The organism is Methylobacterium sp. AC690 (assembly GCF_979256535.1).
The window spans coordinates 184,818-231,762 of sequence record NZ_CEEDOX010000005.1; the positions used below are offsets into that span (position 1 = coordinate 184,818).

The 46,945-nt window shown below is 68.2% G+C and carries 44 protein-coding genes and 2 tRNA genes (1 of these 46 running past the window's edge); 19 read left to right on the top strand and 27 right to left on the bottom strand.

The features are described 5' to 3' along the window. The 5 genes from rpoB to AC0IY1_RS07985 all read right to left on the bottom strand — a co-directional run. On the bottom strand, positions 1-3,430 hold the 5' portion of the coding sequence (rpoB, locus tag AC0IY1_RS07965) for a DNA-directed RNA polymerase subunit beta (RefSeq protein ID WP_055954707.1). It extends 695 nt beyond the left edge of the window; only the first 3,430 of its 4,125 coding nucleotides appear in the window; it begins with the start codon at positions 3,428-3,430; its stop codon lies beyond the left edge, outside the window. A gap of 250 nt (positions 3,431-3,680) precedes the next feature. Continuing rightward, entirely contained in the window at positions 3,681-4,061 is a 381-nt protein-coding gene (gene rplL, locus AC0IY1_RS07970; RefSeq protein WP_055954704.1) for a 50S ribosomal protein L7/L12, read from the bottom strand. A gap of 57 nt (positions 4,062-4,118) precedes the next feature. Then, positions 4,119-4,649 (bottom strand): 50S ribosomal protein L10, encoded by a 531-nt coding sequence (rplJ, locus tag AC0IY1_RS07975; RefSeq protein WP_055954702.1) that lies wholly within the window; start codon positions 4,647-4,649, stop codon positions 4,119-4,121. Positions 4,650-5,215: 566 nt separating this feature from the next. Continuing rightward, entirely contained in the window at positions 5,216-6,841 is a 1,626-nt protein-coding gene (locus tag AC0IY1_RS07980; RefSeq protein ID WP_055954697.1) for a B12-binding domain-containing radical SAM protein, read from the bottom strand. A 191-nt stretch (positions 6,842-7,032) separates the two neighbouring features. Then, positions 7,033-8,364: an aminotransferase-like domain-containing protein gene (locus tag AC0IY1_RS07985; protein WP_471768797.1), complete on the bottom strand. Its 1,332-nt coding sequence runs from the start codon at positions 8,362-8,364 to the stop codon at positions 7,033-7,035. Positions 8,365-8,451: 87 nt separating this feature from the next. Between AC0IY1_RS07985 and AC0IY1_RS07990 the strand changes: the two genes are divergently transcribed. Next, positions 8,452-8,691, top strand: a complete 240-nt coding sequence (locus AC0IY1_RS07990) for a DUF1127 domain-containing protein (protein WP_471768798.1) — start codon at positions 8,452-8,454, stop codon at positions 8,689-8,691. 61 nt (positions 8,692-8,752) lie between these two features. Here AC0IY1_RS07990 and rplA read toward each other — a convergent pair whose 3' ends face one another. From rplA to AC0IY1_RS08030, 8 genes are all read right to left on the bottom strand, one after another. Continuing rightward, positions 8,753-9,451: a 50S ribosomal protein L1 gene (gene rplA / locus AC0IY1_RS07995; protein ID WP_055954688.1), complete on the bottom strand. Its 699-nt coding sequence runs from the start codon at positions 9,449-9,451 to the stop codon at positions 8,753-8,755. A gap of 12 nt (positions 9,452-9,463) precedes the next feature. Beyond that, on the bottom strand, positions 9,464-9,913 hold the full coding sequence (gene rplK / locus AC0IY1_RS08000) for a 50S ribosomal protein L11 (protein ID WP_018044245.1): 450 nt from the start codon (positions 9,911-9,913) through the stop codon (positions 9,464-9,466). 217 nt (positions 9,914-10,130) lie between these two features. After that, positions 10,131-10,664, bottom strand: a complete 534-nt coding sequence (nusG, locus tag AC0IY1_RS08005; RefSeq protein ID WP_056218143.1) for a transcription termination/antitermination protein NusG — start codon at positions 10,662-10,664, stop codon at positions 10,131-10,133. 66 nt (positions 10,665-10,730) lie between these two features. Further along, entirely contained in the window at positions 10,731-11,033 is a 303-nt protein-coding gene (secE, locus tag AC0IY1_RS08010; RefSeq protein WP_055954682.1) for a preprotein translocase subunit SecE, read from the bottom strand. 216 nt (positions 11,034-11,249) lie between these two features. Continuing rightward, a tRNA-Trp gene (locus tag AC0IY1_RS08015) sits at positions 11,250-11,326 on the bottom strand. A gap of 216 nt (positions 11,327-11,542) precedes the next feature. After that, positions 11,543-12,733, bottom strand: a complete 1,191-nt coding sequence (gene tuf, locus AC0IY1_RS08020; protein WP_471768796.1) for an elongation factor Tu — start codon at positions 12,731-12,733, stop codon at positions 11,543-11,545. A gap of 144 nt (positions 12,734-12,877) precedes the next feature. Next, positions 12,878-13,339, bottom strand: a complete 462-nt coding sequence (locus AC0IY1_RS08025) for a tellurite resistance TerB family protein (protein ID WP_471768799.1) — start codon at positions 13,337-13,339, stop codon at positions 12,878-12,880. 95 nt (positions 13,340-13,434) lie between these two features. Beyond that, a complete protein-coding gene (locus AC0IY1_RS08030) occupies positions 13,435-13,878 on the bottom strand; it encodes a DMT family transporter (protein WP_103710556.1) in 444 nt (147 codons plus the stop codon). 159 nt (positions 13,879-14,037) lie between these two features. Between AC0IY1_RS08030 and AC0IY1_RS08035 the strand changes: the two genes are divergently transcribed. Continuing rightward, entirely contained in the window at positions 14,038-14,637 is a 600-nt protein-coding gene (locus tag AC0IY1_RS08035; protein WP_471768800.1) for a biliverdin-producing heme oxygenase, read from the top strand. A 59-nt stretch (positions 14,638-14,696) separates the two neighbouring features. Here AC0IY1_RS08035 and AC0IY1_RS08040 read toward each other — a convergent pair whose 3' ends face one another. From AC0IY1_RS08040 to AC0IY1_RS08070, 7 genes are all read right to left on the bottom strand, one after another. Beyond that, positions 14,697-17,258 carry an HWE histidine kinase domain-containing protein gene (locus tag AC0IY1_RS08040; RefSeq protein WP_471768801.1) on the bottom strand — a complete coding sequence of 854 codons (2,562 nt, stop codon included), beginning with the start codon at positions 17,256-17,258 and terminating at the stop codon, positions 14,697-14,699. Positions 17,259-17,438: 180 nt separating this feature from the next. Continuing rightward, on the bottom strand, positions 17,439-17,735 hold the full coding sequence (locus AC0IY1_RS08045; RefSeq protein WP_471768802.1) for a hypothetical protein: 297 nt from the start codon (positions 17,733-17,735) through the stop codon (positions 17,439-17,441). Between the two features lie 7 nt (positions 17,736-17,742). Beyond that, a complete protein-coding gene (locus AC0IY1_RS08050) occupies positions 17,743-19,707 on the bottom strand; it encodes a BON domain-containing protein (protein WP_471768803.1) in 1,965 nt (654 codons plus the stop codon). A gap of 113 nt (positions 19,708-19,820) precedes the next feature. Then, positions 19,821-21,644, bottom strand: a complete 1,824-nt coding sequence (locus tag AC0IY1_RS08055; protein ID WP_471768804.1) for an ABC-F family ATP-binding cassette domain-containing protein — start codon at positions 21,642-21,644, stop codon at positions 19,821-19,823. 81 nt (positions 21,645-21,725) lie between these two features. Then, a complete protein-coding gene (locus AC0IY1_RS08060; RefSeq protein ID WP_056480471.1) occupies positions 21,726-21,953 on the bottom strand; it encodes a hypothetical protein in 228 nt (75 codons plus the stop codon). A gap of 89 nt (positions 21,954-22,042) precedes the next feature. After that, complete coding sequence (locus AC0IY1_RS08065; protein ID WP_055951202.1) at positions 22,043-22,357, bottom strand: polyhydroxyalkanoic acid system family protein; 315 nt, start codon at positions 22,355-22,357, stop codon at positions 22,043-22,045. A gap of 77 nt (positions 22,358-22,434) precedes the next feature. Next, on the bottom strand, positions 22,435-22,785 hold the full coding sequence (locus tag AC0IY1_RS08070; protein ID WP_471768805.1) for a septal ring lytic transglycosylase RlpA family protein: 351 nt from the start codon (positions 22,783-22,785) through the stop codon (positions 22,435-22,437). Between the two features lie 609 nt (positions 22,786-23,394). On the opposite strand from AC0IY1_RS08070, the gene AC0IY1_RS08075 reads away from it, so the two are divergent. Beyond that, on the top strand, positions 23,395-24,606 hold the full coding sequence (locus AC0IY1_RS08075; RefSeq protein WP_280137538.1) for a site-specific DNA-methyltransferase: 1,212 nt from the start codon (positions 23,395-23,397) through the stop codon (positions 24,604-24,606). A 10-nt stretch (positions 24,607-24,616) separates the two neighbouring features. Here the strand turns inward: AC0IY1_RS08075 and mutY are convergent, their stop codons facing one another. Beyond that, positions 24,617-25,939 (bottom strand): A/G-specific adenine glycosylase, encoded by a 1,323-nt coding sequence (gene mutY / locus AC0IY1_RS08080; RefSeq protein WP_471768806.1) that lies wholly within the window; start codon positions 25,937-25,939, stop codon positions 24,617-24,619. A gap of 190 nt (positions 25,940-26,129) precedes the next feature. On the opposite strand from mutY, the gene AC0IY1_RS08085 reads away from it, so the two are divergent. The 9 genes from AC0IY1_RS08085 to AC0IY1_RS08125 all read left to right on the top strand — a co-directional run bounded on the left by AC0IY1_RS08085 (position 26,130) and on the right by AC0IY1_RS08125 (position 32,234). Next, positions 26,130-26,615, top strand: a complete 486-nt coding sequence (locus AC0IY1_RS08085) for a DUF721 domain-containing protein (RefSeq protein ID WP_055951208.1) — start codon at positions 26,130-26,132, stop codon at positions 26,613-26,615. Between the two features lie 90 nt (positions 26,616-26,705). Beyond that, complete coding sequence (locus AC0IY1_RS08090; RefSeq protein WP_055951211.1) at positions 26,706-27,359, top strand: thioredoxin domain-containing protein; 654 nt, start codon at positions 26,706-26,708, stop codon at positions 27,357-27,359. Between the two features lie 227 nt (positions 27,360-27,586). Next, positions 27,587-27,961 carry an AtpZ/AtpI family protein gene (locus tag AC0IY1_RS08095; protein ID WP_055951215.1) on the top strand — a complete coding sequence of 125 codons (375 nt, stop codon included), beginning with the start codon at positions 27,587-27,589 and terminating at the stop codon, positions 27,959-27,961. Positions 27,962-28,077: 116 nt separating this feature from the next. Then, positions 28,078-28,833, top strand: coding sequence for a F0F1 ATP synthase subunit A (locus AC0IY1_RS08100; protein ID WP_055951218.1), 756 nt, complete (start codon positions 28,078-28,080; stop codon positions 28,831-28,833). Positions 28,834-28,941: 108 nt separating this feature from the next. Next, a complete protein-coding gene (locus tag AC0IY1_RS08105) occupies positions 28,942-29,169 on the top strand; it encodes a F0F1 ATP synthase subunit C (protein ID WP_018044493.1) in 228 nt (75 codons plus the stop codon). A 109-nt stretch (positions 29,170-29,278) separates the two neighbouring features. Next, positions 29,279-29,842, top strand: coding sequence for a F0F1 ATP synthase subunit B family protein (locus AC0IY1_RS08110; protein ID WP_103710562.1), 564 nt, complete (start codon positions 29,279-29,281; stop codon positions 29,840-29,842). A 93-nt stretch (positions 29,843-29,935) separates the two neighbouring features. Next, positions 29,936-30,421 (top strand): F0F1 ATP synthase subunit B family protein, encoded by a 486-nt coding sequence (locus AC0IY1_RS08115; RefSeq protein WP_181017374.1) that lies wholly within the window; start codon positions 29,936-29,938, stop codon positions 30,419-30,421. 128 nt (positions 30,422-30,549) lie between these two features. Next, entirely contained in the window at positions 30,550-31,476 is a 927-nt protein-coding gene (locus tag AC0IY1_RS08120) for an ABC transporter ATP-binding protein (protein ID WP_055951226.1), read from the top strand. Then, positions 31,473-32,234 carry an ABC transporter permease gene (locus tag AC0IY1_RS08125; RefSeq protein WP_471768807.1) on the top strand — a complete coding sequence of 254 codons (762 nt, stop codon included), beginning with the start codon at positions 31,473-31,475 and terminating at the stop codon, positions 32,232-32,234. The genes AC0IY1_RS08120 and AC0IY1_RS08125 overlap by 4 nt, the downstream gene beginning before the upstream one ends. Positions 32,235-32,251: 17 nt before the next feature. On the opposite strand, the gene AC0IY1_RS08130 is transcribed toward AC0IY1_RS08125, so the two are convergent. Both AC0IY1_RS08130 and AC0IY1_RS08135 read right to left on the bottom strand, forming a co-directional pair. Continuing rightward, positions 32,252-33,016: an alpha/beta fold hydrolase gene (locus tag AC0IY1_RS08130; RefSeq protein ID WP_471768866.1), complete on the bottom strand. Its 765-nt coding sequence runs from the start codon at positions 33,014-33,016 to the stop codon at positions 32,252-32,254. Between the two features lie 152 nt (positions 33,017-33,168). Further along, positions 33,169-34,431: an outer membrane beta-barrel protein gene (locus AC0IY1_RS08135; protein ID WP_471768868.1), complete on the bottom strand. Its 1,263-nt coding sequence runs from the start codon at positions 34,429-34,431 to the stop codon at positions 33,169-33,171. 344 nt (positions 34,432-34,775) lie between these two features. On the opposite strand from AC0IY1_RS08135, the gene AC0IY1_RS08140 reads away from it, so the two are divergent. Beyond that, positions 34,776-35,606 carry an FkbM family methyltransferase gene (locus AC0IY1_RS08140; RefSeq protein ID WP_103710565.1) on the top strand — a complete coding sequence of 277 codons (831 nt, stop codon included), beginning with the start codon at positions 34,776-34,778 and terminating at the stop codon, positions 35,604-35,606. A 32-nt stretch (positions 35,607-35,638) separates the two neighbouring features. Here AC0IY1_RS08140 and sfsA read toward each other — a convergent pair whose 3' ends face one another. Then, a complete protein-coding gene (gene sfsA / locus AC0IY1_RS08145; RefSeq protein ID WP_471768808.1) occupies positions 35,639-36,346 on the bottom strand; it encodes a DNA/RNA nuclease SfsA in 708 nt (235 codons plus the stop codon). A 163-nt stretch (positions 36,347-36,509) separates the two neighbouring features. Between sfsA and AC0IY1_RS08150 the strand changes: the two genes are divergently transcribed. Continuing rightward, a complete protein-coding gene (locus AC0IY1_RS08150) occupies positions 36,510-37,289 on the top strand; it encodes a DUF937 domain-containing protein (RefSeq protein WP_471768809.1) in 780 nt (259 codons plus the stop codon). 218 nt (positions 37,290-37,507) lie between these two features. Beyond that, entirely contained in the window at positions 37,508-38,260 is a 753-nt protein-coding gene (gene lexA / locus AC0IY1_RS08155) for a transcriptional repressor LexA (RefSeq protein ID WP_055951248.1), read from the top strand. Here the strand turns inward: lexA and AC0IY1_RS08160 are convergent. Beyond that, positions 38,254-40,539 carry a ComEC/Rec2 family competence protein gene (locus tag AC0IY1_RS08160; RefSeq protein ID WP_471768810.1) on the bottom strand — a complete coding sequence of 762 codons (2,286 nt, stop codon included), beginning with the start codon at positions 40,537-40,539 and terminating at the stop codon, positions 38,254-38,256. The genes lexA and AC0IY1_RS08160 overlap by 7 nt on opposite strands. Positions 40,540-40,706: 167 nt before the next feature. Between AC0IY1_RS08160 and gltX the strand changes: the two genes are divergently transcribed. Both gltX and gltA read left to right on the top strand, forming a co-directional pair. Then, positions 40,707-42,128: a glutamate--tRNA ligase gene (gltX, locus tag AC0IY1_RS08165; RefSeq protein ID WP_471768811.1), complete on the top strand. Its 1,422-nt coding sequence runs from the start codon at positions 40,707-40,709 to the stop codon at positions 42,126-42,128. 249 nt (positions 42,129-42,377) lie between these two features. Then, positions 42,378-43,667 (top strand): citrate synthase, encoded by a 1,290-nt coding sequence (gene gltA / locus AC0IY1_RS08170; protein ID WP_055951254.1) that lies wholly within the window; start codon positions 42,378-42,380, stop codon positions 43,665-43,667. 88 nt (positions 43,668-43,755) lie between these two features. Here the strand turns inward: gltA and cmk are convergent, their stop codons facing one another. Both cmk and aroA read right to left on the bottom strand, forming a co-directional pair. After that, complete coding sequence (cmk, locus tag AC0IY1_RS08175) at positions 43,756-44,388, bottom strand: (d)CMP kinase (RefSeq protein WP_103710571.1); 633 nt, start codon at positions 44,386-44,388, stop codon at positions 43,756-43,758. A 5-nt stretch (positions 44,389-44,393) separates the two neighbouring features. Continuing rightward, positions 44,394-45,743 (bottom strand): 3-phosphoshikimate 1-carboxyvinyltransferase, encoded by a 1,350-nt coding sequence (aroA, locus tag AC0IY1_RS08180; protein ID WP_471768812.1) that lies wholly within the window; start codon positions 45,741-45,743, stop codon positions 44,394-44,396. 256 nt (positions 45,744-45,999) lie between these two features. On the opposite strand from aroA, the gene AC0IY1_RS08185 reads away from it, so the two are divergent. After that, positions 46,000-46,392 carry a TIGR02300 family protein gene (locus tag AC0IY1_RS08185; RefSeq protein WP_082512985.1) on the top strand — a complete coding sequence of 131 codons (393 nt, stop codon included), beginning with the start codon at positions 46,000-46,002 and terminating at the stop codon, positions 46,390-46,392. Between the two features lie 165 nt (positions 46,393-46,557). Further along, a tRNA-Ala gene (locus tag AC0IY1_RS08190) sits at positions 46,558-46,633 on the top strand. Positions 46,634-46,945 lie beyond the last annotated feature (312 nt).

Here is a 46,945-nt window from a genome sequence, read left to right on the forward strand (position 1 = left end):
GGCCGGCTGCGGCCCAGCCCAGATGGGTCTCGAGGATCTGACCGACGTTCATGCGCGAGGGCACGCCGAGCGGGTTCAGCACGATGTCGGCATGCGTCCCGTCCTCCAGGAACGGCATGTCCTCGATCGGCACGATCCGGGAGACGACGCCCTTGTTGCCGTGGCGGCCGGCCATCTTGTCGCCGGGCTGGATCTTGCGCTTCACCGCCACGAAGACCTTGACCATCTTCATGACGCCGGGCGGGAGTTCATCGCCGCGCTGCAGCTTCTCGACCTTGTCGAGGAAGCGCTGCTCGAGGCGCTTCTTCGACTCGTCGTACTGCTTCTGCATCGCTTCCATCTCGGTCATGAGACGGTCGTCGATGACGGCGAACTGCCACCACTGCGAACGGGGGTACTCGCTGAGGAGCTCACGGCTCAGCGTGGTCTCCTTCTTGAAGCCCTTCGGACCCGCGATGGGTGCCTGGCCGATGAGGACCGTGGCGAGACGCGCGTAGGTGTTGCGATCCAGGATCGCCTGCTCGTCGTCACGATCCTTCGCGAGGCGCTCGATCTCCTCGCGCTCGATCGCCTGGGCGCGCTCGTCCTTGTCGACGCCATGGCGGTTGAACACCCGGACCTCGACGATCGTGCCGGTCACGCCCGGGGGAACCCGAAGCGAGGTATCGCGCACGTCGGACGCCTTCTCGCCGAAGATGGCGCGGAGGAGCTTTTCCTCCGGCGTCATCGGGCTCTCGCCCTTCGGCGTGATCTTGCCGCACAGGATGTCGCCAGCGTGAACCTCGGCACCGATATAGACGATGCCGGCTTCATCGAGGTTCTTGAGCGCCTCTTCCGAGACGTTCGGGATGTCGCGGGTGATCTCTTCCGGACCGAGCTTGGTGTCTCGGGCCATCACCTCGAACTCCTCGATGTGGATCGAGGTGAACACGTCATCCTTCACGATCCGCTCGGAGAGCAGGATCGAGTCCTCGAAGTTGTAGCCGTTCCACGGCATGAACGCGACGAGCACGTTCCGACCGAGAGCGAGCTCGCCGAACTCGGTGGAGGGACCATCGGCGATGATCTCACCTTTCTTCACGGCCTCGCCGACGCGCACCAGCGGCTTCTGCGTGATGCAGGTCGACTGGTTCGAGCGCTGGAACTTCTGCAGGCGATAGATGTCGACGCCAGGCTTGTTGGCGTCGGCCTCCTCGGTGGCCCGGATGACGATACGGGTGGCGTCCACCTGATCGACGATGCCGGTGCGGCGAGCCGCGATGGCGGCGCCGGAATCGCGAGCGACGACGGCCTCCATGCCGGTGCCGACGAAGGGCGCGTCGGCGCGAACCAGCGGCACCGCCTGGCGCTGCATGTTCGAGCCCATCAGCGCACGGTTCGCGTCATCGTTCTCAAGGAACGGAATGAGCGCGGCCGCGACCGAGACGAGCTGCTTCGGCGACACGTCCATGAGGTCGACGCGATCCGGCGGCACGACGATGACGTCACCGGCCCGACGGCAGACCACCAGGTCTTCCGTCAGCTTGAAGCTCTCGTCCATCTGCGCGTTGGCCTGGGCGACGTAGTACTTCGCCTCCTCCATCGCCGACAGGTAGGCGACGTCGGTGGTGACGACGCCGTCCTTCACCCGCCGGAACGGGGTCTCGATGAAGCCGTACTTGTTCACCCGCGCGAAGGTGGCGAGGGAGTTGATCAGGCCGATGTTCGGGCCTTCCGGCGTCTCGATCGGGCAGATGCGGCCGTAATGGGTCGGGTGCACGTCGCGCACCTCGAAGCCGGCGCGCTCGCGGGTGAGACCGCCCGGGCCAAGTGCCGAGAGGCGCCGCTTGTGCGTCACTTCCGAGAGCGGGTTGGTCTGGTCCATGAACTGCGAGAGCTGCGACGAGCCGAAGAACTCGCGCACGGCCGCGGCCGCGGGCTTCGCGTTGATGAGGTCCTGCGGCATCACCGTGTCGATGTCGACGGAGGACATCCGCTCCTTGATGGCACGCTCCATGCGGAGCAGGCCGAGGCGGTACTGGTTCTCCATCAGCTCGCCCACCGAGCGCACCCGGCGGTTGCCGAGGTGATCGATGTCGTCGATCTCGCCCTTGCCGTCGCGCAGGTCCACCAGGGCCTTCACGACCGCGAGCATGTCCTCGCGGCGGAGCGTCCGCACGGTGTCCTCGGCGTCGAGGTCGAGACGCATGTTCATCTTCACGCGGCCGACGGCCGAGAGGTCGTAGCGCTCGGGGTCGAAGAACAGCGAGTGGAACATCGCCTCGGCGGTGTCGAGGGTCGGCGGCTCACCGGGACGCATGACCCTGTAGATGTCGAACAGCGCGCCTTCGCGGCCCGAGTTCTTGTCCACCGCGAGGGTGTTGCGGATGTAGGGGCCGACGTTGATGTGGTCGATATCGAGCAGCGGCAGCTCGGAGATGCCGACCTCTTCCAGGCTCTTCAGGAGCTTGTCGGAGATTTCGTCGCCGGCTTCCGCCCAGATCTCGCCGGTCTTGGCGTTGACCAGGTCCTCGGCGATGTACTGGCCGATCAGATCCTCGTCGGTCGCCTTGAGGAACTGCACGCCGCGCTCGGCGATCTGCCGGGCGTTACGGGCGTTCAGCTTCTTGCCGGCCTCGAGCACGACCTCGCCGGATTCCGCGTCGATGAGATCGACGGAGGCCTTGAAGCCCTTCAGGCGCTCGGCGTCGTAGGGTACGCGCCAGTCGGTGCCATCGCGGTCGTAGACCACCCGGTTGTAGAAGGTCGACAGGATCTCTTCGCCGTCGAGGCCGAGGGCGAACAGCAGCGACGTCACGGGCAGCTTGCGCTTCCGGTCGATGCGGACGTGCACGATGTCCTTGGCGTCGAACTCGACGTCGAGCCAGGAGCCGCGATACGGGATGATGCGCGCGGCGAACAGGAGCTTGCCCGAGGAGTGGGTCTTGCCCTTGTCGTGGTCGAAGAACACGCCCGGGGAACGGTGCATCTGCGAGACGATGACGCGCTCGGTGCCGTTGACGATGAAGGTGCCGTTCTCCGTCATCAGGGGCATGTCGCCCATGTAGACGTCCTGCTCCTTGATGTCCTTCACCGACTTCGCGCCGGTATCCGGGTCCACATCGAACACGATGAGGCGCAGCGTGACCTTGAGCGGGGCCGCGAAGGTGATGCCGCGCTGGCGGCACTCGTCGACGTCGTATTTCGGCTGCTCGAACGTGTATTTCACGAACTCGAGCAGGGCCGTCGAGGAGAAGTCCGAGATCGGGAAAACCGACTTGAACACGGTCTGCAGGCCTTCGTCGCCCCGTCCGCCTTCCGGCTCATCCATGATCAGGAACTGGTCGTAGGACGCCTTCTGAACCTCGATGAGGTTCGGCATCTCGGCGACTTCCTTGATCTTGCCGAAGAATTTGCGAATCCGCTTGCGACCGACCAGCGTGTTGGCCATGGGTGACCTCGCTCCTACGTCCCGCGTACCGGGTGCCCGGGGAAGGCGTCTGCCTCCCGCGACCAGGCTTCAGGCCCGCCCCGCCGGACGACGCCCTCCCGAACTGAAAATCCCGTGGCCCTTGCGTGGGCCGGTCGGGCCGCCCTGAAGCGACCATGGCCCACGGGTGGGAACCCGCGGGCCGTTGGTGCCGTCAGGCCCAATCGGACCGGACGGAAGATGATGGGCCGGAACGGCCCATCCAAGCGTCTTACTTGAGCTCGATCTTGGCGCCAGCCTTCTCGAGCTGGGCCTTGAGCTTCTCGGCCTCTTCCTTGTTGACGGACTCCTTGACGGCCTTCGGAGCGCCCTCGACGAGGTCCTTGGCTTCCTTGAGGCCGAGGCCGGTGATCGCGCGGACCTCCTTGATGACCTCGATCTTCTTGTCGCCAGCGGCGGTCAGCATGACCGTGAACTCGGTCTGCTCCTCGGCGGCGGCGGCAGCGCCACCACCGGCAGCCGGACCGGCGGCCACGGCGACGGCAGCGGCGGCCGAGACGCCCCACTTCTCTTCGAGCATCTTGGCGAGGTCGGCAGCCTCGAGAACGGTCAGCGAGGACAGGTCGTCGACGAGCTTGGCAAGATCAGCCATGTTGGTATTCCCTTGGATATCGGTTTGAACGGATGGGTTGAGAAGGGCGATGCGGCCTCAGGCCGCTTCGCTCTGAGCCTCGTCCTTGGTGGCATAGGCCCCGAACACGCGGGCGAGCTTGGCCGCCGGTGCGTTGACGACCTGGGCGATCTTGGTCGCGGGAGCCTGGATGAGGCCCACGATCTTGCCGCGCAGTTCGTCGAGGGACGGCAGCGAGGCGAGCGCCTTCACACCGTCCGGGTTCAGGGCAGTCGTGCCCATGGCGCCGCCGAGGATCACGAGCTTGTCGTTGACCTTGGCGAAGTCCACCGCAACCTTGGCGGCCGCGACCGGATCGCTCGAATAGGCGAGCAGGGTCGGACCCTTCAGGAGGGGCTTGATGGAGGCGACGTCCGTGCCATCGAGAGCGATGTTGGCGAGGCGGTTCTTGGTGACCTTCACGGTGGCACCGGCCTGCTTCATCTGCGAGCGCAGCTTCTGCATGTCGGCGACCGTGAGGCCCTTGTAGTGGGCCACGACGACGACGGCGGTGTTCGCGAACACGCCGTTGAGCGTCGAGACGAGATCAGCTTTGGCTGTCCTGTCCACTGGGGCTCTCTCCGGTTGGCGGAACCCGAGAACGGGTCCGCCGGTTGCACATGCCGCCCGGGACGGAACTCGGCTTAACAAGAAGCCGGAACGTCCTTGGCGACGCTTCACGGCCCTGTCCCCTACCGCCCCCCGGAACGGGTGGACGACATGGGTGAGATGGTTCAAACCGATGCCTCACCTTGTCCGCGCGATGCGAACCCGGCGAGGGCAGTAGAATTTCGGTCTTCCCAGTCTGTGCAGGCTTGCGGATTAAGCCGGTGACCCGGCGCCTGCAGTCTCGGACAGGACATGGCCGGACGAAGCTCAGAAGGGGTTTTATGCCCCTCAAAGCCTTCCGGCCAACACCACCTGGTTGCCCAGGCGATCTTTCAATCGGAATACGACCGATCGGCCGATTCCTTTCGCATGTGTGAAAACGTTGAGCGGGGTCTATAGAGCCTTGCAAGCAGCCTGCCAAGTGCCCCGGGGTGATTATTCCGTCGCAGGAAGCGCTTTTTCCTTGACGGCGCAGGCGGTCCCGGAGCGCGATCCGGGGCCGCCGGCAGAAGGGCCGTAAGGCCCTGTCAGGTCGGCAGGAATTTGCGTGCGGCCCGCCACCATGGCTCGCGGGCATTGTGCTTCTGCTCAGCCTTGGCGGCGTAGAACGAGGCGTTGTGCTCGCCGCGCAGGGCCTCCCGGGTGAAGCGGATGAGGTGGTGGGCGACGAAGCCCATGTTGAACACCGCTTCGATCTGACCGCGCTTCAGGGCATGGCCGGCCGCTCGCCAGAACACCCGCCGGTAATCGGACAGCAACCCGACGCGCACCGCGATGTTGAAGCCCAGCACGAGGCCGCGGCGCAGATTGGTTCGGGTGAGCTTCCCCTTCACCGGAGTCTTGATCCGATTCGGGTAGGTCACCTCGACCTGGTGCCGGAAGCGCTCGAAGATTTGGGCCGGCTCATAGGCATGGGCGATGGCCCGGCGCCAGGAGGCCACGACGTCGTCGTGCGGGCGCTTGAACAGCACGTTCGATTCGAGGGCCGCATCGTGGACGAGGCGGTTCTCGCGGGTGAGACGATCCCAGAGCGGCGTCTTCGGCAACGCCTGCAGCAGGTTCATCGTCAGCACGGGCACGGCCGACTTGTCGATGAAGTCGATGAGTTTCTGCTCCGACTGATCGGTGTCCGTATCGAGGCCGAGGATGATGCCTGATGTCACTTCGAGGCCGTAGCGGTTCAGGGTCTCGATCGCCTCGTACATCGGCACGGCGGCGTTGTGCTTCTTGTCGATTCCCGCGAGGGCGTCCTCCTCCGGCGTCTCGATACCGACGAACACCGTCATGAAGTTGGCCTGCCGCATCAGCTCGAGGATGTCGGGCTGCTTGGCCATGTTCAGGGTCGCCTCGCAGGCGAACTGGAGAGGATAATCGTTCTTCTTCTGCCACGCCACGAGGTGGGGCAGCATGTCCTTCGTGGCCTTGCGGTTGCCGATGAAGTTGTCGTCGACGAAGTAGACCACCGCTGGATGGCCGGGTTGGGCGATGATGGCATCGAGTTCGCCGAGCATCTGCTCGGGGCTCTTCAGGCGTGGCTGGCGGCCGTAGAGCTGCGGGATGTCGCAGAACTCGCAGCGATAAGGGCAGCCCGAGGAGAATTGCAGGGACCCGATGAGGTAGCGCTTGAGGGGCGCCGCTTCGTAGGCCGGGGCCGGGAAGTCGGAGAGCGGCAGACGCTCCTTGGTCTCCAGGCGAACCTGCGTTGCCGGAATCGAAACGTCCCGGTCGAGGATCTTCACGAGCTCGTCGGTGGCGTCACCGATCTCGCCGAGATGCAGGTAGTCGAATTCGGGATACTGCTCGGGGGAGCCGGAGACCGAGGGGCCACCCAGCGCCGTCACCTTCCCGGCCGCGTGGGCCCGGGCGTAGATGTCCCGAATCTGCGGGGCCTGGATGTGCATGCCGGACACGAACACCGCGTCGGCCCAGGCGAAGTCCGCCGCACCGGCCCGGGCGATGTTCTCGTCGATGAACCGATACTCCCACGACTCGGGCATGTAGGCCGCGATCAGCAGGAGCCCCTGCGGGGGCATGAAGGCCTTCACGCCGCCCATGAGGGGGTAGGCGTGAGAGAAGGTCCCGAAGGACGGCGTGTAGGCGGGAAAGACGCACAGGATGCGTCGCTTCGAGGTCACGGAGAGGGAGCATCGCATGACTGCATACCTAGCACAGGCCTACGCGAAGGCGTCACCCTCCGATGTTGTTTTCTTAAGCGTTCCGAGGATCGTCCGCCCCGGCGCCCGAGCGGGCCGCGCGTCCCTCACGGCTCTTTGATCGTGCCGCCGCCTGAACCGTCGCTCCGTCGCTGCTGGGGAAGGCGGGGTCCGCGTGCACTGGCTGGTCGTTATTCGACCTGACTGTCATCCCCGTCGCCGACCAAGCGCCCCAGTGTTTCCAGGGCGACGGTCAGCCGGTCCGGGGATGGCGATCCGAGGGCGAGTCGGACCCCGTTCGGCGCCGGGTCCGGACCGACCGCGAAGGCGCTGGCCGGCGAGACGGCAACGCCGTTGCGTGCGGCCGCCATGGCGAAGCGCTCCGATGTCCACGGGTCGGGAAGTCCGAGCCAGAGGTGATAGGCCCGTGGATCGCCCTGGAGGTCGAGACCCCTCAGCACCGCCCGCGCCAGGGTCTGCCGGGCGGCTGCGTCGACGCGCTTGGCGGCCCCGAGGCGTCCGGCGAGCCCATCCCCGATCACGTGCAGGGCCATGGCGAGAGCCAGGCCGTTGGCTGTCCAGGCGCCGTTGCGAATGGTGCGGGCAAGGCGCTCGACTAGGGCGGGCGGAGCGGCGACAAACCCCAAGGTCAGCCCGGGCGCGACCCGCTTCGACAAGCTGTCGACAAGGATCACGCGATCCGGGGCCAGGGCCGCCAACGGCGCCTCGTCGCAAAGGAAGCCGTAGACGGCGTCCTCAATGGCGATGATGTCGTGCCGTTCGAGGAGGCGGGCGATCGCCCCTCGGCGCTCAAGGCCCATGGTATGCCCAAGCGGGCTCTGCAGCACGGTCTGAAGATAGACGGCGCGGAGGGGCGCTGCCTGATGGGCGGCCACGAGAGCGTCGGGCCGTACACCGTCCGCATCGACCGCGAGGGGCACGAGGGTGATGCCGAGGCGGGCGGCGATGCCTTTGATCACCGGATAGGTCAGTGCCTCGACGCCGATGCGATCGCCCGGCCGTGCCAGGGCTGCCATGGCGGCGGCGATGCCCTGGCGGCCGGCCCCGGTGAACAGCACCTGCTCCGCGCCCGCTTTCCAGCCTCCACGGGTGAAGAATTGTGCCGCGAGCGCCCGGCCCTCGACGGATCCGGCCGGCCGGACGGGGGGGAAGGCCGCGTCCAAGGCTGCCGGCGTGATCAGCGTTGCCAAGCTCGCAGCGAGGTCGGCCGACTGGTGCGGCAGGACCGAGAACACGTGCTCCAGATTGATCGGGCCCGGCGCATCCTCCGACAGCAGAGCCGCGACGGATGTCGCCGGCGCGCGGATGAACGTGCCCCGGCCGACTTCCCCGGAGACGAGGCCGCGTCGCGTCAGCTCGGCATAGACCCGGCTCGCCGTGGAGACGGCGATCCCACGCTCGAAGGCAAATTGGCGCTGCGGCGGCAGCCGTGTGCCGGCGGGCAGCGCACCGGAGGCGATCTCGGCAGCAATGCCATCGGAAATTGAGCGAAAATCCGTCACGGGCACATTGCTCCGAGTGCAATGTTTTCATTGATCTGAAATTGATTCGGATCAATGAGGAAGTGCAACACGACGGAGGACTCCGATATGGCGGTCAGCGACGATCTTGATTTAGCCTTGACGCTGGAGGCACGGCGCCAGGAGTCTCAGCACCGTAGCGCGGTGAGGCTCACGTTGGCGAGTCTCATTGCTCTGATGATGCTCTGGCGTCGGCGCTCGGAGGGCCGTCGTGCAATACGTTCCATGACCTCGGAGCAATTGCGCGATCTTGATCTCGAAGTCGCGGCCCTGCGTCGGGAAGCCGAGAAGCCGTTCTGGCGCGCCTGAGCACAAACGAAAACGCCCGGCCGCAAGGCCGGGCGCTTCCGCAGGGTTCTGATTCGGACGATCAGACGGTGAGCACGCTCGCGGGCTCGACCTTCACGCCCGGACCCATCGAGGAGGTCACGGCGACGCGCTGAACGTACTGGCCCTTGGCGCCGGCTGGCTTGGCCTTGGAGACCGCGTCGGCGAAGGCCTTGATGTTCTCGACGAGCTTGTCGGCGTCGAACGAGACCTTGCCGATGCCGGCGTGGATGATGCCGGCCTTCTCGACGCGGAACTCGACCGAGCCGCCCTTGGCGCCGGCGACGGCACCCTTCACGTCCATGGTCACGGTTCCGACCTTCGGGTTCGGCATCAGGCCGCGCGGGCCTAGCACCTTGCCGAGACGGCCGACGAGCGGCATCAGGTCGGGCGTCGCGATGCAGCGATCGAACTCGATCTTGCCGCTCTGGACGATCTCGAGGAGGTCCTCGGCGCCCACGATGTCGGCGCCGGCGGCCTTGGCCTCGTCGGCCTTGGCGCCGCGGGCGAACACCGCCACCCGCACCGTGCGGCCGGAGCCGTTGGGCAGGTTGCAGACGCCGCGGACCATCTGGTCAGCGTGGCGCGGATCGACGCCGAGGTTCATCGAGATTTCGACGGTCTCGTCGAACTTGGCGCTGGCCTTCTCCTTCACGAGCTTGATCGCTTCGTCGATGGGATAGAGCTTGAGCGCGTCGATGCCCTCGCGGGCGGCGCGGATGCGCTTGCCTTCGTGTGCCATTGTGCCCTCCCCTTAAGCGACGACGTCGAGGCCCATGGCCCGCGCGGAGCCACGGATCATGGCGACGGCGGCGTCAACCGAGTCGCAGTTCAGGTCGGGCATCTTCTTCTCGGCGATCTCGCGCAGCTGCGCCTCGGTCACCTTGCCCACCGTCGGGCCCTTGCCCGGGGTCTTAGAGCCGGAAGCCGGCTTCTTGCCGATCTTCAGGCCTGCGGCCTTCTTCAGGAAGAAGGTCACCGGCGGCTGCTTCATCTCGAAGGTGAAGGAGCGGTCCTGGTACGCCGTGATGACGACCGGGATCGGCGTGCCCTTCTCGATCTGGGAGGTCTTCGCGTTGAAGGCCTTGCAGAATTCCATGATGTTGAGGCCGCGCTGACCGAGCGCGGGGCCGATGGGCGGCGACGGGTTCGCGGCGCCGGCCGGAACCTGAAGCTTCACGTAGCCCGTGATCTTCTTTGCCATAGGGACTGCTCCCAAAGAATGCCCGGCATCCGGCTGGCCTCAGCGCGAATGGAACGGGCGGTTGCAGGTCGCGGTTCGGCCCGTGGACCCCGGCGGCGAACCGGGCGGGCCTCCCGCGTGTGACACCGTCACGAGGGACGGTGGCTCCACGCCCGGCCTGGACCGAGCGGGAAGACGCAGAGCGAGCCGGCGACGGCTCGCTCGAAATCGAGCTGGATCAGACCTTCTCGACCTGTCCGTATTCGAGTTCGACCGGCGTCGCGCGGCCGAAGATCGAAACGGCGACCTTGAGGCGCGAACGGCTCTCGTCGATTTCTTCGACGGTGCCGTTGAAGGAGGCGAAGGGACCGTCCGACACCCGGACCGTCTCGCCGATCTCGAAGGACACGGAGGGCTTGGGACGATCGACGCCCTCGGCAACCTGCCCCTTGATGCGCTCGGCCTCGGCATCCGGGATCGGAACCGGCTTCGACTTGTCGGCGCCGAGGAAGCCCGTCACCTTGGGGGTGTTCTTGATGAGGTGGTAGACCTCGTCGGTCAGGTCGCACTTCACCAGGACGTAGCCCGGGAAGAACTTCCGCTCCGCATCGACCTTGCGGCCACGGCGCACCTCGACGACCTTCTCGGTCGGAACCATGACCTCGTCGAACAGCTCCATCAGGCCACGCTGGGCCGCCTGATCCTTGATGGACTGCGCGACCTTATTCTCGAAATTCGAGTAGGCGTGGACGATGTACCAGCGCTTCGACACGGTTCTCACCAAATCCTGACGTCAGTCAGCCCGATCGCACCGCAGCGCGCCCGGGCCGAGAAGTTGTTAGGCGCCGACCCCGAGGATCAGGGTCACGAGATAGCGCAGCGCCTGGTCCACCACCGTGAAGAAGATGCTCGCCACCACCACCATGATGAACACCATCACGGTGGTCACGACGGTCTCCTTGCGGGTCGGCCACGTGACCTTGCGGCCCTCGTCGCGAACTTGGCTCAGGAACTCGGCCGGGCCGACGCGCTTCTGCGCGGGGCGCGCGGGCGGAGTCGCCCGAGGGGGCGTCGGCGTGGTGGAACCGCGCTGCGGGGTGCGCGCGAGATCCACTTTCTTCGATGCTTCGTTCGATGCCATGGCGCCAACAACAGGGAGATCGGCCCGAGCTTCGGGAAAGCGCGACGCGGCGGCTCCGGAGAGGAGCCTGCATCGACGGCTTTCATCGATCTCGGAAGGCGACCGCTCTAACGCAAGTCGCCGGGCTTGTCGACTGCGCCCGGCCGGACTTCGCGGAGTAGCGATCTGCTGGAAAGGAAGTGGGCTGGGAGGGTCGACAGGTCTGATGCGGCCAAATGGCAGGAGTGGAGGGACTCGAACCCGCAACCTCCGGTTTTGGAGACCGGCGCTCTGACCAGTTGAGCTACACTCCTATGCAGAGGACGAGTCCCCCGCCGCGGCGCTGCTATAGACCGGTCGGGACGCCTTCGCAATGGTCAAACCGCGTCGTCGGCGAAGAACCTTTGCGAGGGTTCTCGGGCCGGCGCCGCCCTCGAAAACGACGACGGCGCCCCGGATCGATCCGGGGCGCCGCGTCGGTCTCGTATCCCCTGTCGGAGCGCCCGGGAGGGGCGCCCGACGGCGGACGATTACTCGTTGATGGCGGCGACGACGCCGGCGCCGACGGTGCGTCCGCCTTCACGGATGGCGAAGCGCAGCTTCTCTTCCATGGCCACCGGCACGATCAGGGTGACGTCCATGGTCACGCTGTCGCCGGGCATCACCATCTCGGTGCCCTCGGGCAGCACGCACACGCCGGTCACGTCCGTGGTGCGGAAGTAGAACTGCGGGCGGTAGTTGGTGAAGAACGGCGTGTGGCGGCCGCCCTCCTCCTTGGTCAGGATGTAGGCCTCGGCCTTGAACTTGGTGTGGGGCTTGACCGAGCCGGGCTTGCACACGACCTGGCCGCGCTCCACGTCCTCACGCTTGGTGCCGCGCAGCAGCACGCCGACGTTGTCGCCGGCCTGGCCCTGGTCGAGCAGCTTGCGGAACATCTCGACGCCCGTGACCGTCGTGGTCTGGGTGTCGCGGATGCCCACGATCTCCACCGTCTCGCCGACCTTGACGATGCCGCGCTCGACGCGACCCGTCACCACCGTGCCGCGGCCCGAGATCGAGAACACGTCCTCGATGGGCATCAGGAACGGCTTGTCGATCGGACGCTCCGGCTGCGGGATGTAGGCATCCACGCTCGCCATCAGCGCCAGCACCGCGTCGTGGCCGATCGCCTTGTCGCCGTTGTCCAGCGCCACCTTGGCCGAGCCCTTGGTGATCGGGATGTCGTCGCCCGGGAAGTCGTACTTCGAGAGGAGCTCGCGCACCTCCATCTCCACGAGCTCGAGGAGCTCGGCGTCGTCCACCAGGTCGACCTTGTTCAGGAACACCACCAGGGCCGGCACGCCGACCTGACGGGCCAGCAGGATGTGCTCGCGGGTCTGCGGCATCGGGCCGTCGGCCGCCGACACCACCAGGATCGCGCCGTCCATCTGCGCCGCGCCCGTGATCATGTTCTTCACGTAGTCGGCGTGACCGGGGCAATCCACGTGCGCGTAGTGCCGGTTCGTGGTCTCGTACTCCACGTGCGCCGTCGAGATCGTGATCCCGCGCGCCTTCTCCTCAGGCGCCTTGTCGATCTGGTCGTACGCCGTGAACGTCGCCCCGCCCGACTCGGCCAGAACCTTCGTGATCGCCGCCGTCAACGACGTCTTGCCGTGATCCACGTGACCAATCGTGCCAATGTTGCAGTGCGGCTTCGTACGCGCGAATTTCTCTTTGGCCATCGTCTCTTTCCTGCGGCAAGCTCACACGAGCGGTCGCCCGGGCTGTCGCTCGACGAGGTGTCGAGCCGGGCGAAAGACGGGGGCCCGCTTAGAGGCTTGCCGTCCTTTGATCAAGGGCCTTGCGGGATAAGGCGTTCCGGCGCCCTACGGAACCGGGCGTCGGACAGGGGAGGCCGCGAGCAGCGCCGCCCTGTCCAGATCAAGGGCGGTCGCGATTTCCTCGAGGGCCTGCGCCTCCACATCGGCGATGCCGTCGAGGTCGGCCACGTCCGCCGCGACCAGGAACGTCGCTTCGCGCTCCTCCTGGCCCCGGCCCTCGATGGCGGCGATGCGGCGCAGGTTCTCGGCCCGTCCCGCCCGGGTCCGGGCGCGGGCGATCCCGTCGTAGAGTTCGCTCTCCAGCATCAGCCGGTCGTAGCCCTTCTCCAGGATGGGATTGGCCTGCAGACCGGCCAGCGCCGTATCAAATTCCGCGCTGGCGATCTCTCCGTCGGCGACCATCACGTTGGCGGCGGCGGAGACCATCGCCTGCATGAGGACCTTGTCGCCGGCATAGGCCGTCACGGTCTGGCTGAAGCGGCTGACGATGTCCTGGAAGATGTTCATGGGGGCTCTGGACACGGACGGAACGTTGAGGGGCGCGGCATCGACGCCGCGGCAGGCATTGCGGTTTCGCGCGCCGATGACAAGCGGGCGTCGCGTCAGAACAGCGCCACCAGGGCGATCCCGCCGACCATCAGCACGCCTCCGAGGGCCCGCCAGAGGGTGAGCGGGTGCTGCTCGAACCCGATCCAGCCAAAATGGTCGAGCAGGATGGACGTGATGACGCCTGCGGTGATCAGAAGTCCGAGGTAGGGGGCCGCCCCGATCTGCTGCGCCACGAACAGCTGGGAGAGGATGAGGAGCGCGCCCGCCGCGCCGCCGAACCAGGCCCAGGGCGGCACGGCCCGCATGTCCCCCAGGCTCGGTAGGGAGAGACGACCGAGGATCAGTCCAACGACGAGGATGGTTGCACCGCCCCCCAGCGAGACGACGATGCCTGCGGCGAAGGGCTGCGCCAAGTTCTTGGAGAGCGTCGCGTTCACGCCCGACTGCACCGCGTTCGCGATGCCGGCCACGAGGGCGAAACCATAGAGGAACCACATGGGCGATCCTGGGTCTTCAGCGTTGCGAGCTGGGCCGCGACAGCGGGTCCAGGGTCTGGGAGGTCGCCTGTGATAAGCCCTTGGCGAGGGGTCGGGATCGTCTAAGAACGGCGCTGGCGCCGAACAGCAGGGAAACGCGGTATGGAAGGGACGGCCAGCGTGTCCGTCGATGCAGGAGAACCGGAGCCGAGAGGTGTTGGTGCGGTCGAACCGCGCGATCTTCGTTTCGCCCTGCGGGCCGCCACCGATGCAGCCCATCGACGCCTCGATGCGGGTTTTGCCGCCCATGACCTGAGCCGGCGGGCCGATTACGTGCGCTTCCTGTCGGCGATGCGGGACCCCTTCGCGCAGATCGAGAGCTGGCTCGACGAGTCCGATGCCGCCGACCTGCCACCCGACTGGACGGCCCGCCGCCGGTCCCTGCTCCTGCAGGCCGACCTGTCCGGGCTGGCGATCTCCGCTCCGGAGGTTGCTCCCGCTCCCCTGCCCCGCACCCTGTCGGGTGCCGAGGCGCCGGGGCTCCTCTACGTTCTGGAGGGTTCGCGCCTCGGCGGCCAGGTTCTGCTGCGTCAGGTCCTGGCGAGCCCGGACCCGCTGGTGCGGGGGAACGCCCGTTTCCTCCGGCACGGCGAGGGGCTCCGCCTCTGGCCGAGTTTCGCGACTTGGCTCGGGACGCGTCCGGCTGCTGACCACGCTGCTGCGATCCGCGGCGCGCAGCGCGCCTTTTCACTGTTCGAAGCGGCCCAGGCGCGAGGCTAGGGTCTGTCCTGACGTTTGTCGTTTCGGGATAACCGGTTCCCACCGATCCCTGACAAACGCTAGTCCCCGGCGGGCACGCTCGCCAGGGCCCGGCGCAGGGTATCCGCGGTATAGGGCTTCTTGATCATCGGGACGGCACCGAGCTCCGATGGAATTCGGAAGCTTTCGCCATAGCCCGTCGCGAAGACGAATGGCACGCCGGCCGCGATCAGGCGTCGGGCGACCGGCAGGCTCGTCTCGGCACCGAGATTGACGTCGAGCAGGGCAAAGCTCGGCCGCCCCGCCTCGATCTGCCGCAGGGCCTCGTGCACGGATCCCGCCATGTCGACCGCGCTCGCCCCGAGGGTGGCCAGGATCTCCTCGGCTTCGAGAGCGATGATCATGTTGTCCTCGACCACCAGGACGGTCCCGGACAACGCCGCCGCATCGAGCTCGGGCGTCCGGTCGCGCTCCCGTGACAGGGGGGCGGCGACGGTCGGGGCGGCGCGCACGTAGCGCGACGGCACGGCGAAGCGACCCCGCAGGCCGGTGAGCTCGTAGGTGATCTCCGCCTCGCCTTTCAGCTCGTAGGGGATCGAGCGCTCGATCAGCGTGGTGCCGAAACCACGCCGGCGCGGCGGCTTCACCGGCGGCCCGCCGCTCTCGCGCCAGTGGATCACGAGGCACTCCGAGGCGTCGCGCTCCCAGGCCACGTCCACCTGTCCCACCGCCTCCGAGAGGGCGCCGTACTTCGCCGAGTTCGTCATCAGCTCGTGGATGACCAGCGCGAGGGTCGAGAACGCCTGGGGATCCAGCAGGACGTCGGTTCCGTCGAGACGGACCCGGCCCGCCTGCTGGTCGAGATAGGCCTCTGCCTCCAAGGTGATGAGATCGCGCAGGGAGCCTGGTCCCCAGTTCGTGGTGGTGATCTGGTCGTGTGCCCTGGCCAGGGCCTGGATGCGCGCACCGACGACGCCCGCAAACGCCTCGACGCTGTCGGCCCCCGAGCGACTTTGCGCGACGATGCCCCGAATCAGGTTGAGGATGTTGCGCACCCGATGGTTCAGCTCGGCGATCAGGAGTTCCTGGCGCTCCTGCGCCGTCTTGCGCTCCTTCTCGGCGGAATCGGTGAGTCGCAGGATGACTTCGAGCAAGGTGATGCGCAGGGCCTCGGCGATGCGCAAGTCCACCGCGCTCCAGGGGGCGGCCTGCCCCCGGACCACCTCCGTCCAGGCCTCGAAGCTCTTGCGCGGTGTGAGGCGCAGTCCGTTCGGGCCGAGGCTCGCCGGCTTCTCCGGATTGCCGGCCCACGTGACCGTGCGGGCGATCTCGCGACGGAAGAACACCAGGAAATCGCGCGGGGCCCGCGAGATCGGGATCGCCAGGAGGCCCGCCGCCCGCTCGGTGTAATCGGCGGCCGGCGGATGGACTGCGCCGATCTCGTGGGTGGCGAAGGCCCGGCTGGTGGCCGTCCGGTTGAGGAAGCGCACGAGACCGGTGAACTCCTCCGCCGTCGGCGTCGCGCCTCGCAGGGTGATCTCGCCGTTGACCCAGACGCCGATGCCGTCGCACGTGACGATCCCGGCGATATCGTCGAGGAAATCGGTGATGTTCTCCAGGCTCGTTCCGCCCGAGGCGAGCGCGCCCATCAGTCGGTCGTGCAGCGCGCGGGAACTGCCTTCGTAGGCTGCCTCCGCCTCGCGCTCCCGGCTCTCCAGGATCAGCGAGAACATCTGCCCGAAGAGTTCGGCGCCGGTTCGGCGCTCCAGCGAGATGTGGCGTGGTTCCGTATGGTGGCAGGCGAACAGGCCCCAGAGCTTGCCGCCCCGCAGGATCGAGACCGAGAGCGAGGCGGCCACGCCCATATTGCGCAGGTATTCGAGGTGAATCGGCGAGACCGTCCGCAGGGTGCTCATCGACAGGTCGAGGGGACGTCCGTCGGGATCGCGCTGCGGCAGCACGGCGACGGCCTCGGCATCGACATCGGCGATGATTCGCAGCCAGTTGCGCTCGTAGAGGGTCCGCGCCTGCTTCGGAATGTCGGAGGCCGGGTAGTGAAGCCCAAGATAGGGCGGCAGGCTGGACCGGGCCGATTCGGCGATCACCACGCCCGAGCCGTCCGGGTCGAAGCGGTAGACCATGACGCGATCGAAGCCGGTCAGCGCCCGCATCTGGCGTACGGCCTCGCGGCAGAACGGCTCGAAACCCACCGTCTGCTGCAGGCGTCCGACCATGCTGCGCACGAGATTTCCGGCATTCAGGTGTTCGCTGACGCTCGGCTCGGCCTCCAGGACGATGATGCCGTCCGAGATGTGCAGCGCGATGTCGAAGGGAGACCCCCCGGCCTGCAGGACGGTACCGAAGATCCGGTCGATGGCATCGGGCCCGCGCAGGGCCTGAAGGTGGCCGCGGATCAGGTGGATCGCCTCACCGTCGATCAGGTCGGCGAGGGGAAGGCCGAGCAGGTCGGCGTCCCCCTGCCCCAACCATCGGGCGGCGTTCTCGGAGGCCCGGACCACGATCCAGTCCGGGGAGACCGCGATGAGGAAACCGAAGGGCTGAACCGCACCCAGGATGTGGATCGGTTCCCGATCGCAGGACGTGAGGTCCAGGGGCCGGGTACGTGCTGAAGGTTCACTCATCAGGTCTCTGATTCGCCTGTCCCACGCCTTCGACCATTTCTTGTCCGTTCGGAGAAGCGCGTCGGGAACAACGACAGACCATCGCGAAAGTCTCCTCGATGGTCGGGCAACGCACACAGTTTCCGGTCGATCGTGTCGTGGAAGCCATAGGCCGACGCGACGCCAGCCCGTCTCGTCACCTCAGGGCCGAGCGCCGATCCGGTCGACGGCTCCGGCCGCGAGGATCGCTCCGATCAGGTAGGACCCGAGTCCGAGCGCTGCGCCCTCCAGCCAGAAGCCTGCCCGGCCCGGGAGGAGGCCCCAGGTCGCCAATCCACCGGCCAGACCCGTCGCCACGACGAGAAGGAGAGCGCCCCGGCGTGCCGCCGGTGTTCGCGGCAGGCCCGTCAGTCCGCCGATGACGCCGCCGAGGAGGGCGCTGCTGGCCATGAGGGGCCAGAGCAGGGTTGCCAGGAGCGTCACGTTGTTCGCCTCCATCGGATGGTCATGCCCGCGGCGCGATCCCGACGCCCTGGCCGGCGGGACGCGGCGTACCCGCCGGGACGGCAGCGACCTGTTCGGGACGAAGGCCCGCCTGGAGCAGATACTCCACGATCGCGAGGGCGCGGCTCTGCGCGAGATCGGGGGCGGGTTCCGGTGGGGCAGCCGGCCTCGCCTCGACTTTGACGGCCTTGTCCTTCGGGCTGGACCTGCCGGACGCCTTCTCCGCGGCAGGCGGGACGGAGGATCTGGCCGGTGCCCTGCCCGAAGCCTTGCCAGCCTCCTTGGCCGGGTCCAGCGACGCCGTGCTCTCCACCACGGTCTCGACGACGGGTTTCGGTGCCGCGCTGGCGCCACTCGGATCGAGATGACCCGTGACCGCGAGGCGCAGGGTCGGGCAGGTCTTGCCCAGGGCGGCAATCCCGTCGAGGAGGGGGTAGAAGGCCGGCATCAAAGTCGTGCTCCCGGGCGGGAATATGAGCCCCTGGCCGGTGACCCTGGTCTCGAGCGCAGCGGCGCAGCGCTCCGGCGTCCAGGCCGACACTGCGTCCGGAGACGACACCGAGACCTCCGCAGTCCAGCCCGGCGGCATCGCAGCCGACAGGTCATCGGAGACGCGCCGGCCAGCCTGCGGATAGAGGCTCTCCCCCTTCAGGGTGATCGCGCGATCGGCGAACCGGGCCTCGCCCCGCGCCAGCAGGGTGAGGGCAGTCGCCGTCGTGCGCAAGACACGGGCGAGGTCCGGCGGGGCCCCTTCGCCGAGGCGGGTGCGGTCGATCAGGCGCTCGCGGAACAGCCGCGGGCGGAGCGTGCCGAGCAGGGCCTCGCGCACGTCGGCATCCGGCAGGTGGCCGGACAGCGTCACGGCGTCCCCGTCGCGCCGAAGCAGGATCCGATACGGCGAGAGCGGCCGGGTGCTCAAGGCGACGCCGCCTCGGCTCAGGCCGGCAGGCACCCCCTCGCGCAGCAGTGCCTCGATCTCCGGGATCGCCTGGGCGTCGAGGGCGACGCCGTTGAGCGAGACCTGCGCATCGATGACGCTGACGCTGCCCTCCTGCATCAACGCGGCGAGTTTCAGGGCGAAACGCGCCATCGCGGCCGCATCGACCCCGGGCGGAAGGCCGCGCGCTCTGCGCATCCGGTCCTCGACCTGCCCGGTCTCCGAGGCCTGTGCCGCCTGGGTTCGGATCTCGACGCGCGCTGCGTCGGAGACCACGTGGCCGGAAAGCGTGAGGCCGCCCCCCGGCTCCCGAGAGACGACGAAGCGGAAATCCGGGACGACGGCCGGCAGGATCTCGACGCGCCCGAGCCCATAGCCGGTCGGCAGATCGGCCAGGGCCGTTCGCAGGGCCTCGTCGTCGGCGAGGGAGACGGCCTCACCCACGATCGAGAGGCGCATGTCCTCCAGCATCACCCGGCCGCCCGGCGCGAGGGCGCGCAGCCGCGCCAGCGCATAGACGGCCGCCTCGGCGAAATCCGGCGGCGCGCCGAGGGCCGCGCGGGCGCGGTCGTGCAGGGCCGTTCCGGGGCCGACGGCGGGCGTGAGTTGCTCGGCCAGGGCGCTGGCGCCGATTTCGGCTGGCCGCACGCCGGTCACTTCGACCCCATCCCGGCCCCTGGTCGCGATCCAGACGAAGGGCGAAGCCAGCTCGACCACGCCGACGGGACCGACAATGTGCCGAACCCCGTCGATGGCTGCGAGCCGCCGATACGCCGCATCGCGGGCGGCGGCATCCGGCGCCTCGCCCGTGACCCGGAGGTCTCGTCCCTCGACCGACACCCGCAGCCAAGGCTCGGCACCGGGCGTCGCGGTCGCCCGGGCCACCGCCTCGACCTCCGCGCCGAGTTGCGCCTCCAGGCGCGGCGTGAACCAGGCGGCGGACAGGCCGAGGATCAGGGCGAGCCCGGGCAGGCCAACAGTCCAGCCGAGAGGGCGGCATCGGTCGCGGAGTGCGGAAGCGGCGGACACGTCGGATCCCGGTGGCAGGCGGCGCGCAGGAGCGAACGCCAGGACGGCATTTCACACGTCGTTCACGGCATCATGAAGGCCGCGGCGCCGCCCGCGGGTGGCGCGAGCGTGGCTCAAGCGTCGCGCAGCATCTCCAATTCGAGCCAGCGGTCCTCGGCCCTGGCCAATTCGGTCTCGGCGACGGCGAGCAGATCCGAGGCCTTCGCGAAGCGGGCCGGGTCCCGGGTGTAGAGTCCCGGATCGGCCAAAACCTCGCGCAGCTTGGCGATGTCGGATTCGAGCTTCTTCATCCGGTCCGGCAGGGTCTTCAGCTCGTGCTGGTCCTTGAAGCCGAGCTTGGGCTTGCCAGCCGGGGCTGCCGCTTCGCCGCCCCTGGCGCGATCCTTCGCGTCCGCACGGGCCTCCGCCTTCTCGGTTCGCCCGGCGGCCGCCCGGGCCTGTACGCCCTCGCCACGCTGGGCGATCATGTCGGTGTAGCCGCCGGCATACTCGACCCAGCGGCCCTCCCCTTCGCTGACCAGCACGCTTCCGACGACCCGGTCGAGGAAGTCGCGATCATGGCTCACCAGGATCAGGGTGCCGGAATAATCCGCCAGCATCTCCTGCAGGAGATCGAGGGTTTCGAGGTCGAGATCGTTGGTCGGCTCGTCGAGGACGAGGAGGTTGGCGGGTTGGGCCAGGGCGCGGGCGATGAGAAGGCGGTTGCGCTCGCCGCCCGAGAGGACGCTCACCGGGGTGCGGGCCTGCTCGGGGGCGAACAGGAAGTCCTTGAGGTAGCCGATGACGTGGCGGCTGACACCGCCGACGATCACCGAATCGCCGCTGCCGCCGGTGAGCACCTCGGTCACCGTCATGGTCGGCTCCAGCACCGCACGGGCTTGGTCGAGGAGCATCATCTTGAGGTTGGTGCCGAGCGCCACCGTGCCGGAATCGGGCGGGAGCTGACCCGTGAGCAGGTTGATCAGCGTGGTCTTGCCGGCACCGTTGGCCCCGACGATGCCGAGGCGGTCTCCGCGCATCACCCGAAGCGAGAGATCGTCGACGATCTTGCGGACGCCGTAGGCCTTGGCCGCGTGCTTGGCCTCGATCACCAGGGCGCCGGAGCTCTCGGCCTCCGTCGAGGTCATGGTGGCGGTGCCGACCGGCCGGCGGTCCTCGCGTCGCTCCTTGCGCAGGGCATGGAGGTTGCCGAGCCGGCGCACATTGCGCTTTCGCCGGGCGGTGACGCCGTAGCGCAGCCAGTGCTCCTCGTCGGCGATCTTGCGCTCGAGCTTGTGCCGGTCGCGCTCTTCCTCCTCGAAGAAGGCGTCGCGCCAAGCCTCGAAGGTGGAGAAGCCCTGCTCGATCCGGCGGGTGACGCCGCGGTCGAGCCAGATCGTGGTCTTCGACAGGGCAGAGAGGAAGCGCCGGTCGTGGCTGATCAGCACGAGCGCGCCGCGCACGCTCTTCAGCTCCGATTCGAGCCACTCGATGGCCGGGAGGTCGAGGTGGTTGGTGGGCTCGTCGAGGAGCAGGATATCGGGTTCGGGGGCCAGGGCCTGGGCCAGGGCGACCCGCCGCCCCTCCCCGCCGGAAAGGCTCTTCGGGTTCTCGGCACCGGTCATACCCAGGCTCTCGAGGAGGTAGCGGGCCCGGTAGGCGTCGTCCCCTTGGGTCAGACCGGATTCGACGAAATCGAGGGTCGTCTCGAACCCCGAGAAGTCGGGCTCCTGCGCCAGGTAGCGGATCGTGGTGCCGGGCTGGATGAAGCGTACGCCCCGGTCGGGTTCCACCAGCCCCGCGGCGATCTTCATCAAGGTGGACTTACCCGAGCCGTTGCGGCCCACGAGGCAGGTGCGTTCGCCGGGGGAGATCGCGAGTTCGGCGCGCTCGATCAGCGGCGTGCCGCCGAAGGTGAGCGCGACGTCTTGGAGGGTGAGGAGCGGGGGAGCGGCCATGGGGCCGGCTTATGGCAGCGACCGCGCCTCCGAACAAACCCGGAATCGGAGTGTCCGGACAAACCCGTACGCGTTCCGCGCTCACATCGTCGGGTTGGCGGGGCCCGTCGGCATCGGATCCGGCGCGATGGCCGGGCCGATATCCGGATCGTTGACCGGAATCTCGGTGGGCGTCACGTCGGGTGCCTCGGTGGGGGTCGTGCCCGGCACATCCGTGCCGGGGGTGTCCGGGCCGGGGGCCGGGGTCTGAGGTGCCTCGTACGGCGTCTCGGGCACCGGGGCTTCCGGGATCGGGCCGGGGTTCGACATCGCTTGCGCCTCTCAGGAGCCTCGGGGAACGGACCGGTGGAACAGTCCGTCGCCGAGGGAGGTTCCGGGCGCGATGCCGCCGGCTCTCGTCACTTCTTGGTCAGGAGCAGGTTGCCCTCGCTCCCGAGCTTCTTCTGGATCTGCTGCGCGAACAGCGCCAGGAGAAGCGGCAGCCGGACCTCGACCCGTACGGTCTCGGGGCGAACATCCACCTGACCGTCGACCTTCTGGCCGAGAGCCGCCATGGCGAAGTCGAGGCGGTCATTGGTCCAGGCCATCTTCTCGACGGCGACGCCCGCCTTGGCGAACAGCCCGTCGGCCTGGGTGATCCCGTCCGCGATGCGCCGACGGGCCTCGGCCAGGCCGAGTTCATGAGGGATTTCGACGATCAGCGGCTTTGCCATGGGGATCTGAGCTCTCGGTTCCGCCGCCCAGATGGGGCCGGCCGGTTCCTCTCACAACGCCGACCGGCCCGATAAGCTCAGTTCACGACGCTCAGGGCGACGTAGGTCGTGCCGCCCATGCCGAGGGCGCGGGCCGAGCCCTTGGCGAGATCGATGATCCGGCCGCGGACGAACGGGCCACGATCGTTGATGCGCACCACCACCGAACGGCCGTTGCGCTTGTTCTCGACCCGGACCCGGGTGCCGAACGGCAACGTGCGATGCGCGGCGGTCATCCCGTTCGGATTGAAGCGCTCGCCATTCGCCGTCCGATGGCCGCTCCCGTACCAGGAGGCGGCGCCGCTCTGGGCGCTGGCCGGCTGAACGGCGGCAAGTGTCACGACGGTCCCGATGATAGCAGCGGCCCCACGAACAGGCTTGATGGTCATCCGCATTCCCTTTGTTGTTTCGGATGGCCGGCAAAATGAAGCGGAACAGGGCCAAAATGAGACCGGTCAAATGTGGCAGCTTTCGCCAAATGTGAGGCTATAACGGATTATTCATCGCCGATTGTGTGCGGCCATAGTGCCGGACCGTGCTGATCTTTCCGGTGACGAAACGGCAATTCTGGAACTCCATTGAGAGCGCTGAAACCGCGTTGCAGAAGGAGCCTCGACGCAACGTCGGGGTGCGGGAAAATGAAACCAGCGTTGCGCTGAGCGAAACCCTGGTCTGCGACGAGGCAAGATCCGTCGAAAGAGACGAATCTTCTCCTTTCGGGAGAGTGCAAGGCACGGACCGATCCGCCCGGGTGCCGCGCGTCAGTTCGGATGGGCCCCTGGGGCATCCTCGAATTCAGGTGAGGTTCGCGTTCGGCAACTTGCAGGACTTGCGGGTTCCGGTGGCGATGCACGCGCAATAGCCTGGGCGCTTTTCGGATGATCCGCCCGGCAAAAACTGCAGCCCCAAATCGAGACGCCTTGTCTTCATCCTGGCAACCCGCCCTTTACGTTAACGGGGCCAAGGTCTGCCGGTCAGTCGCGTAACCGGTGTTTGCCATGGCTTCCCTGCGTACCGCGGTTGCCGACACCGTCGCCCGGAAAAGTGTCTCGCGTACCGGGCGGCCCGTGTCGGCGCCGCGGATGGGTCTCGTACCCGCCGCCAAGCGTTTTCCTCTCGAGGATCGTCTCCCTCTCGACGAGATTCTCGTCGGAGACTGCATCGCTGCGATGAACGCCCTTCCGGCGTCCAGCGTCGACTGCGTCTTCGCCGATCCGCCCTACAACCTCCAGCTCGGGGAAGGCTCGCTCCTGCGTCCCGACCAGAGCCGGGTCGACGCGGTCGACGACGACTGGGACAAGTTCTCGACCTTCGCCGCCTACGACGCCTTCACCCGCGAATGGCTCGCCGCCGCGCGCCGGGTGATGAAGCCGAATGCCACCCTGTGGGTCATCGGCTCCTACCACAACATCTTCCGGGTCGGCGCCACGCTGCAGGACCTCGGGTTCTGGATCCTCAACGACATCGTCTGGCGCAAGGCCAACCCGATGCCGAACTTCCGCGGCAAGCGCTTCACCAATGCGCACGAGACCCTGATCTGGGCCTCACGCTCCGCGGAGTCGAAGGGCTACACCTTCCACTACGAGGCGCTGAAGGGCGGCAATGACGACGTCCAGATGCGGTCCGACTGGTTCATCCCCCTCTGCACCGGCGACGAGCGCCTGAAGGGCACCGACGGGCAGAAGGTCCATCCGACGCAGAAGCCGGAGGCGCTGCTCGCGCGCACACTCCTGTCGGCGACGAATCCCGGCGACGTCGTGCTCGATCCGTTCTTCGGGACCGGCACCACCGGTGCGGTCGCCAAGCGCCTCGGACGGCACTTCATCGGGATCGAACGCGAGACGGTGTATGCCGAGGCGGCCCGCACCCGGATCGACGCCGTCGAACCCCTGTCGCAGGCCGCCCTGCTGGTCGCCCCGAGCAAGCGCGCCGAGCCCCGCGTCGCCTTCCTCAGCGTCATCGAGGCCGGCCATATCCGCGCCGGCGAAACCCTGACCGACGCCCGTGGCCGGCACAGCGCGATCGTGCGCCCCGACGGCACCCTGATGGCCGGACCCGCCACGGGCTCGATCCACAAGATCGGAGCCCTCGTGCAGGGCTTTCCCGCCTGCAACGGCTGGGATTTCTGGCACGCCACCCGGAACGGCAAGCCGGTGCTCATCGACGTCTTCCGGGCCAAGATGCGCGCCGCCATGGGCTCCGCCGCCTAGGGGCCTTCGGTCAACGTGACCGCGGCCGTCCCCGCCTGCGGGGGACGGCCGGAGGCGCCACCTCGGCCGGACCCTCGAACGCGTCGAGGGCTTCGTCGGGAATCCGAGCCGGTGGCGGGCGCGGGGTGGGCTTGGGCACCGGGCGGAAGCGCGGGGACGGAGCAGGCGCGTCCGGCTCGGGCTCGGCAAACAAGGGCGTGTCCGCGACGCTCCGCATCGCTTTCGGCCTGCCGCGCTTCGCAGTCTTCTCCGCGACCGGTTCCGCGGCCTCGGGCTTCGGGTCGAACGCGTGGGCCAGGACCTTCTTCATCACGCCCGGCAGCGGTTCCCCGTCGAGGTCCCGGCGCGGCGTGAAGCGCAGGCCCGGCGGCGGCGCCGTGCTGAGCGCCACCTTGGCGACGAACACCGTCAGCTCCAGGGGAAAATGCGTGAAACCGTGCCGGACGAGGCCCGGCAGCCGCTTCCAGCGCGCGTCGAGCGGTGCGTCGAGGAGCGCCTGGGCGGGATCGTAGTCGGGCTCCCAGGGACTCATCGGCGGTTCGGCCATGGATCCCAGCAAGCCCTCGGGTGGGCGGGTGCGCAGCAGAATCGCCTCATCGCCGCTGCGGATCGCCACGAAGGCCGCGCCGCGGCGCAACGTGCCCTTCACGGCCTTCACCTTCCTCGGAAACGTCTCCTGGAGACCGAGGGCCCGGGCGCGGCAGGGCGCCATCCAGGGGCAGAGCGCGCAGGCCGGGCGCTTGGGCGTGCACAGCGTGGCGCCGAGATCCATTACCGCCTGGGCGAAATCGCCGGGCCGGTCCGCGGGCACGAGGGACTGGGTCACCACCCGGATCTCGGGGCGGGCTGCCGGCAGGAGGGTCTCGATGGCGAAGAGCCGCGTCATCACCCGCTCGACATTGCCGTCGACGGCCGCTTCCTGTCGGTCGAACGCGATCGCCGCGACGGCCCCCGCCGTGTAGGCGCCGATGCCCGGCAGCTTGCGAAGGGCCGCGGCGGTGTCGGGAAACTGTCCGGCCGCCGCCACCGCCTTGGCGCAGGCGTGCAGGTTGCGGGCCCGGGAGTAGTAGCCGAGTCCGGCCCAGGTCGACATCACCGCCTCCTCGGGCGCCGCCGCAAGGTCGTCGACGGTGGGGAAGCGGGCCAGGAACTTCGCGAAATAGGGTTTGACCGCGGCGATCGTGGTCTGCTGCAGCATCACCTCCGAGAGCCAGACCCGGTAAGGGTCTGGCGTCTCGCCCGGCAGGGCGCGCCAGGGCAGGACGCGGCGATGCCGGTCGTACCAGGTCAGGAGGTCCGCGGCCTCGGGGGCGGGAACTGTGGTGTGGGGCACGGGCACCGGTGCGTGATGGGATGCCCGTCCATAGACCGCCGACCCGATGCGTCCAAGGCCGACCTGTCCGGGCCTGTCCTCGGGCGCGACCCCGGCACGCGGCTTCGGCCGGACGGAACGGCATGCTAACCAATGCGGGCGATATCGGAGCCTCGATCTCGTCCTGGTCGGACGCACGGAAACCTTGCGCATGGCGCGTGTCAAACCCCTCGCCGAGCTGCTGGAGGGCTGCATCGGCCCCGCCTTCGCGGCGCAAGGGTTCGCCTCCACCGACATTCTGGCCGCCTGGCCCGAGATCGTCGGGGAGCGGCTCGCGCGCTACTGCCAGCCCTCGAAGCTCGAATGGCCGCGCCGGCGTCGGCGCGAGGAGGAGGGGCGCCCCGATCCCGGCACCCTCGTGGTCCGGGTGGAGGGCGTGTTCGCCCTCGAGCTGCAGCACCTCGCGCCGGTGGTGATCCAGCGCATCAACGCGCATTACGGCTGGGCCTGCGTCGGCAAGATCGTGATGCGCCAGGGACGGGTCGACCGGATCGGGCGCCGCCCCGCGCCGCCGGTGGTGGACCCCGTCCGCCGCGGCGAAGTGGCGCTTGCGGTCCAGGCGATCGAGCACGACGCCCTGCGCGACGCCCTCGACCGCCTCGGAACGGCGATCGTCGCGACAACACACAAGCGCTAGGGCGCGCTGCGCCGCCTTGTCAGGACGGCTGCAGGATTCTACCGCATCGCTCACGAGAAGATTTGGTCCGCGACCGGAGCCCTCCCGATCATGATCACCCGACGCGATGCCCTGAAAGCCACCGGCCTTGCCGTCGGCGCCGCGGTTCTCCTGCCCCGGTTCAGCCTTCCGGCCCTGGCGCAGGATGCGAACCTCTCGACCCTGATGGAGCCCGGGCCGCTCGGCGACGTCTGGCTCGGTCCGAAGGACGCCAAGGTCACCATCATCGAGTACGCCTCGATGACCTGTTCCCACTGCGCCGCCTTTCACAAGTTCACCTGGCCGGCCCTGAAGGAGCGCTACATCGACACCAACAAGGTGCGCTTCACCCTGCGCGAGTTCCCCCTCGATCCGCTGGCCACGGCCGCCTTCATGCTGGCGCGCTGCGACGGCGATGCGAAGTACTACCCCATCACCGACCTGCTCTTCGACCAGCAGCAGGCCTGGGCCTACGTCCAGAAGCCGCAATCGCCGGTGGATGCCATGGAGCAGATGCTGCGCCAGGCCGGCTTCTCCAAGGAGAAGTTCGAGGCCTGCCTGAAGGACCAGAAGCTCTACAGCGCCGTCAACGCCGTGAAGCAGAAGGGCATGGACACCTTCAAGGTCGATTCGACCCCGACGTTCTTCATCAACGGTGAGCGCTTCAAGGGCGAGATGACCATCGAGGGCATGGAGAAGGTGATCAAGCCCCTCCTGGGCGCCTGAGGCACCCGAAGCCGGGTCACCGTGACGACGCCCTCTCCCGCCACCGCAGGCCCGGTGTGAGAACACCTGGGGGCACGTCGGCAAAACACCGATTTCCTGTGACGTGACAAGATCTTACGTGAGGTCGGGGGCGCCTTGACACCCAAGGTAGGCGAAACTATGGTGCGCCCCGCTTGAAGGAGGCGTTCCGCCGGTTCCCTCCGCTCTCGCCAATGTGAGTTCTCGCCGTGAGCGGCAACGAAACTGCGGACGAAGGCGGGGACGGGCGGAAGAAAGCACTGGACGCGGACCTCTCTCAGAGGCTCAAACGTCTTGAGACGCAGATTGAGCGGAAGCGGCCCAGTGCCCCTCCCGGTCATTCGACGCGTCCCGGTCCTGCGGCCGGGCCTTCTCCTCTCGGCCAAGCGATGCGGCTCTCGACCGAGTTCATCGCGGGCGTCCTCGCCGGGGGTATCCTGGGTTGGATGTTCGATCATTACCTCGGGACGAAACCCTGGGGCCTGATCGTCCTGCTGATGTTGGGGTTCGTCACCGGCGTCTACAACGTCATGCGTGTCTCGGGGTCTCTTCCCAAGGCGCCGACGAAGGAAGAGGACCGCTAGCGGTCCTCTGGGAAGCGCCGCGTACGCGGCGAACCGAATTCGAATCATGCCGCTCGCGCGGCACCGGTGGTGGCGGGCCTTCTGGCCGGCCGAGAGTCAGAAGGGCGGGAGCGGCAATGGCCGTAAAGATGGATCCGATCCACCAGTTCGAGCTCAAGCCGCTGGTCTCTTTCGGTCATATCGGCAACCAGGAGATCGCGTTCACCCAGTCCGCGCTCTACATGTTCGCCGCCGTCGGGATCATCGCGCTGATCACCGTCGTGGCCACCGCCCGCCGCTCGGTGGTGCCGGGCCGCATGCAGTCCATGGCCGAGATCTTCTACGAGTTCATCGGCTCGACGCTGCGCCAGTCCGCCGGCCACGGTTCCGAGCGCTTCATGCCGCTGATCTTCTCGCTCTTCATGTTCGTCCTCGTGCTGAACATGCTCGGGATGATCCCCTACGCCTTCGCGGTGACCAGCCACATCATCGTCACCTTCGCGCTGGCCTTCCTCGTGATCGGCACCGTCATCGTGTACGGCTTCATGGCCCACGGCACGAAGTTCCTGAAGGTGTTCGTTCCGTCGGGCGTCCCCGGCTGGCTCATGCCGATGATCGTCGCCATCGAGATCGTGTCCTTCATCTCGCGTCCGATCAGCCTCGCGGTTCGTCTCTTCGCCAACGTGCTGGCCGGTCACATCGCGCTCAAGATCTTCGCAGGCTTCGTCCCGGCGCTGCTCGCCGCCGGAGCTTGGGGCGCGATCTCGCCGCTGCCCCTGGCCCTCAGCGTCGCCGTCACGGCCCTCGAGTTCCTCGTCGCCGGTCTGCAGGCCTACGTCTTCGCGACGCTCGCCTCGATCTATCTCAGCGACGCCCTGCATCCCGGCCACTGAGCCGGGTCATCCCGGCCGACGGCCGGGACACCCCCTTCCGTCCCCGGTTCGCGATCGCGGCCGGATTTCTCTCCACGCAACGACGACACGGACACCAGGAGCAATTTGATGGATCCCTTAGCTGCCAAGTACATCGGTGCCGGCCTCGCCTGTCTCGGTATGGCGGGCGCCGCCATCGGCCTCGGCAACCTCTTCGGCCAGTTCTACGCCGGCGCGCTCCGCAACCCGTCGGCCGCCGACGGCCAGCGCGGCAACCTGCTCCTCGGCTTCGCCCTCACGGAAGCGCTCGGCATCTTCTCGCTGCTCGTCGCGCTGCTGCTCCTGTTCGCCGTCTAAGACACGCTCGTCGTCTCGGATCTCGAACCGATACCGGACCGGACGCCGCCTCCCGACGGGATGGCACGCGCGTCCGGTCCCCATTCCTTGAATTTACGCGAAGGACGTCATGGCTCAGCCGGCCCATTCGACCGCAACGCATGAAGGCTTCGCCGCGACGCCGGCCGCCGAGCACGGCGGCGGCTTCCCGCCCTTCGAGAGCCACACCTTCGCGTCCCAGCTCATCTGGCTCGCCCTCGCCTTCGGGCTGCTCTACTACCTGATGGACAAGATCGCGCTGCCGCGCATCCAGGCCATCCTGCACGACCGCGCCGTGCGCCTGTCCGGCGATCTCGACGAGGCACAGCGCCTCAAGGCCGAGGCGGATGCCGCCGGAGCCGCCTACGAGAAGTCGCTGAGCGATGCGCAGGCCAAGGCGCAGGCCATCGCCCTCGAGACCCGCACGGCCCTCACGCAGGAGGCCGAGACCAAGCGCAAGGCGCTCGAGGCCGAGCTGAACGCCCGCATCGCCGCGTCCGAGGCGACCCTTCGCACCCGCACCGTCGAGGCCATGGGCAACGTCCGCGGCATCGCCGGCGAGACGGCTTCGGCCATCGTCGAGCGCCTAACGGGCCGTAGCCCCGACGAGGCCGCCCTTTCCAAGGCCCTCGACAGCGTCTCCTTCCCGCACTGAGGCGGACGCCAAACCACACCTGACCGGTAGGACCCGAGGGGCGAAGACCCCGCCGGGATCGCCGGACACCATCGAGTTGGGACGACGAGCATGTTGTTGGAAGCCGAATTCTGGGTCGCAGTCGCCTTCGTCCTGTTCATGGCCGTGGTCTGGAAGGTCGGTGGCTTCGACCAGATCACCAAGGGACTCGATGGTCGCGCCAAGCGCGTCCGCCACGAGCTCGACGAGGCCCGTCGGCTCCGTGAGGAGGCCGCCGGCGTCCTCGCCGATTACAAGAAGCGCCGCGTCGAGGCCGAGCGCGAGGCCGAGGCCATCGTGGCCTCCGCCCGCGACGAGGCCCAGCGCATCGCCGACGAGGGGCATGCCCGCCTGAACGATTTCATCGCCCGCCGCACCAAGTCGGCGGAGACCAAGATCGCGCAGGCCGAGGTCCAGGCGACAGCCCAGGTTCGGGCCGCTGCCGCCGACGCGGCGGTGAAGGTCTCCGAGGTCATCCTGCGCGAGCGCATGCAGGGCGAGACGGCCGAAGGTCTCGTGCGCCAGAGCCTCGGCGAGGTTCGGACCCGCCTGCAGGCCTGATCCCTCGCACTGCGACACCAGGGAGAGCCGCCGCAAGGCGGCTTTTTCGTTTTCGGAGCCGTCTCGCGCCGGTGGCGTGCTAGAAGGCCGCCCCGATCGCGCCGGCGCCATGCCGCAGCGGAGTTTCGATGCAGCCGATCATCTCGATCCAGAACCTGTCCAAGGTCTATGCGTCGGGCCTCAAGGCCCTCGACGGCATCAACCTCGACATCGCCGAGGGCGAGATCTTCGCGCTTCTCGGTCCGAACGGGGCCGGCAAGACGACGCTGATCAGCATCGTGTGCGGCATCGTCACGGCAAGCGCCGGCCGCATCCTCGCGGGCGGGCACGACATTGCCCAGAACTACCGCCAGGCCCGTCGCATGATCGGCCTCGTGCCGCAGGAGCTCACCACCGACGCCTTCGAGACGGTGTGGGCGACGACGAGCTTCAGCCGTGGTCTCTACGGCCTCAAGCCGGATCCGGCACATATCGAGCGTGTGCTGCGCGACCTCTCCCTGTGGGAGAAGCGTGACGCGCGGATCATGACCCTGTCGGGCGGGATGAAGCGGCGGGTGCTCATCGCCAAGGCCCTGAGCCATGAGCCCCGCATCCTCTTCCTCGACGAGCCCACCGCCGGCGTCGACGTGGAACTGCGCCGCGACATGTGGCGCCTCGTGCGCTCGCTGCGCGACACGGGCGTCACCATCATCCTGACCACGCACTACATCGACGAGGCGGAGGAGATGGCCGATCGCATCGGTGTCATCCGCAAGGGTGAGATCATCCTGGTCGAGGAAAAGGCCGAGCTGATGCGCAAGCTCGGGAAGAAGCAGATGACGCTGAACCTGCAGGAGCCGCTCGCCGCCCTGCCCCCGGCGCTGGCACGGCACGATCTCAACCTCAAGCCCGGCGGACAGGATCTGGTCTACACCTACGACACCAAGGGCGAGCGCACCGGGATCACGGCGCTGCTGGCCGACCTCGCCGCTGCCGGCATCCGCTTCCGCGACCTCCAGACCAGCCAGTCCTCGCTGGAGGAAATCTTCGTCGACCTCGTGAAGGAACGCGCATGAACTGGTACGCGGTCCGCGCCATCTACGGCTTCGAGATGGCACGCTTTTGGCGCACGGCGCTCCAGAGCATCGTGGCGCCGGTCATCGCCACCTCCCTCTACTTCGTGGTCTTCGGGGCGGCCATCGGCTCCCGGGTCGCCTCGGTGGAAGGGGTCGCCTACGGCGCCTTCATCGTGCCCGGGCTGATGATGCTCTCCCTCCTGACGCAGAGCATCGCCAATGCCTCGTTCGGCATCTACTTTCCGCGCTTCGCCGGCACGATCTACGAGATTCTGTCCGCTCCGGTCTCACCCCTCGAGATCGTGCTCGGCTATGTCGGCGCGGCCGCTTCGAAGTCGATCCTCATCGGTCTGATCATCCTGGCCACCGCGGCCCTGTTCGTGCCCCTGCGGATCGAGCATCCCTTCGTGATGGTGCTGTTCCTGCTGCTGACGGCGGTCACCTTCAGCCTGTTCGGCTTCCTGATCGGCCTTTGGGCCGACGGTTTCGAGAAGCTGCAGCTCGTGCCCCTTCTCATCGTGACGCCGCTGACCTTCCTCGGCGGCAGCTTCTACGCCATCGAGATGCTGCCGCCGTTCTGGCGTGCGGTGAGCCTCGCCAACCCGGTGGTCTACCTGATCAGCGGCTTTCGCTGGGCCTTCTTCGGCACCTCGGATGTCGGCGTCGGAATCAGCCTCACCATGGCGTTGGTGTTCCTGGTCCTGTGTCTCGCCGGCGTGACCTGGATCTTCCGGACCGGCTACCGCCTGAAGAGCTGAGGCGCAGGGTTGCGCCCTCAGGGGCGCCTGGCCAGGAAGTCGAGGACACCGGTCCGATGCGTGCGGTCGCCCACCGCCGTGCTGTGGTCGCGGTTCTGCAGCTCGAGGGCCGTGCCGTTCGGGAACAGGGTCGCCAGCGCCGGACCCGAGCCCGAGACGGTGTCGAGGGTGCCGGTCGTCACCAGGGTCGGTGCTCTGATCTCGGCGACCTCGGCGCGCGACAGGGCCTGGCGCGAACCGCGCATACAGGCGGCCAAGGCCCGCAGGTCGCTCCTCGTCTGCTCGGCAAAGGTCCGGAACGCGGCGGCCGTCGGGTTCGGGGCCGGTGCGCCGGGCTCCGCTTCCAGGGCCTCGGCGATCCCGTCCGGCAGGCCCTTGCCCTCCACGAGGTGCAGGCCGAGGCCGCCGAGCAGCAGCGAGCGGACGCGCTCCGGCGCATCGAGGGCGAGGAAGGCGGCGATGCGCGCGCCCATCGAGTAGCCCATGATGTCGGCCTTGCGGATTTCGAGATGGTCGAGCAGGCGCCGCGCATCCTGGGCCATCAGATCCGCGCCATAGAGCTCCGGGTCATAGAGCTTCTGGCTCTCGCCATGTCCCCGGTTGTCGAGCGCGATCGTGCGGTAGCCGGCCTGGGTCAGTGTCCGGACCCAGAGCGTGTTGACCCAGTTCACCGCATGATTCGAGGCGAAGCCGTGGATCAGCAGAACCGGGTCGCCCGACCCGCCCACGGCCGGGACGTCGATATAGGCGAGGGAAACACCGTCGGAATCGAAGCGCTGCATGGTCTCGGGCCTTATCGGTCGGGGCATGGTTCCGCCTCCTTGAACCGCTGCGCGCGCGGACGGAAGCCCCCCGATGACGGCAGGCCGCAAATGAAAGCGGCGGCAGGGTGCCCTGCCGCCGCGTTTCGTCGAACCGGATCGTTTCGATCGGATCAGAAGGTGATGCCGGTCTCCAGCATGTAGCGCTCCTGCGAAGTCTTCAGGCCGCTGCGGCCGAAGCCGAGGCCGGGCGTGACGTCGTAGAGCTGCACGGTCGAGAACTCGCCGCGGACGAAGTAGCGATCGAAGGTGAAGGTCGGGGTCACCGTGAAGGAGAAGGCCGAGCTGCCGGCGCCGTAAAGCACCGAGGTCTGGCCGAACGGATTGTTGCGATTGCCGCTCTGGCTGATGTACTCGACGCGCCCCGCGAGAGCGAAGTTGTCCGTGAAGGCGTAGCTGGCGAGGAGGGCGCCGCCGATGGTTTCGGCCCCGGCGAGACCGAGGACGGCGTTCTGCTCCACGTTGGTGTACTGGACGTACGGCGTCACGATCCACGGACCGTCCGCGTAGGTGTAGTTGGCGCTGATGATGCTGCTGTTCTGGAGCGAGACCGGCGTGGCGTACTGGAAGCGGAGGCCGCGACGACCGAACGGGTCTGCGAAGTCGAAGTTGGTGTAGCTGGAGAAGTGCGTGCCGCCGTTGATGCCCACCGTGTTGGCGGCGTCGATCTTGTAGGTGATCGCACCCGTGACCCAGTTGATCTCGCCGGAATAGAAGCCATCGGTCGCGGCGAACGAGGCGGCCCACGGACCATCCGAGTAGTTCACCTGCACGCCCTGGTTGATCACGTTCTCCTGGCCGAAGAGAAGGCCGCGCGAGATGTTCAGGTTCTGGAAGGTGAAGGGCAGTTCGGAGCCGATGAGGGTCGGCATCCGGCCGCCCTGGATCGACCAGTTGTCGTTGATCACGTACTTGCCGAACACGATCGGCGCGGGGGAATACAGCAGATCCGTCTGGTCGAACGTACCGTAGATCGGCAGGCCGAGGCCGGGGATCGAGTAGGCGCCGAAGGCGGCGTAGAACTGGAACGGACCGTCGGCCTTCTGGATGAAGCCCATCAGGTTCGAGACGTCCACGCGTCCGGCCCGGTCACTCGGCAGCGGAGCGGGGGAGAACGTGTACTGGTTGGGCTGGGTGTAGAAGTAGCCCGTCACCGCACCGCCGACATAGATGTCGCCGAAGGCGCCGAGCGTCAGGCAGGATGGGTTCGGGTTCTGCTTGATGACGCCGCCATAGGCCGGGAAGGTGATCTCGGCCTTGCACGGCGCGGGCGGGGCGGGCACCGCGAGCACCTTCGCCGGCAAGTCGGCCGCAAAGGCGCAGACCGATGACATCAGGACGGCCGAAAGGGCGAGGAGCGAGCGGTGCATGGCGATGGGAACTCTGCGAGAGAATCTGCGTTAGGGCGACGTTCTCAAAGGTTCCCTGTTACGGCAAAGCTATCCTTTGTGCAGACGCCTATTTTTCGGGCAAACTAGGCCGCGCGGACTGGGTTTCGGTCGCGGTGTTGCCACAATGGAACAGGTCTGAGCACCAAACGCGACGGCGAAGATTTGCGCCAGCTTCCCAGGTGCCATGACGGATCGATCGCATCTGCGATCCACGGCGATGGTCCCGAGGCGTCTGCCGCGCGGATCGGCTCGGGATCCCGCCTGCCTTTCCGTCCGCCCGCGAGACCGTCGCTTGCCGCCGCGCCCGCGCGCTGGCATCAGCACGCACGATGAAAGACACGCAGCCCTACGGCACCTACGCTCCCACTGGCCTCGTCGCGCGGATCGCTCGGCAGACGGGCCGGATCTCGTACGCGAGCTGGGCAGGCCGACGCGTCGCCCTGTTCCTGCGCCGGGTGGCGATCGGGCTGCTGCGCGGTGCGCCCCTCGACGTCGAGCGCTACGGCGCCCGCATGCGGCTCTACCCCTACAACAACAACTGCGAGAAGAAGGTGCTCTTCACGCCGCAGTTCTTCGATCCGGAGGAGCGCGAACTCCTCCGGGCGAAGCTGCAGCCCGGCTGCACCTTCCTGGATATCGGCGCGAATATCGGCGCCTACGCGCTGTTCGTGGCGGCCTTCGCGGGGCCGCGCGCCCGCATCCTCGCCGTCGAGCCGCAGCCGGACGTGTTCGACCGCCTGACCTACAACATCGGTCAGAACCCGTTCGGGACGGTCAAGGCGGTGGCCTGCGCGGTCGCCGACAAGGCCGGCGAGCTCACCCTGTTCGTCGACCCGCGCAACCGAGGCGAATCCAGCTTGAAGATCGTCGGGACGAACGAGGGCGCGCAGATCCGCGTGCCCGCCGTGCCCCTGCTCGATCTCGCTCGCGGAGAGGGCATCACCCGCATCGACGCGATGAAGCTCGATGTCGAGGGCGCGGAGGACCTGATCCTCGAACCCTTCCTGCGCGCCGCGCCCGCAAGCCTCCACCCGCGACTGCTGATCGTCGAGAACGGCACCGACCAGTGGCAGATCGACCTGCCCGCCTTGCTCGAGCAGCACGGCTATCACCGGATCGCCCGGACCCGCCTCAACCTGATCTTCGAGCGGGCCGACTGAGGGGTCCGATCGGTCCTCCCGGGAGGCGCGCCCTAGAGCACCGGAATGGCATCCGCCACGGTGATCCCGGCAGGGTCGATGCGGCAGCGATGGGCGTGCACCACGACGCCGGCGGCCCGAGCCGTCTGAAGCGCCCGGTCGAAGGCGGGATCGAGGTCCCGGGCGGCGTCGAAGCGATCCGCCCACATCTGCACCACGATGATGACCATGGCCCGTCCCCCGGCCTCGACGACGGCCGCGAGGTCCATCATGTGACGGGCGCTGCGGGCGGCGACGCAATCCGGGAATTCCGCGAGGCCGGGCCGGCGCATCAGGTGGCAGTTCTTCACCTCGACATGGCAGGGGGGCACCCCCTCCCCCGTGGCGAGGAAATCGACGCGGCTGGCCTGGGCGTAGCGGACTTCGGGGCGCAGGTTCGTGTAGCCGGCGAGGGACGGCAGGCCGCCGGCGGCGAAGGCCTCCGCCACCAGGGCGTTCGGCCGCATCGTGTTGATCCCGACCCATTGCCGGCCGCCGGGCAGGTCCGCGTCCACCAATTCCCATGAGAAGGGCAGCTTGCGCGTCGGGCTGCGGACGTCGGACAGCAGGGCGCGCGCGCCCGGCACGGCAAGTCCCAGCATCGCCCCCGGATTGGGACAATGGGCCGTGATCAGGGATCCATCGGCAAGCTGCAGATCGGCGAGAAAGCGCTTGTAGCGCCGCACCAGGCGCGCCTCGATCAGGGGCGAAGGGAAGCGCATCGCAGGTCCGGGGTGAGAAACAGGTTGATGCAGGTTCCCGTCGGCGGGGAATCAGGCCGTGGTGAGGCGCCCGGGCTGGTCAGTGCTGACCGGATGCGACAGACTTCGCGGGGCGCGCCCGGGTCGATGACCGGGAAAGCCGTTGTCCGTCCGCGAGGCCGCCATGTTTAATGTGTTCGATCTCCTTCAGGCGCAGGGGGGCGCCAGCGCGCAGGGTTTCGGACGGCAGTTCGGCTTGTCGCCGGAGCAGAGCCTGCGCGCGATGCAAGCCCTGCTCCCGGCCCTGACGATGGGGCTGCAGCGGAACGTCGCCCAGGATCCGACCGGCTTCGCGCACCTCTTCAACCTCGTTGGGCCTGCCGCGTCGAAGGCGTCGAGCGCCACGCCCCAGATGGACATGCTGGTCCAGCAACTCTTCGGCTCGCCCCACCTGAGCCAGGCGGTTCTGCAACAGGCCGCCACCGTCAGCGGCGTCGCGATGCCGGCCCTGAAGCAGATGCTGCCGATCATGGCGGGCATGGTGGTGGCGGGGATCGTCCACGTCATGATCAACCAGGCGCCCGCCGCAGCGCCGGCGCCGCGCGCCGAGGCGAACCCTTTCGGCTTCCCGCCCAATGCCTGGTCGGAGATGATGCAGGCGTTCCTGAAATCCGGCGGCAGTGCCCCGGAGCCCGCGGCGCCCGCGCCTCAGGCCCGGCCGCGTCCGGCGCGGCTCGCGGCCTCGCCCCGGCCCGAACCGGCCGCGCTGGACACGTCCTCCGCGGAAGCGCCCTTCGACATGATGCAGCAGATGTTTCAGGCGGGCCTGGAGGTACAACAGGAGAACGCCCGCGCGATGCAGCGCCTGTTCGATACCTTCTGGCACGATCCCCGCGACCCGACTGAGACGGGCGGCCACGGGCCCGGCGATCGGCCCAAGACAGGAGGCACCGGGCAGCGCTAGCCGAAGAAGGCATGTGCGGAGACGCGGGCAATCGACTGACCCGAGGCGTTGCTGTCGAACTCAGCACCGCGTTCCACAATCCCCATCGCGCCATTGGGTTGGGCAAGGTGCCTCTAGACAGGAACCCTTGCAGAACACTTACGGAACGTTTAACGTGTTCGTGGTTTGTTTCTGGTGCCGCCCGCCGCGATCCGTGGCCCTAACGAAGAGTGCCCCGCATGTTGACGCGTAAGCAGCTGGACCTGCTCCAGTTCATCCAGCTCCGGATGCGCGAGAGCGGCGTTCCCCCGTCGTTCGACGAGATGAAGGACGCTCTCGACCTGAAGTCGAAGTCGGGCATTCACCGCCTGATCACGGCCCTTGAGGAGCGCGGCTTTCTGCGCCGGCTGCCCAACCGGGCGCGGGCGATCGAGGTGATCCGGATGCCGGAGAGCCTGGGCGGGAACGCGGGTGCCCCGCGCACCGCACCGGCCCCCGAGGTTCGACGCTTCACGCCGAGCGTGGTCGAAGGCGGGAAAGGCAAGGGCCTGCCGGCCGGCGCATCGGTGTCCCGCCTGCCGACCACGCAAGCCACCGACGAGAGCGGTCGGGCGGTGACCATCCCGGTGATGGGTCGAATCGCGGCGGGTACGCCCATCTCGGCCATCCAGGAACAGAGCCATTCGGTGACGATGTCACCCGATTTCCTGGCCGGTGGCGAGCATTACGCCCTGGAGGTGCGCGGTGATTCGATGGTCGATGCCGGCATCCTCGACGGCGACCTGGTCGTGATCCGCAAGCAGGATACGGCCAATACGGGCGACATCATCGTGGCGCTCATCGACGACGAGGAAGCCACGCTGAAGCGCCTGCGCCGGCGCGGCTCGTCCATCGCCCTGGAAGCGGCGAACCCGGCCTATGAGACGCGGGTCCTCGGCCCGGATCGGGTGCAGATCCAGGGACGGCTCGTCAGCCTCGTGCGCCGCTACTGAGGGATTTCTCTGTTCGGTTGGTCACCGGCAGGATCCAACGGATCGTCGGTGCGCTCGGGGATCTCCGGTAGAGCCGTCGCCGACGGTGGCGACGGTTGCGGGTGTGGTCCCGTCTGTTCCGACGGCGGCGGTGGCGGGGTTGCACGCCATGGCACGACGTCGCCGGGATGCTTCGCGGTGACGAGGGTCGGCCCATCGCGGGTGAGGCGGATGGCGGTTGCGCCGTGCGATCCCAGGAAATCCCGGTCGACGACGATCGGCGCGGCACAGCCTGCGGGTGCGGATTGCCGGGTGATCAAGATCGTGGCCCGGGCGCAGTCCTCCCCGAGGGCGCGCTTGTCGGTGATCAACGCGAGCACGCGGCCGTCCGGTGTGGTCAGGGTACAACCCAGGCCATCGCAGCGTGAGCCCTGATACCCCGTGATGTCCTGCACCCTTCGGTCGTCGCCATCGGCCTTGAGCCATTGCGCCAGCACGAAGGGGGGCGGCCGTCCAAGGGTGGCGAGGCGCCCGTTGCGCTCGCGGACGGCTGCGCCTGCCCCCTCACGATCGATGTAGATGTCGTAGCGGTCCGGGGCGGCGGCACAGGCGAGGCCGATCGCTGCCGGGATGAGGCCGAGCCAGCGCAGCGAAGAGGCCGGAAGCGTCAGGACGATCAGGGCCACCGCCAGAAGGCCGAGGGCGCCCGTGCCGAAGGCCGGGACCACCACGACGGCGTGTCCGAAGCCCGCAATCCAGGTGGAGATGGCGAGCATCCCCCGCACCGCGAGGCCCATCGCCCACCAGACCGGCTGATCCAGTGCGAACGGATAGGCCAGGATCCCGAGAACCGCCGACGGCATCACCGCCAGGGAGACCAGCGGCAGGGTGAGCGCATTGCCCACTAGCCCGAAGGGCTGCACCGTCTGAAAGTGATAGGTGGCGAAGGGCGCGGCGGCGATCTGGGCCACGAGGGTCGTCGCCAGGGTGCCGATGACCGCGGTGGTCACCAGGGCGAAGATCCGGGGGAGCGGGCCGGCCCCATCGCGCTGCAGCGCGCGTCCCGCGATCAGCGGCGCGCAGGCGATCAGGCCGGCGACCGCCCCGAACGACATCTGGAAGCTCGGGCCGAGGAGGCCGTCCGGCTCGCGGGCCAGGGCGATCAGGGCGGCAATGGCCAGGTTGCGCATGCTGAGCGCCGGGCGGTCGACCAGGATCGCGCCGAGCATCACGAGGGTCATGATCAGCGAACGCTCGGCCGCGATGTCCCAGCCGGAGAAGACGCAGTAGGCCGTGACGCCCACCATGGCGACGGCGGCGGCGATCTTCTTGATCGGCCAGTGCAAAGCCGCGAACGGAACGACGGCCAGGAGTGCCCGCACCAGCCAGAACACCACGCCGGCCGCCAGGACCATGTGGAGGCCCGAGATCGACACGACGTGGTAGATGCCGGCGGCGCGGAGGATGTCGTTGGTCTCCGGGCTGATCAGGCCGCGCTTGCCCGTCACCAGGGCCGCGGCCACCGCCCCGGCCTGGCCTCCGTTGGCGTCGGTGATACGTCGCGTCAGGGCGTTTCGGGCCGCATCCACGGCCGCAGCGAGGCGAACCTGCCAGTCCGCCGGCTCGGCTGACGGCCGCAACGCGACCTTGCCGACGAGGGAGCCCACCGCGCCGATCTCACGGAAGAAGGCATCCCGGGCGAAGTCGTAGCCTCCGGGGCGGGCGGCCTCCGGCGGCGGAAGCAGGCGTGCGGTCGCGGCGATGCGGTCGCCCGGCTTCAGGGTGTTCGCCTTGCGATAGGACACGCGCACCCGGACCGGGCGGACCTGGGCGCCGAGGGTGCCGAAACTCTCGACGCGGATGATCAGGCGTGCCCCCTGCTCCCGCTCGTCCAAGCCCTCGATGGTGCCCACCAGCGGACCGATCGTGGTGCGGGCGAGGATCGGCCCGTCGACCCAGCGGACCCGCGCCGCGGCGGCGGCGAAGCCGAGGAGCGCGGCCATCGCGGCGAGCACCAGGGCCAGACCGAACGGGCGCGCGACGAGGAACGGCGTCGTCGCGGCGAGCAGCGCTGCGGCTGCGAGGGGCGCCAGGAGCGACGGTGTCCCCTGTGTCCCGAGAAAGTACATGAGGATGCCGCCTCCGAAGGCGACGGCGAGCCAGGGGAACAGCCGACGCTGCTCGATCTCCCGGCGCCAGCCCGCGCGGAACCAGTCCAGGATCAGCCCGGCGCCGGGTCGACGCGCCGCGAGGTGGCGCGTGATACGCCCCATCGCCGCCGCCGCACGCGCCTGCGCCATCGCGAAAACCTCCGGGCGTGCGTCCCGGACCGAAAGCGGGCGAGGCGCCCTGCGATCTTAGGAACAGGACGATTTCTTAACGCGTGCCCGCGCGCATGCTACACGCGCGGTTCCGGGCCGGTCGATCCGCTTCTCGCCCGTATCACGAGCCATTCAAGTCCAGATTGATGTCGTCAGCCGTCGTCACGCGTTTCGCGCCCTCGCCAACGGGCTACCTCCACATCGGCGGGGCTCGCACGGCCCTGTTCAACTGGCTCTATGCCCGCCGTTTCGGCGGCCGCATGCTGCTGCGCATCGAGGACACCGATCGTGAGCGCTCGACGCAGGGCGCCATCGACGCGATCCTAGACGGTATGCGCTGGCTCGGGCTCGATTGGGACGGCGATGTCATCTACCAATACGCCCGGGCCGCCCGTCACCGCGAAGCCGCCGAGGGCCTGCTGGCCTCCGGGAACGCCTATCGCTGCTACGCGACGCCGGAGGAACTGACGGCGATGCGCGAGGCCGCACGGGCGGAGGGCCGTCCCCTGCGCTACGACGGCCGCTGGCGCGACCGCGACCCGTCCGAGGCGCCCGCCGGCGTGAAGCCCGTGATTCGCCTGCGCGCGCCGACCAGCGGCGAGACCGTGGTGGAGGACGGCGTCCAGGGACGGGTCGTCTGGCAGAACAAGGATCTCGACGACCTCGTCCTGCTGCGCTCGGACGGCAACCCGACCTACATGCTCGCCGTCGTGGTGGACGACCACGACATGGGCGTCACCCAGGTCATCCGCGGCGACGACCACCTCACCAACGCGGCGCGCCAGCGCCAGATCTACGATGCCCTCGGCTGGGAGGCGCCCGCCATGGCGCATATCCCGCTGATCCACGGTGCGGACGGCGCCAAGCTGTCGAAGCGCCATGGCGCCCTCGGCGTCGACGCCTACCGCGACCTCGGCTACCTGCCGAGCGCCCTGCGCAACTACCTCGTACGCCTGGGCTGGAGCCACGGGGACCAGGAGGTGTTCTCCACCGAGGAGATGATCGCCGCCTTCGACCTGAAGGCCATCGGGCGATCGCCGGCGCGCTTCGACTTCGCCAAGCTGGAGAACCTCAACGGCCTCTACATCCGCGGCGCGGCCGATGCAGACCTCGTCGCGGCCATCGACGACGTGTTGCCGGCGCTCGGTCCGGCCCGGGGGATCGCGGTGCCCATGAGCCCGGCCCTGCGCGAGACCCTCACCGCCGCGATGCCGGGCCTGAAGGAGCGGGCCAAGACCCTCGTCGAGCTGCTGGACAGCGCGTACTATCTCACCGCGGCCCGACCCCTGGTGCCCGACGAGAAAGCCAAGGGCTTGCTCGGCGACGAGGCCCGGACGCGCCTGGCCGCCCTCTTGCCGGCCCTCGCGGCGTTGCCCGACTGGACCGCCGCCGCCACCGAGGGCGTGGTCCGGCAGTTTGCCGAGACGAATGGCCTGAAGCTCGGCCAGATCGCGCAGCCTCTCCGGGCGGCGCTCACCGGCCGGGCCACCTCGCCGCCGGTCTTCGACGTGATGGCCGTGCTCGGCCGGGAGGAATGTCTCGGCCGACTCCGCGACCAGATCGACTGACACGCGCACGGCACCCATGGGGCGGTTCGTTTTCGCGTTTGGAGGGGAAGAATGACAAATCGGCCCGGATCTCGCTTCGACGTCGAGGTGAGCCGGGCCGTCGGTTGATGACGGTCCGCCGATCCGCTACCCCCATGCTCGTGTGAGCAAGTGCAGCATGCGCTGCGTTTGCACCCCGGACCCGGGTGGTCGATTGCATCGCCACGCGGGCCGACGCCGCCCCGCTGCCACGAAAGGGTCCAGGTCTCCATGAGCGCCTCCAGCACGATCACCGTGGGCGACAACCACGTCGAACTTCCGATCAAGACCGGCACCATCGGGCCGGACGTGATCGATATCGGCAAGCTCTACGCGAAGACGGGCAAGTTCACCTTCGATCCCGGCTTCACCTCTACCGCCTCCTGCGAGTCGAAGATCACCTACATCGACGGCGATGCGGGCATTCTCCTCTATCGGGGCTACCCCATCGAACAGATCGCCGAGCACGGCGACTTCCTCGAAACCTGCTACCTGATGCTGTTCGGCGAGCTGCCGACCCCGTCCCAGAAGGCGGATTTCGACTACCGCATCACGCGCCACACCATGGTGCATGATCAGATGAACCGGTTCTTCCAGGGGTTTCGCCGCGACGCGCACCCGATGGCCATCATGGTCGCCTGCGTCGGTGCCCTCTCGGCCTTCTATCACGACTCGACCGACATCTCGGACGACCAGCAGCGCATGGTCGCGTCGATGCGGATGATCGCCAAGATGCCCACCCTGGCGGCGATGGCCTACAAGTATTCGATCGGTCAGCCCTTCGTGTATCCGAAGAACGACCTCGACTACACCTCCAACTTCCTGCGGATGTGCTTCGCGGTTCCGTGCGAGGAGTTCAAGGTCAATCCGATCTTCGCCCGCGCGTTGGACCGGATCTTCATCCTGCACGCCGATCACGAGCAGAACGCCTCGACCTCGACCGTGCGTCTCGCGGGCTCCTCGGGTGCCAATCCCTTCGCCTGCATCGCGGCCGGTATCGCCTGCCTCTGGGGACCCGCCCATGGTGGCGCCAACGAAGCGGCCCTGAAGATGCTCGAGGAGATCGGGCATCCGGAGAACGTGGCCAAGTACGTGGCCAAGGCCAAGGACAAGAACGATCCCTTCCGCCTGATGGGTTTCGGCCACCGCGTCTACAAGAACTACGATCCGCGCGCGCGCATCATGCAGAAGACCACCCACGAGGTGCTGGGCCAGCTCGGGATCAAGGACGACCCGCTGCTCGAGGTCGCGGTGCAGCTGGAGCAGATCGCCCTCAAGGACGACTACTTCATCGAGAAGAAGCTGTATCCGAACATCGATTTCTACTCGGGCATCACCCTGAAGGCGATGGGCTTCCCGACGTCGATGTTCACGGTGCTGTTCGCCCTGGCCCGCACCACCGGCTGGATCGCCCAGTGGGCCGAGATGATCGAGGACCCGTCGCAGAAGATCGGCCGGCCGCGTCAGCTCTACATCGGCCCCGACAAGCGCGAATACACCCCGATCGATCAGCGCGCCTGATCGACGTCACGTCTCGCCGGACAGGCTCCGGCGAGGCGTTGGTTGTCCTCGACCGGCGAGGCCGGGGCGAACCGCGACCCGGACCGCCCTAATGCGGGCGGGCACGATCGACGATGGCGCGGGCGGCCGCGAAGGCCGCGTCGGCATCGAGGTCCGTGGTGTCGAGAATGACGGCATCGGTCGCCGCCTTCAGGGGCGCCGTGGAACGCTGCGCATCCCGTGCGTCGCGCGCGACGATATCGTCGAGAATGGCTCCCAGGCTCGCGGCTTCCCCGCGGCGCAGCAATTCGAGGTGCCGGCGCCGGGCGCGTTCCTCGGGAGCGGCCGTGATGAAGAGCTTCACCTGGGCGTTGGGGCAGACCACGGTCCCGATATCGCGTCCATCCAGCACCGCGCCGCTGGCGTCGCCGGCAAAGCGCTGCTGCCACGCCAGGAGCGCGGCCCGCACCGCGGGAACCGCCGAGATGCGCGAGGCTGCCTCGCCCATGGCGCGCTCGCGCAGGCGCGGATCGGCGAGCCGGTCCGCGATCAGGCTGGAGGCGGCCCGCGCCGCGGCCTGATGATCGTCGAGGCTGCGCCCCGAATCGATCACCGTCAGGGCGACCGCCCGGTAGAGCAGGCCGGTATCGAGGTGCGGCAGGCCGTAATGGGCGGCCAGGCGCTTGGCGAGTGTGCCCTTGCCCGAGGCGGCGGGGCCGTCGATCGCGATCACCATCGGCATCGCGCTCAGCCCTCGATCCGGCCGCCGAGGTCCTGCATCGTCGGCAGGAAGCTCGGGAAGCTCGTGGCGATCATCGCGCCGTCATCGACCGTGACCGGCTCCCGGGTGGCGAGGCCCATCACCAGGAACGCCATGGCGATCCGGTGATCGAGATGGGTTGCCACCGTGCCGCCGCCCCGTGCCGGTTCGCCGGTGCCGTGGACCACGAGATCGTCGCCCTCGACGACGTAGGCGACGCCGTTGGCGCTGAGGCCGTCCGCCACCGCCGCGAGACGGTCGGATTCCTTCACCCGCAGCTCGTGCAGGCCGCGCATCCGCGTGGTGCCCTCCGCGAAGGCGGCCGCGACGGCGAGCACCGGGTACTCGTCGATCATCGCCGGTGCGCGTTCCGGGGGGACGTCGACGCCCTTGAGGCGGCTTGCCCGCACGCGCAGGTCGGCGACGGTCTCACCGCCCTCCTCCCGCTCGCGCAGGCGCTCGATCTCGGCGCCCATCTCGATCAGGGTGGTGATGAGACCGATCCGCAGGGGGTTCATCATGACGCCTTCCAGCGTCACCTCGGAGCCCGGGACGATCAGCGCCGCGACCAGGGGGAAGGCCGCCGACGAGGGATCGGCCGGCACGACCACCTTGGTGCCCCGCAGCGTGGGCTGTCCCGTGAGCGTGATCGTCCGCCCGTGTCCGTCGGGGCCGTGCGGCGTCACCGTGACCTCGGCGCCGAACAGGCGCAGCATCCGCTCGGTATGGTCGCGGGTGGCCGCCGCCTCGATCACCGTCGTGGTCCCCGGGGCGTTCAGGGCGGCCAGCAGCACCGCCGACTTGATCTGCGCCGAGGCCACGGGCGTCTCGTAGGTGATGGGGATCGCCTCGCGGGGGCCGCGCAGGGTCAGGGGCACGCGGCCCCCCGCCTTCTCGCTCACCACCTCGGTCCCCATCCGCATCAGCGGATCCAGGATGCGGCGCATCGGCCGCTTGCGCAGGGAGGCATCGCCATCGAAGGTCGCGGTGACGGGCTGGCCGCCGACGACGCCCATCATCAGGCGCGAGCCGGTTCCGGCATTGCCGAAATCGAGCACATCCTCGGGATCGCTGAGACCGCCGATCCCGACGCCGCGCAGGCGCCAGCGCCCCTCGCCCACCCGCTCCACGTCGGCCCCGAGGGCCTTGGCGGCGGCCGCGGTGCGCAGGACGTCATCGCCCTCGAGAAGGCCCTCGATATTGGTCTCGCCGATGCTGAGCAATCCGAGAATCATCGCGCGGTGCGAGATGGACTTGTCCCCCGGAGGCCGCAGGCTGCCCTGGAGGGGCAGGCCCGCATGAGCGGTCAGGGGGTGTGGCGGGGAATCATGGGACACGGGCGTCGACTTTTCGGCTGGGCGCAGGGGCGCCTGCGGGCTGGGCAGGCGCGCCGATCAGGGCGCCGGTTAACATGCGTCGCCGCTGCCGTCATCCGATGGGCGTGCATCCCGGACGGTCCGGCCCCGAAAACGCCCGTGGACGGCCGAATACGGGCGCAGAACCTACGCAATCCGCAAGAGAATTTGACAGGAGCGTCCCACGCGACTAACGGGGCGCCTCTCCCAAAAGATCGCACGTACTAGAGGTTCGCCCGTGGCCAGACCGGAACTCGGCTTGAAGCGTCAATGCATGAGCTGCGGCGCCAAGTTCTACGACCTCGACAACGATCCGCCGACCTGCCCGAAATGCGGAACGATCTATCAGGTCGCGGCAGCGTCGAGCCGCGCCGCCCCGGCCCTCGCGGCCCGTGCCAGCGCCGTTCCGGCGGATGACGACGAGGATACGGACGCCGAGAAGGGCGGTCCGGAGATCGTGTCCCTCGACGAGGTCGAAGCCGCCGAGGATGACGCGGATACGACGACCGAGGACGTCGACGGCGACAGCAACGACGATACGGATGACACCTTCCTCGAGGAAGAGGACACCGGCGACGACGACGTGGCCGACCTGATCGACGGCGATATCGAGAACGACGAGGAAAGCTGACGCGCGCACGCCGCCTCCGCCCGCCGGCAAAAAAGTTTGCCGGCGGGGCACAAAGGGGGTTGAGGCCGCGGACAAGCCCCAGTACATGACCGCTATCGGCGGCGGGCGACGCGCCCGCCGACGAAGACCACACCGGGATTTCCAGATGTCCGGTGTGTTGAGAGTGGGGCCTTAGCTCAGCTGGGAGAGCGCTTCCATGGCATGGAAGAGGTCATCGGTTCGATCCCGTTAGGCTCCACCAACTCTCTCTCAGACGACGATCCCGCGCATTGCCGCCGCCGCTCGATGCATCCGCGTCGCGCGGTTTCGTGCGTTTGGCCCCTGCACGGCGAACGCCGCACGATCGGTGAGGAAATCGCCGGGGCCGCGAAATAGGGGTTGAGGCGGCGGCCCGATCCCAGTATGCCACCGCCATCGCCGGTGCGGCTCAGGCCTCACCGGTGCGGACGACCACCGCGGGGGATCCAGAAACCCGGGTGTTGAGAGTGGGGCCTTAGCTCAGCTGGGAGAGCGCTTCCATGGCATGGAAGAGGTCATCGGTTCGATCCCGTTA

Coding starts and splice junctions, on each gene's coding strand:
- AC0IY1_RS08110 (WP_103710562.1), top strand. CDS start 29,279: ATGGCTCAGCCGGCCCATTCGACCGCAACGCATGAAGGCTTCGCCGCG.
- AC0IY1_RS08065 (WP_055951202.1), bottom strand. CDS start 22,357: ATGGCAAAGCCGCTGATCGTCGAAATCCCTCATGAACTCGGCCTGGCC.
- AC0IY1_RS08140 (WP_103710565.1), top strand. CDS start 34,776: ATGAAAGACACGCAGCCCTACGGCACCTACGCTCCCACTGGCCTCGTC.
- AC0IY1_RS08040 (WP_471768801.1), bottom strand. CDS start 17,258: ATGAGTGAACCTTCAGCACGTACCCGGCCCCTGGACCTCACGTCCTGC.
- AC0IY1_RS08030 (WP_103710556.1), bottom strand. CDS start 13,878: ATGTGGTTCCTCTATGGTTTCGCCCTCGTGGCCGGCATCGCGAACGCG.
- AC0IY1_RS08120 (WP_055951226.1), top strand. CDS start 30,550: ATGCAGCCGATCATCTCGATCCAGAACCTGTCCAAGGTCTATGCGTCG.
- AC0IY1_RS08045 (WP_471768802.1), bottom strand. CDS start 17,735: ATGGAGGCGAACAACGTGACGCTCCTGGCAACCCTGCTCTGGCCCCTC.
- rplK (WP_018044245.1), bottom strand. CDS start 9,913: ATGGCAAAGAAGATCACGGGCTACGTGAAGCTTCAGGTTCCGGCCGGC.
- AC0IY1_RS07990 (WP_471768798.1), top strand. CDS start 8,452: ATGGCGGTCAGCGACGATCTTGATTTAGCCTTGACGCTGGAGGCACGG.
- AC0IY1_RS08160 (WP_471768810.1), bottom strand. CDS start 40,539: ATGGCGCAGGCGCGTGCGGCGGCGGCGATGGGGCGTATCACGCGCCAC.
- AC0IY1_RS08055 (WP_471768804.1), bottom strand. CDS start 21,644: ATGGCCGCTCCCCCGCTCCTCACCCTCCAAGACGTCGCGCTCACCTTC.
- AC0IY1_RS08070 (WP_471768805.1), bottom strand. CDS start 22,785: ATGACCATCAAGCCTGTTCGTGGGGCCGCTGCTATCATCGGGACCGTC.
- AC0IY1_RS07980 (WP_055954697.1), bottom strand. CDS start 6,841: ATGCGATGCTCCCTCTCCGTGACCTCGAAGCGACGCATCCTGTGCGTC.
- AC0IY1_RS08130 (WP_471768866.1), bottom strand. CDS start 33,016: ATGCAGCGCTTCGATTCCGACGGTGTTTCCCTCGCCTATATCGACGTC.
- AC0IY1_RS08060 (WP_056480471.1), bottom strand. CDS start 21,953: ATGTCGAACCCCGGCCCGATCCCGGAAGCCCCGGTGCCCGAGACGCCG.
- sfsA (WP_471768808.1), bottom strand. CDS start 36,346: ATGCGCTTCCCTTCGCCCCTGATCGAGGCGCGCCTGGTGCGGCGCTAC.
- rplA (WP_055954688.1), bottom strand. CDS start 9,451: ATGGCACACGAAGGCAAGCGCATCCGCGCCGCCCGCGAGGGCATCGAC.
- tuf (WP_471768796.1), bottom strand. CDS start 12,733: ATGGCCAAAGAGAAATTCGCGCGTACGAAGCCGCACTGCAACATTGGC.
- AC0IY1_RS08105 (WP_018044493.1), top strand. CDS start 28,942: ATGGATCCCTTAGCTGCCAAGTACATCGGTGCCGGCCTCGCCTGTCTC.
- AC0IY1_RS08025 (WP_471768799.1), bottom strand. CDS start 13,339: ATGAACATCTTCCAGGACATCGTCAGCCGCTTCAGCCAGACCGTGACG.
- AC0IY1_RS08085 (WP_055951208.1), top strand. CDS start 26,130: ATGGCGCGTGTCAAACCCCTCGCCGAGCTGCTGGAGGGCTGCATCGGC.
- AC0IY1_RS08125 (WP_471768807.1), top strand. CDS start 31,473: ATGAACTGGTACGCGGTCCGCGCCATCTACGGCTTCGAGATGGCACGC.
- gltA (WP_055951254.1), top strand. CDS start 42,378: ATGAGCGCCTCCAGCACGATCACCGTGGGCGACAACCACGTCGAACTT.
- gltX (WP_471768811.1), top strand. CDS start 40,707: ATGTCGTCAGCCGTCGTCACGCGTTTCGCGCCCTCGCCAACGGGCTAC.
- rplL (WP_055954704.1), bottom strand. CDS start 4,061: ATGGCTGATCTTGCCAAGCTCGTCGACGACCTGTCCTCGCTGACCGTT.
- secE (WP_055954682.1), bottom strand. CDS start 11,033: ATGGCATCGAACGAAGCATCGAAGAAAGTGGATCTCGCGCGCACCCCG.
- lexA (WP_055951248.1), top strand. CDS start 37,508: ATGTTGACGCGTAAGCAGCTGGACCTGCTCCAGTTCATCCAGCTCCGG.
- cmk (WP_103710571.1), bottom strand. CDS start 44,388: ATGCCGATGGTGATCGCGATCGACGGCCCCGCCGCCTCGGGCAAGGGC.
- AC0IY1_RS08100 (WP_055951218.1), top strand. CDS start 28,078: ATGGCCGTAAAGATGGATCCGATCCACCAGTTCGAGCTCAAGCCGCTG.
- AC0IY1_RS08075 (WP_280137538.1), top strand. CDS start 23,395: ATGGCTTCCCTGCGTACCGCGGTTGCCGACACCGTCGCCCGGAAAAGT.
- AC0IY1_RS08090 (WP_055951211.1), top strand. CDS start 26,706: ATGATCACCCGACGCGATGCCCTGAAAGCCACCGGCCTTGCCGTCGGC.
- AC0IY1_RS08150 (WP_471768809.1), top strand. CDS start 36,510: ATGTTTAATGTGTTCGATCTCCTTCAGGCGCAGGGGGGCGCCAGCGCG.